Genomic DNA, 41,635 nt, shown 5'->3' on the forward strand with positions numbered 1-41,635 from the left:
AAATTTGATAAATTTTTTCATCAATTAGAAGTTTTGTTTACGAGAATCACGTGTTTTACGGGCATTTTTATTGCGTTCAGCACGCCGTTTTTTCTTATTATCTTCTTCAATTTGCCATTTAATTGCACGTTTGTAGCCTGGTTTTACGTGTTTCTTACCTTTTTTAAGGGCACCAATGGTTTTCGTTGAAATTTCATCTTGTTTTTTCGTCCGTTTTTCACGACGGTCACGATCATAAGAATCTACAATTTCGCCATCTTTGACAGCCTTAGGTTGGAAAGTTACACCCATTTTTTCGATTTCACGAATGCTTGAATCATCAGAAGGGCTGTAAAGTGTAATCGCTGTACCACGTAATCCATTACGTCCAGAACGTCCAACACGGTGAACAAAGAAAGTCAAATCTTTTGGAATTTCATCATTGATAATATGTGAAACTCCTTCGATATCAATTCCACGCGCTGCAATATCAGTCGCCACAACATATTGATAATCAAGATTTTTAATTGAATTCATGATCCGTTTACGCTCACGTGGTGGCACGTCACCATGAATTTTTGCCACTTTAAGACCATTATTTGTCAAGAAATGATGAATATCATCAACACGTCCTTTTGTATTGGCAAAAATCATTGCCATATAAGGATTGAGTGCTTTAGTCAATTGAAGTAAAAGTTGATTATGTGAACTTCCTTTTGTTGAAACTAACCAGTTTTCAATGGTATCTGAAATGACTGTTTTATTTGCAATTTTTTCCATGACGGGATTATGCAAATATTTTTTCAAGAAAGGTTGCAGTTTTTGAGGAATTGTTGCTGAAAAGACTAGCATTTGCACGCGTTTACCAAAACTTGAAGCAATTTGGTCAACATCTGCCAAAAAGCCCATGTCAAGTGTCATATCCGCCTCATCGACAACAAATGTCCTTGCTGTATGAACAACCAAGGCATTAGACTTAACTAAATCATGGATCCGACCTGGTGTCCCAATAACGATATGTGGCTGTGCTGTTTCTAATTTTTTAATTTGGCGGGCTTTATCTGTTCCACCGACAAAGTTTGAAACGCGAATTTTGTCATTTACTTTCACAAATTCTTGAGCAGCTTTGTAGATTTGTGTCGCTAATTCGCGAGAAGGTGCCGTGATGACTGCTTGCACTTCATCAAGTTCAGGATTAATATTCTGGAAAATTGGCAATAAAAAGGTATGCGTTTTACCAGAACCTGTTTTAGATTCCCCTACCAAATCACGTCCAGAAAGGACAATAGGAATCAATTTTTGTTGCACTTCAGTAGGTTTTTCAAATTTGATATTCTCTAAAGTTTGGTTGATATAATCTTTAAAATTAAAGTCTGTAAATTTCATTTTTTTCTTTCATTTGTTGAGGATCATTCGTTACATTTTAAAAATTAACGAATATCTGTTAAACATTAATTTATCCATGGAAGGGACTTTTTTCTATTATATCAGAAAAAAAACATTTAAGAAACCTGTCCTTCCCCTTGTGACGGACTTATTCTTGGTAAACCGCCTTCATTTCCGAAAGCTGTTTGAGATAGCTGTCAATCAGTGCTTGCGGTTCTTCAATAACTAAATGATTTCCATAAGAACAAAGGTAATGAGTCATATAGGTCAGTTCGTCCGCGTGATAAGCACCTACAAGATAAGCAATCCCAGCAATTTCTTCTAGGTGCATATTTGGATAATGGTGCTTGAGATATAACTCCTTTCCAAAATCTGTCAGTCGACAGCGAAAGGGGATGTCATGATAATTTTTCTCATAAGTCTCTTGTATCATTTTTAATTCAGATAGTTTTTTAGTTTGACGCCCATCATCAATGATTTCGACCTCTGACATGTAATCACAACGATAAGTTCCCCATTTTTCTTGGTTAACATCATAGGCACTACAAATCCACAGGCCATTTCGATAAAATATTTCGTAAATTTGAAGCTCAATTTCTTTTATTTCATACTGTGAATAAGTCATTTTGACAATTTTCTCTGACAAAATCGCTGTCATCAGTAATTTCAAATCAGTCACTTTACTGACAGGCGCAATTCCGTAAAAATTAACTACTGTCAGCATTTTACTGATATATTCTTGCTGACTTTCGGGTAAAGTTGCGGATAATTTTTGCCGAATATGACGGTAAGATTTTTCAAAAGGACTACTTGAAAGTAGTTTTAGGGCATCTAAGGCAAAGAAAATAGCTTCAATTTCATCATTATTAAAATAAACCGGTGTCCATAAGCCTTGATTAATCAACTTATATCCGCCATATCTCCCATTTTCGGTATAAAAGGGTAGACCCATCCCTTCTAATTCTTCAACATCTCTTAGGGCTGTTCTTTTGGAAATCTGAAATTCTTCCATCAAATCTTTGAGCTGAAATCCTTTCTTATTTCCTAAAAAAATAAGTTCCTGATTTAATCGTTCTGCCTTTTTCATTAATGTTTTCCTTTATTTTAAAGGTGTCTTATTTTGTCACCTTTATGTTTTATAATTATTTTATCAAAAGAAATGAGGAACTATCATTGAAAACTTTATTAATTAACGCTCATCCCGATTTTAACAATTTGAATCACTTTTCCAATCAACTTCAAGAACTATTTTTAGCTAATTACAAGAGTCAATTTTCCGAAGATGATCTGACTATTTTTAATCTTTATGACCTTGATGGCAATTTGCCACGAATTGAGCAAAATCAACTGCTCAAAATTTGGGACAAAAAAGCTGCTGGCGAAAAATTATCTGCTGACGAGCTTAATATTGCCCAGACTTCTGAACGACTATTAAAAGAGTTTAAGGAACATCATCGCCTAGTCATTGTCACACCTTTGCATAATTTTAATATTACTTCACGCCTTAAAGATTACATTGACAATATTCTAATTGCTCGTGAAACCTTTAAATATCTTGATTCCCCTGATGAGAAAGGGAAAGTATCTACCGGATTGATGACTGATGATTACAGAGCGCTTTTACTCTTTGCTAGTGGTTCAGTTTATAGCGAAAATAATTTTTATCAAGACTTAGACTTTGCTCCACAATATCTCAAAATGATTTTTTCAGAAATCATGGGCTTTGATACTTTTGAAATTGTCCGGGCTGAAGGCACCGCCACTTTAGCTAAAAATGAAATTCTTGATAAAGCAAAAGAAAATTTGGACAAAGCTTTAAAAAACTTCTACTAAAAATTACTGACAGCTGACCATGATTGCAGTGTGTGGTCAGATTGTGGCTAAGGAAATTGTCAACTCTGCTGATGATTCTATCCACACTTGTATCGATTGAAATAATCAAAGCATCAGAATAATCAATAAAAAAGTTACTGACAGAAATTTCTATCAGTAACTTTTCATTTTCTATTCATCATTAATTTTTAACTTTGCTTTTTAAAACCTTATGTTCAAGATGACTTGGCCAGAAACTTGAAGTTTCAAAAAGGTTGGACTCTTCAAAAGCTTCTTCTGAGCTGAACTTATCACCGACTTTATTGGTTTGCAAAATCTTGACAACTTTAACGGCACAAATTGCTAATAATATGGCCACGCAAAGCAAGAAAATTACTGACAGAATTCCTTGAATCATCGTATTTCGCATGGTTGCTTGCGCATTGGTTAATAATAAACCTGTCAATTTTCCTGAATCTACTTGACTTTTCGCTGCTGAATAAGAAGCAAAATAACCAATATTTACATCCGTAGAAAAGATTTTTTGCCAGCTGGCAGCAAAGGTCACACAAACATCCCAGACCAATGGAATGGCAGGAATCCAAACCCATTTGAGGTAACCTTTACGAATAACCATGACACAGACAATGGCGAGAGCCACAGCTGCAATCAGCTGATTAGAAATCCCAAAGAGTGGATACATGATTTTGATCCCACCGTTGGGGTCAGAAACGCCCATCAAAAGTAAAGCCCCCCAAACACCAACAATGACAGCCGTTGTCACGATTTTACTTGGTAGCCAATCATCATCGCCCAACCGTCCTAATTTTTTGAAACCACGAAGCGCATCATTAAGTAAATAACGAGTGGACTTAGTTGCGGCTGAAACGGCTGACAGGATAAAGAGTGCCTCAAACATAATGGCAAAATGATACCAGAAGCCCATCATATTTGTCCCACCAATAACTGGCACCTTATGTAGAATGTTTGACATTGAAACAGCCAGCGTTGGTGCCCCACCAGTCCGTGAAACAATCGATTTTTCGCCAACATCTTTTGCAACTTGTTGGAGCGCTTTTTCGCCAGTCGTGCCTTCCCAATCAATACTGAGTTTTGAGCCATCTGGCATCATCGCAACATTGGGAATGGCCTTAGAAGCATTATATTCGGCACTTTTATCTGCTTGATAACTTGAAGCTGCTAGTTTTTGAATGCTGGCTTGTGGTGTATTCATTGAATAATAAATCCCCGGATTAAGAGAAATCGCAGCGACTAAAGCCATAATGGCAACAAATGACTCAAATAACATCCCGCCATAACCAATCATGCGCGTTTGCGATTCTTTGGCAATCAAATGGGGCGTTGTCCCAGAAGACATCATGACGTGAAAGCCTGACAAGGCCCCACAGGCAATTGTGACGAATAAAAACGGAAAGAGTGAACCGGCAAAAGCTGGGCCATCTGTATTATGTGCGAAATTTGTCAGAGCTGGAATCGTCACATCAGGACGCACACCAACGACTGCTATTGCTAAAATAGCAATTGTACCAATTTTCATAAACATTGATAGATAGTCACGTGGTGTAAGTAAAATCCAAGCAGGAATAATCGCCGCAATAAAAGTATAGCCCATGACCCACCATACCAAAGCCGTTGGCGAAAGCATGAAAATATGAGCAAATGAAGATTCTGAAACCCAACGACCACCAAAAATAGCCACTAAAAGTAAAATAAAACCAATTGCTGAAATTTCATTAACATGACCTGGACGGATGTATTTTAGATAAATTCCCATTAGTAAAGCAATTGGAATCGTCATTCCAATCGAAAAGACCGCCCAAGCAGAATTAGCCATTGCCGTCACACAAATCAAAGCCAAAACAGCAAGAACAATCATGGTCATGATAAAAACAATAAATGAGGTCAAGCCACCAGCAAATCTACCTACTTCATCATGAGCCATTGCCCCAATTGATTTTGCACGACGACGATGAGAATACCAGAGAACAAGCATATCTTGTACCCCACCAGCAAAAATAACCCCAAAAATAATCCAAATTGTCCCTGGTAAGTAACCCATCTGTGCCGCTAAAACTGGTCCAACCAAAGGCCCAGCTCCAGCGATTGATGCAAAATGGTGTCCGAATAAAACAACTCGATTGGTTGGGTCGAATTCTTTTCCGTCATTATGAGCTTCTGACGGTGTTGCTCGCAAGTCATTAGGACGCATGATTTTGCGTTGAATATATAAAGCATAGAAACGATAACCAATTAAATAAGAACAAACAGCTGCAATAACAAACCAAATCGCATTAATCGTCTCCCCTTGCGCTAGCGCAATTAATGACCAAGCAAGACCACCCAGTAAAGCAACAGCCATCCAAATAATAATTGATAATAAGCTAGGTTTTGGCAGATGTTCTTTCCAGTCTTTCATGGTTTCTTGAAAATTTGCCTGCTTTAAATCCTTGATTCCGACAATTTTTCCTTCTTTATTGCGCAACAAAAACAGCTCTTCTTCATCAGTAAAGTTTGAAGAGTTTCCATCATCTTTCATAATCCTTTATTCCTATACATCTTTTGATGTATTTACCTTTCTTATTTTTTAAAAGCGAAATGTAACCGATTACAATAATATTTTAGCACTATTTAATCAAAAAGATAAGCATTTATGTTTAAAAAAATCTCTTTAAAACATCTTTTTGTAAAATACAAGATGAATTTTACACAGAAAATTCTTTTCATTTTCTAATTCTTCTGTAAAATAAAAAGACTCTCCTAAAAAGGAGAGTCTTTCATTGATTATTTTATTTTGCCTTAGCGTAAAGTTCATTGACTTTATCCCAGTTTACAAGGTTAAAGAATGCTTCAATGTAGTCAGGACGTACATTGTGATATTTAAGGTAGTAAGCATGTTCCCAAACATCAAGTCCCAAAACTGGTGTCAATCCTTCAGAAATTGGATTATCTTGATTTGCAGTTGATACAACTTTCAATTTGCCAGCTTCATCAACAACTAACCAAGCCCAGCCTGAACCAAAACGGCCTGTGGCAGCAGCTTTGAATTCTGTTTTGAAAGTTTCAAAACTACCAAATTCTTTCGCAATTGCATCGCCAATTTCACCGTCAGCATGGTTTTCAGAACCATCAGTATTTGGACGAAGCCAAAGCCAGAATTGACTATGATTCAAATGACCACCACCGTTGTTACGAACAGCTGTACGAATGTCTTCTGGGATTGCTGACAAATCAGTCAATAATTCTTCGAGGCTAAGGTCATCAAGTTCATTGTGTTTTTCAATTGCTGCATTAAGATTATTCACATAAGTTTGATGATGTTTTCCATGATGCAAACGCATTGTTGCTTCATCAAAGAAAGGTTCAAGCGCATTTGGCGCATATGGAAGTTCAGGTAATGTAAATGCCATAGTAATTCTCCTTTTAAGATGTGAATCCATTTTGAAGTCTTAATACTTGGGTATTTTGACCAGATTGAGAATGGAATTCAGTTAGATTATTTTTTAATTCTATTCTCATTATAGTCGTTTTTGAAACCATTGCCAAATGATTTGATTTATAATTTATTTTTTTCTTTGTTGGATAAAATCGAGCATTTTCGCTGAATAAAGTAGATCTACATTGTGGGATTCTGCTATGTTTTTTGAACCTGTCAGAACAAATAATTTATTCAAATCTTGCTTCCATTGCTCAAGAATTTCTTCTACCTTTTCAGGACCTGTTTGCATGAGATTTTTCAAAATAAAACCCGCTGAACTTGCCAAATCGGCACCTAAAATCAAAGACTTAAAAATATCTTGAGCCGAGGAAATCCCCCCAGTAGCAACTAAGCTTTTGGTATTCTCTGCCGTTTTAGCCTCCAGCAGGCTTTCAAGAGTTGAAAAACCAAAATCGTCCAAATCAAAACCATTTTTGCTCCGTTTACGCTCAATCCAAGCAAAATTAGTTCCGCCAGCTCCACCAACATTTATTCCCGAAACAGCTGTTTTAGAAAGTTCTTTAAAGGTCTTTTGGGAAATGCCAAAGCCAACTTCTTTGACAATGACAGGAACTTCTAGTTGACTTGCAATTTCATTAATGTTTTCTAACCAATAAAATTCACGGTCTCCTTCATCCATTGGCAATTCTTGCGCTGTATTGACATGGATTTCTAAAGCATTGGCCTCAATCATCTCTACCGCTCGCTTAGCATTCTCTAAAGAATGTCCAGCACCAAGATTGGCAAAGAGAAAACCAGAAGAATGAATTTTACGAACCTCTTTAAAGCCTGCGGCTAATTCTGGAAATTTCAGGGCAATGGATTGTGAACCAACTGCCATGGCAAGATGCTGATTTTTCGCAATTTCGGCCAAAGTCTGATTAATTTTATCTGCACGCTCGCCTCCACCAGTCATCGCTTCGATATAAAAAGGAAATTCAAAGTCCTGACCAAAAACTTTTGACGAAAGCTCTACTTTTTCAGTTGAAAGTTCTGGTAATGTATTAGGAATGATTCGGACATCAGAAAAAGTCAGGCCCAAAGTCTGATTTCTTTCTTCTTTCCAATATTTGTATGCTAATGATAGGTGTTCGTCTTTACGATGTTGATGGATTTCTTTTTCACTTTTCATCATTTATTTCTCAATTCATTAAGTGTAAAACCTAGTCTTTTAAAAACAGGAAAAGTAAGAAAAATCAGGCTCGTACAGGCTTAAATCTATCTTTGTTTTCTTTTTTAGTTTTTAGCAGGTTAAACTCAGTTATTTTTTTGAGCAATCTTAAACTCTTCAAGATTGATTCCATATTCGGATAATTTTTTTTGAACCTCAGCAATAGCCATTGAATTTTGAGCAAACAAAATAAGGTTCTCCCCAAATCCAGCACCAGAGATTTTAGCGGCAAGCTCTGGATAGCTATTGAGCAAGTTTAATGCAAGAGCTAGTTCTTTAGTCATATAGCCTTCTGGAATATTTTCCAAAAGTAAAAGTTGATTTTCTGATAATTTTTCTTTGAATAAGCTAAAATCTTGAATGTCAATCGCTGTTGCCATTTCGATAACTAACTCATTTGAAGTTTGATAAAATTCATCAGAGAGTTTGATTTTGATTTTTTCAGCAGTTTTGGCTGCTTTTCCTGTTTGAACAACATAGGTTTTCCAAGGAATTTCAAGAGGAAGGATACGGTTATGATTCTGATAGAAAACTGAGCCACCATACATAATAGCCGCAATATCCCCCATTGAACCAGAACCTTGCACTTCAAAATGGGTCTTTGCTGCAATTTCAAACCGTTTTTCAAGGGAAAGTTGTAAATCAAAAAATTGGTTAACCGCATTGACTACGCCACAAACAACTGATGCACTTGAGCCATAGCCTTTTTTATTTTCACCAAAGCCTAAATCACTCCGAATTTCAAGGCATATTTCTACTGACAGCTCAGAAATTTTACTGACAGACTCTTTTTTAGAACTGTCAACAGCTGACAAAGTATTTTTTAAGGCTGTCAGCGCAAAATTCCAAGGACTTTCTTTATCAAATTCAATTTTGGTCAATGAAAATTCAAAATCAGCAAGTCCAACATTTGTTTTGAGAATCGATTTGTCACTCGCTCTTGAAATACTCATTTCAAAATTTGTTTCAATTGTCGTAATGAGGGCAAGATTTCCTTCTTTTGTGACCGCATATTCACCTGCAAAAAAAAGTTTCCCCGGTATCTTTGTCTTAATTTTCTTCTCAGAGATACTCATAAGCGCCTCCAGCACGTGCAATATCAAAAGTTAATTCTGGAAACTCTGCTTTTAACTTGGTCAACAAGATTTTTTCTGTCGCATGGTCAGTAATAATTTTTACATTTGGCCCAGCATCAATGGTCACAAAGGCGAGTAAGCCCGCTTTATGACATTCTTTTGTAAAGTCTACAACACGTTGCGTTTCAGAGGTGAAATAGTCAAATGGTTCAAGACATAGACGATTTTGTTCATGCATGCCAAGAGCATTATCTTGAGCAATTAGACCCACTTTTTCAATATCAGCTTGGAGGATTGCTTGTTTCATTTCTGCAAGTTGAATTGCTGATTTTTCGACCCAAGCTCCATAAGTTGGCGCTGTTTGAGCCAATTGCATTCCTTTTGTTGATGACATTTTTTTCTTTTCGGAAGAAATTTCGGCAACAATCATTGAAAGCCCAATGTCTTTATTGTAAAAAGATTCGGCAAAGGAAGACTGATGATTCTCCCCTTTATTCCAAACAGCAAAATTTCCAAAAATTGAACGAGAAGCGGAACCCGAACCCCGTCTGGCAATCCGTGACATTTCGGAATCATCTTTTTCTAAGTCTAAAAGTCCAAACATAGCAGCTGTAAGTGCAGCAAAACTTGAAGCACTTGACGCTAATCCAGCCGCTGTTGGAACATGATTTTCTGATTGAATCATTACTTTAGGGAAATTTCCATATTGTCCACGCATCATTTCCAAAAATTTGCTGACACGACTGCTATCTTCCATCGCTGAATTTAAGATTAATGAATCAGACTCATTGTCAGTAAATTCAACCGAGGTTGTTGTATAAAATGGCTCCAAGGTCATTGACAAAGAAGATGTCGTCGGGATATTTAGAGCAATATCCGTTTTTCCCCAATATTTAATCAAGGCGATATTCGTATGCGCCCGTGCAGTAACAATATTTTTCATGAAACTATTATATCAAAAAAACAATTCTTTCTTATCTCTTATCATTCTCAAAGATAATTTTCTGTCTAAAAAATACTTATTTTTATCATTAATCATAATTTAAAAGTCAAAATAGAAACAAAAGCTTGATTTTCAAGAAGAAATTTTATAAAATTGTCAGGTACGTTTTTGTATTCAAAATGTATGATATCGGAAGAAAGTCTATCGAGTATTTTTGCCTCAATCTGACTTAATTTAACCAAAAATATGCTAATTTACAGTTTACATTTATCAAATGACAAACTAATCTAGCAGGAGAATTGTTAAAAATGACTATCAATAAAATGGGGACGGGAATTGCCCATTCCAAACTAATCTTAATTGGAGAACATTCCGTTGTATATGGTCAGCCAGCAATTGCCTTACCTGTAACAATTCTTAAAACTACAGTGACAATTACTTCATCAAAATATGGCCAATACATTGAAAATAATGAATTTCGTCGAAGACTTGATTTAATGGGAGATGAATTTGAAGGAATTCGTCAACTCATCATGCGTTTACTCGCTAAATTTCATTCTTCAAAAATGCCTTTTTCTTTAGAAATTGATTCAAACATTCCTCAAGGACGTGGTTTAGGTGCCTCTGCTTCTTTGGCAACAGCCATCATCAGAGCCTTTTATGATTTCTTTGATGCCGAACTTCCACAAAAAGACTTACTTTTTTATGCCAATTTTTCTGAAAATATTACCCATGGTAAATCTTCTGGAATTGATGTCGCGACAGTTAATTCTGAGCACCCTTTGTGGTTTATTAAAGACAGCACAATTGAACCCTTTGAACTAAATCTTCATGGTTTTATCGTCATTGGCGATACTGGTGTGCACGGCTTTACTAGCCAAGCTATCAATATTGTTCGGGAAAAACTTGTTGAGGAAAATGAAAAAACTCAAAACTCAATTAATGACCTCGGGCAATTAGCCAAAGACTCAAAAGCCTTTTTAATGACCGATAAACTCAAAGAGTTTGGTCACGTCATGAATAAAGCTCATGAAAGACTTTCAGAACTCGGTGTTTCTCACCCCCGGCTAGACAATTTAGTTGATACGGCTCGAAAAAATGGAGCCCTTGGCGCTAAATTGACTGGTTCTGGACTTGGTGGAGTCATGGTTGCACTGGCTGAAAATGAAAAAGATGCGATTCGCATCAGTCAACGTCTCCTAAAAAATGGGGCTAAAAACACGTGGATTTACTCCTTTTAAGATGGTTAATCGCCATCTTTTTTTAATAAAGTGACTCCTCCAATAATTAATCCTGTCACTTCTATAGTTGACTAATAAAAAAATCGAGATCATATAAACTCGATTTTTTATTTTCCAAATACCAAAAACAACTAATTTCCTGCTATACGATTATATTGTTCCTTAATTCGGTCATCTTCATGACTGATTTTTTCATCTAGTTCACTTTGGAGTTTGCCAATTAACCTTGCAAATTCAATTTTTTCTTCTTCTGTAAAGCTTGTCATAATGCCTGGAACAAGTTCTGTTTGTTCTGCACTTTCTTCCAAAACAGCCTTCCCTTTTTCAGTTAGTGATATGATAAATCCACGCTTATCTTGAGCATCTTTTTGACGTGAAATAAATTGTTTCTTTTCCAATTTTTTTATCATTTCACTAGCAGACTGGGGGCGCATATCCAGTTGAGCCACCAGATTTTTTTGCGTCATCTTACTGTTTTCCATTAGAATATTTAAAATTTGTCCCTGTCCTTGTAATCGAGAATATTCCACTGTTTGTTTTCTTGTGACACTTTTACTCTTTCTCAAATACCAAAAAAGAAGTGTAACATAACGAATAAATCCCTGACTTGTATTTTCTTTTTTCTTTGTCATAGTCTTATTTTATCACATTTTTTAGCATTTATAAAAAATATAATCAGGGTCCCATACTTTTTTCTTGACAATTTAATCAGGGGGGGCTTATAATGTTTTTTATAAGGTAACCTTATGAAAAAGGAGATAATAATGGCACTCGCAATTACAACTACAAATCTTGTCAAAAACTTTGATGGCAAAAACGCAGTAAATGGTATTTCACTTGATGTCCATCAAGGAGAAATCTTTGGAATTCTTGGACCTAACGGTGCAGGGAAGACCACATTCTTAAGAATGCTTGCAACATTAACAAAAGTAACATCTGGTTCTGCTTCTATCTTTGGAAACGACCTGACCAAAGACGGTGCAAAAGTTCGGAACTTTATCGGGCTGACAGGTCAATATGCTTCAGTTGATGAGGAACTGACAGGGATGGAAAACATGATTATTTTTGGTCAGTTAAATGGCCTATCCAAAAAAGAAGCCAAAAAACGCGGCCTCGAATTGCTCAAACAATTTTCACTGACAGAAGCCAAAGACAAATCCATCAGTGCATTTTCAGGTGGAATGAGAAGAAGATTAGATTTGGCTGTTAGCCTAATCACTAAACCCCCGCTTATCTTTCTTGACGAACCAACAACAGGTCTTGACCCCAGAACACGTGGGGAAATGTGGAAGACAATTCGTGAGTTGGTCAAAGGGGGTTCAACCATCGTTCTGACTACACAATACTTGGACGAAGCTGACCAATTGGCTGACCGTATCGCCATCATTGACCATGGCAGCGTCATCGCGCAAGGCACCCCGTCAGAGCTTAAAAACATTTTGGGAGAAACCACTTTTGAGCTCTCATTGATTGAAAGCAGTCAAATTAAACAAGCCAAAGAAATCATAGAACAAAAATTCAATATTGAAGTGATTGTTCTACCAGAATTTGCAACTTTGTCAATCAAAGTAACTGACACAAAAATCATGACACAAATTCTTTTACTTTTGGAAACTGAACACATTGCCATCAATGAATTTGAAACACGTAAACCAACACTTGATGAAGTTTTTCTTGAGCTGACAGGAAAATAGGAGAAAATAAAAATGGACACAACTGCAATTAACAAAAATACTACAACGATGAAAACAATCAGTTTAAAATCTTGGTTGACAGATATTATCGTCATGGCCAAGCGTGAACTTCTCAAAGTCAAACATAGCCCAGAAAAACTATTTGATGTGACCGTCATGCCAATTATCATGGTCATCGTTTTCTCCCAACTTTTTGGTGGAGCAATCATGGGAAATGTCAAAGCTTATCTCCCTCTTGTTGTTCCCGGAATTTTAATCCAAACACTTGTTATGGCATCTGGTGCTGCCGGAACCCAACTTCGTGAGGATTTGGACAAGGGAGCCACAGACCGCTTCAATTCTTTGCCAATTTCACGAATTGCACCCTTAGCGGGAACGTTAATCTCGGATATTATCCGTTATATTATTGCCGCTGTCTTTGCATTAGGCACAGGTGCAGCTCTCGGTTGGCGAGCAAGCGCCGGATTTGGTTGGCTGCTTGTTGCAATTGGCCTTGCAATCGTTACAACTTGGGCGCTCAGTTGGCTCTTTGCTTTAGTTGGTGTCCTTGCTAAAAGTGCAGCAACTGTGACAACCATTTCGAGCTTTTTGACCATGTTTTTGGCCTTTTTGTCAAATGCTTATATTCCCGTCACTTCTTTACCAAAATGGCTGAAAGTCATTGCCGAAAATAATCCTGTTTCTCATTTGATTACTGCCTTTAAAGAAGTGGCATATAATGGTAATTTTGGTCATGAAGCCTGGTTGGTTCTTCTAATTAGCCTTCTGATTGTTCTCATTTTAGCACCCGTTACTGTTCTTGCTTATTCAAAGAAAAACTAAGCAGTGCTGTTATTTTGTTTCCATAAACAGAGATAAAAGTAGTATAATACAATCAGTAAACGAAAGGACAAACAATGGAAAATCAATATGAAATACTTCAATCACTCATTGAAAAAATGGAAATTGTAACCGTTGGATCTGCTGTCAGTAAAACTCACTTAAATCGTAAAGAAATCATTGATTTTGTCCGTTCACAAAAGTCATTACGAATTTTTGATGAAGAAAAGCAAAAATGGATTAATGAAAATGTTGATGGGCATTGTTAAATTTTACTGACAGAAATTATAATTCATCAAAAATACAAAAAGTTACTGACAAGAATTCTGTCAGTAACTTTTTATTATTATAAATCATGAAATTCTGCATATAAATCTTGGCGATTTAAGCCTCGTTCTTTAGCAATTTCTTTAATGGCGACATTTGGTTTTACATTTTGCGCCACTAAATTTTTGACAGCTTCCAGTGCTGTCAGCTCTGGCTCCTGAATTTCTTGAACTAATTCATCCGCTCCCGAAACAATAATTAAACATTCTCCCTTAATGGGTTGCTCAACTAAAGAATTCAAAACCTCAGAAATTTTTCCTCGGCGATATTCTTCATAAATCTTGGTCAACTCACGAACAAGCACCACTTCTCTATCCCCATAGATTTCTTGCATATTGGATAAAGTATCGGCAACTCTAAATGGACTCTCATAGAAAATTTGTGTTTCAGGGTAAGCAAGTTTTGTTTTCAGAAATTTTTGTTGTTCTCCTTTTTTACGAGGAAGAAAACCATAAAAAATATGAGGCTGAGGCACTAAGCCTGAAGCTATCAAAGCAGTAATTCCCGCGGAAGCTCCTGGCAGCGCAACGACATCAATTTCTTCTTTAATTGCAGCTAAAACCAAGTCATGTCCAGGGTCAGAAATTGATGGCATTCCTGCATCAGAAACCTGTGCAATGGATTGACCTGATTTTAAAAAGTCAATCAATTTTGGGATTTTTTCTTGCGAATTATGCTCATGAAATGATTCTTGGGGCACTTTTATTTCAAAATGATTCAAAAGTCGCAAAGTGTTTCTAGTATCTTCTGAACAAATCAAATCCACTGTTTTTAAAGTTTCCAATGAGCGCAAAGTCATATCCTGCATATTCCCAATGGGGGTCGGCACCAAGTAGAGACTTCCAGCAGTTTTCACTCCTTTGAATGACCGTTGAATATTAAATTTATTTTCCATTAGCGATATAAAAGCTCCAAACAATCTAAGCAAGATTCCCCTTCAGAAAGCCGTTCAGCATAATGCAGATGACAAACATGAAATCCTTCATTAAAAATTTGAATGAGATTAGGGTTGGGTTGATCTTTGGGCGTTTCTTTTTTAACTTCTTTCTTTTCAAATTCAGCAAGTCGATCACGCAATTTTTCCAACTCCATGCGTAAAGTTGCATTTTCAGTCATTGATGCTTCAAGCACTTGGCGAATTCCCGAAATTTGCGTTAATGTGGTATTTAATGTATTTTCAAGCTCGCCCAATTGGTCAAAAACATCATATTTATCAGCCATGATTCACCTCAATCTCTGCAAGTTCAAAATCCTTGCTATATTCTCCAAAGCGTATTTTCACTCTATTTTTTAAAACATTTAAGCCAACAACTTTTCCTTTTCCTTCTGAGGTGGTTACAAATTCACCAAAATCTGGAAAAAGTTGTTGGGCTTCTTTATAAAAACTATCTTCATAAGTTAAACAACACATTAAACGCCCACAAAGTCCATTCAATTTATTTTGTTTCAAAGATAAATTTTGATTTTTGGCCATTTTGATAGAAACATTCGGAAACTCGTAAACAAATTCCGAACAGCATAAAGGACGTCCGCACGGTCCGAGTCCACCATGAATTTTCGCCGCGTCTCTTGGCCCAATTTGTCGAAGTTCAATTCGAATCCGAAAAGTCGTTGCTAATTCACGGAGCAGTAGCCGAAAATCAACTCGATTTTCAGCGGTAAAAGAGATAAAGAGTTGCATTTGATCGAAAGTGTAAGCCACATCAATAATTTTCATCTCAAGTTCTTGTTCCACAACGAGTTGTCGAACTTTATCTTTTGCCTTTTTTGAAAGTTCTTCAAGTTTTAAGATTACTTCTAAATCTTCATCAGTGACTTCCCGTTCAATTGTATGATGAGTTTCAAGATTAGCATCATCAGAAAAACTACGAATAATTTTCCCGTAAAAAGTTCCTTTTTCTGAACGAATGATGACTTCTGATTGTGGGACTAATTCTGCCTCACTTGTTGCAAATATATTAGATTCACCATGCGCAAATTTTATTTCATAAATCATTTTATTCTCCTGATATAAGATTTCTGATTAAAGGGTTGCTGACCAAGTTTTACAGAACAATAAAAGTTAAACTTGACTCAAATCGAACATTACTTTTCCACATTTTAATTGCCTGAAAGGTTTTTAGAAGTTCCTGACTCATTCTTTCTTGATTAAATAGTTGCAATAAAAGTTCAAAAGCTTGATTTTGCTTTTCTTTATCATCAAAAATTTCAACCAAATCTTTCAAGTATAAAAAGGCCTCGTCAGCTGATTTTTTTAGAAGTTTAACAAAATGTTGAATTCTCTGAAGTCCTTCATTGAACCAACTTTGTTGGGCCAATTCTAAAGCTCTGTCAGTAGAATTACAAATTTCAGCTAGGAGTTCTGCTTGCGTTTTTAAAATTCCATTTTTTTCAAGAAAATCTTGTAAAAATTGAATGTTTTTCCGAAAATTAATAATCTGTGTCCGTGATTTTATCGTTTGCAAAATCATGTTCTCATTATCTGTCAGTAAAAAAACAACAATTTCTGTCTCAGGTTCTTCAATAGATTTCAATAGAGCATTTGCCGCATTAGGATGCATTTTTTCTGCTTCCCTAATTAACAAAACTTGCTGTTTGCCTTCATAACCAGATTCACTAAAAACCTGTGTCAAATCACGAATTTGTGCTGTTTTTATCGTCTGTCCATCCGGTTCAACGATGTGCAAATCGGCAAATTCCTGTTGAGCAACCAGACGACAAGAACGACAATGCCCACAAGGAAGAGAATTCTCAGGATTCTCACAAAATAAGGCTTGACTCAGCCAAATTGCTAATTCAAAAGAACCAAATCCACCTGAAAATAAATAAGCATGGCTTAATTTTCCATGTTGCAAAATTGTTGAAAATTGCTTATAAAGTTGAGGCTGAATATCTACTATTTCCACAAGAAACCTTTCTAAATATTTACCAAATCTATTTTAAATAACAAAATAAAAAATTTTTTTTGACATCTACGTATATTTTTATTTTTGTCAGTATTTATCACTTTATTAAATTTGCTGACAGATTAAGTTGTCTTTAAAATTCACTGACAAATCTTTTTTTCAGAACTTCAAGTGTATCAGCTACAACCTTTTCCAAAGATTGACTCGCATCTATTTTTACAAAACGCTCAGGTTCTTTTGCAACAATTTCCAAATAACCCTCTCGAACTTTTCGGTGCATCTCAGCTCTTTCCAAGTCTAGGCGATTGACCTCATCCGCTCGATTTTTCATAATCCGTTCAAGTGCAACATCTGTATCAATATCAAAATATAAAGTCAAATCAGGTTTTAAACCATCTGTTGCAAAATAATTAAGCCAATCCACCACCTCAACACCCAAATCACGGCCATAACCCTGATAAGCGACAGAGGAGTCAATAAATCGGTCAACAATGACAACCTTACCTGCTCGTAAAGCTGGCAACATTTTTTCTTGCATATGTAAACGGCGAGCCGCCGCAAAAAGCATCAATTCTGTTTTTGAATCAATCTCTGTATTCTTTGGATCGAGAATAATTTGACGAATTTCTTCAGCCACTCGAACCCCACCTGGTTCTCGAGTTGGGACAACTTCACGCTTCATTTTTTGGATTTCAGGCAAAATTTCTTGCAAAACTGTTGTTTTTCCTGCTCCATCAGGTCCCTCTAGGGAAATTAAAATTCCATTCATAGCCTCTATTATATCAAAAAATCAAACTTTTTATCTTTTTTCTAAAAATATAGGGGTCACTTTTTGCGTAATTTTACTAAAAATTGTATAATATAACTGAAACAGCTTACTTGGTTTGTTAAATCAAATAAATCCAAGTAATATTCAATAAAAAAATTTCTACTTGAAAGGACAACTATGAAAAAAATTCTTGTTGTTGATGATGAAAAACCAATCTCAGATATCGTAAAATTTAATTTAACCAAAGAAGGTTTTGAAGTATTTACAGCTTTCGATGGCGAAGAAGCCCTTGAAGCTTTTAAAGAAGTACAACCTGACCTTATTTTACTTGATTTGATGTTACCAAAACTTGACGGTCTTGATGTTGCACGTGAAATCCGTAAAACCTCTGACACTCCTATTATCATGGTGTCAGCTAAAGATAGCGAGTTTGATAAAGTTATTGGACTTGAACTTGGTGCAGATGACTATGTCACTAAACCATTTTCAAATCGCGAACTTTTAGCTCGTATTAAAGCAAACTTGCGTCGTATCAATGTCGCACCTGCTGAATCTACTGATAATGTTAAGAAAGAATTGATTATCGGAAATCTCCGTATCAATCCAGCACATTATGCTGCTTACAAAAATGATAAACAACTTGACCTCACACACCGTGAGTTTGAATTACTTTATTATCTTGCTCAACACCTCGGCGAAGTTATCACTCGTGAAAATCTTTTGGAAACAGTTTGGGGCTATGATTACTTTGGTGATGTGCGTACAGTTGACGTTACAGTCCGCCGCTTGCGTGAAAAAGTTGAAGATACACCAAGCCGTCCACAATACGTTTCAACACGCCGCGGGGTTGGCTATTACATGAGCAACCCACATGATTAAATTTTTTAATTCAATGATTTTTAAAGGAGTAGTTGCCCACCTACTTCTTTTTGTCATTCTTTTCATGAGCAATTTCGATTATAATCTCATTCATCTTAGTACTTTTATTGGTTATTATTTATTTTCACTCGTTTTTGTTCTGGTTTTTCTCAATCAGCAACATCGAATGATTGTGAATGTTTCTAAACAAATGAACGATATAAAAAATGGTTATTTGAATAGAGATAAAATTCCAAAAGGGACAAGTGAAATCAATGAATTATATGAAGAAATTTTGAAGCTTGGTGAGGACATTGTTCGGACTCAAAATAATCTTGAAAATCAACGCAATCAATTAGATAGCATTCTTGCCTACATGGTTGACGGAGTGATTGCCACAGATCGCCGTGGTAATATTATCATGGCTAATAAGTCAGCCCTCCATTACCTAAACACAAGTAATGAGCTTCTAATGGAAAAGAATATTGTTGATGTTTTGAAAATCGCAGACCAGTATAACTTTTATGATTTACTTGAAAAAGAACCTGAAATAACCATCGAAACACACGATTCTGGGAATGAATCAATTTCACTCCACATCAAATTTGCACTCTTTCGTCGTGAGTCAGGGTTCATTTCAGGAATTATTGCTGTCTTGCACGACATGACCGAACAAGATAAAGCAGAACGTGAACGTCGTCTTTTTGTTTCTAACGTCTCGCATGAATTAAGAACTCCTCTTACTTCCGTCAAGGCCTATCTTGAAGCATTAGAAGATGGCGCAATTGATGATAAAGAAACAGCCTCTTCATTCATCGGTGTTTCACTAACCGAAACCAATCGGATGATTCGGATGATTTCTGATCTTTTAACATTGTCAAGAATGGACCAAGATCGAATTGTTCTTAATAAAGAAATCATTAATTTAATTGCCTTTTTAGACTATCAAATTAATCGATTAGACCAGATTTTAGAAACTGAATCAAATGATTTAATTTCATCCAATTTTACACTCGTTAGAAAGTATTCTGACAAGCCAATCTGGGTAGAAATTGATACCGATAAAATCGCCCAAGTCATTGATAATATCATTGGTAATGCCATTAAATATTCACCAAAAGGTGGTACAATTACAATTTCCGTTGAAACTCGTGAACGAGATGTCTTAATTTCGATTAAAGACGAAGGAATGGGAATTCCAAAATCTGATTTACTTAAGATTTTTGACCGTTTCTATCGAGTAGATAATGCTTCAAGAAATTCAAAAGTAGGTGGAACAGGTTTAGGCTTATCTATTGTCCATGACATTGTCAAAATACATGGCGGAACAATTTTTGCAAGCTCCGAAGGCGAAGGCAAAGGAACAACTTTCAGTTTCACACTGCCATATTCTTCTGAAACTTCCGAATATTGGGATGACGCTGCTGATGATTTTGAATAAAATTGTCCTTCCTAATTCAAACTACAAAAAGAGTTCACTGTCAAATCCGTGAACTCTTTTTTGGGGAAAAAATCTATTATTTCTTACATAGACTTCTTCATCAAAGAAAAATTTTTTCAAGCTCAATTTATTTCCAATAAAATAATAAGTCTCATAGCAATCCCTGACTTTTTCTGCTACAATAGTCATTATGACTGAACAAAATGGCTTTAAATATTCCATTCTAGCCTCTGGATCAACTGGAAATTCCTTCTACTTAGAAACTCCTAAGAAAAAAATTCTTGTTGATGCCGGACTATCTGGAAAAAAAATAGAAAGTTTACTCTCAGAGATTGACCGTGATATCCATGATATTGATGCGCTTTTAATTACGCACGAACATAGTGACCATATCAAAGGAATTGGTGTGCTCGCCCGTAAATATGGGATTGACCTTTATGCGAATGAAGATACATGGTCTGAACTTGATGGTAAAAACGCTTTAGGAAAAATTCCTCTTGAGCAAAAACATCTTTTTGAGATGGGAAAAACGATGACATTTGGTGATATTGATATTGAATCTTTTGGTGTCAGCCATGATGCTATTGCCCCACAATTTTATCGTTTCATGAAAGATGATAAAAGTTTCGTTATGTTGACTGATACAGGATATGTTTCAGATCGTATGCGTGGAACCATTGAAAATGCTGATGCTTATCTAATGGAGTCTAATCATGACATTGAAATTCTAAGAATGGGTGCCTATCCTTGGCGAACAAAACAGCGTATTCTAAGTGATCAAGGCCATTTATCTAACGAAGATGGTGCCGAAGCAGCCTTTAACATTCATGGGAATAAAACAAAAAAAATATTTTTGGGACACTTAAGTCTAAATAATAATATTAAAGAACTTGCTCATCTTACCATGGACGGTTATCTCCAACAACACGATGTGGATACAAAAAATGAATTAAAAATTCTTGATACCAGCCATGAACATGCAAGTCCCCTTTATGATATCTAACATTAATCATTAAAAAATAAAAAAAGAACCCACTTGGGTTCTTTTTTTATTACATCATACCACCCATTCCCATGCTAGGGTCCATTGGAGGCATAGCTGGAGCAGCTGGTTCTGGTTTATTAGCCACAACTGCTTCAGTAGTCAAGATTAATCCAGCAACAGAAGCTGCATTTTGCAAAGCTGAACGAGTCACTTTTGCTGGGTCAACGATTCCTTCTTCAATCATATTTACCCATTGACCTGTCGCTGCATTAAATCCTGTACCAACTTTTTCTGAACGAAGTTTATCAATGATAACTGAACCTTCATATCCTGCATTGGCCGCGATTTGACGAACTGGTTCTTCAAGGGCACGGCGAACGATGTTAATTCCCGTTTGAATATCGCCTTCTTCTGAAAGTTTATCCAAAGCTGCGATGGCATTAACAAGAGCTGTACCACCACCAGAAACGATACCTTCTTCAACAGCAGCACGTGTTGCATTAAGTGCGTCTTCAATCAAAAGTTTCATTGCTTTAAGTTCTGTTTCTGTTGCGGCTCCTACTTTAACTACCGCAACTCCGCCAGCTAATTTCGCTAAGCGCTCTTGCAATTTTTCACGGTCAAAATCAGAAGTTGTTTTTTCGATTTGTGCTTTGATGATAGCCACACGATCAGAAATGGCCTCAACAGAACCAGCACCTTCAACAATTGTTGTATGATCTTTATCAACAGTGGCTTTAGCAGCTTGTCCTAAAGCTTCTAGTGTAGCATCTTTAAGATCAAGGCCAAGTTCTTCAGTAATTACTGTACCACCTGTCAAGATAGCTAAATCTTCCAATTGAGCTTTACGGCGGTCACCAAATCCCGGTGCTTTTACAGCGACTACGTTGAAGACCCCTTTAATCTTATTAAGAACAAGAGTTGGCAATGCTTCTCCATCAACATCATCAGCAACAATTAAAAGTGGACGATTTGTTTTCAAAATTTGTTCAAGAAGCGGTAAAATTTCTTGAATATTTGAGATTTTTTTATCCGTAATCAGAATATAAGGATTATCTAACTCAGCAACCATTTTCTCTGTATTAGAAACCATATATTGACTCAAGTATCCACGGTCAAATTGCATTCCTTCAACAACATCAAGCTCTGTTTGCATTCCTTTTGATTCTTCGATTGTGATAACTCCGTCAGAACCTACACGCTCCATTGCGTCAGAAATATATTCCCCAACTTTTTCACTACGTGATGAAACAGTAGCAACTTGAGCGATTGCTGATTTATCGTGAACAGGAATTGCCATTTCTTTAATTGAAGCAACTGCTGTTTCAGCTGCGAGTTCAATTCCTCGGCGAATACCAACTGGATTTGCACCTGCAGTAACATTTTTCAATCCTTCACGAACAATAGCTTGTGTCAAAACTGTCGCTGTTGTTGTTCCATCACCTGCAATATCATTTGTTTTTGAAGCAACTTCCGAAACAAGTTTAGCTCCCATATTTTCAAAATGGTCTTCAAGTTCAATCTCTTTGGCAATTGTAACACCATCATTTGTAATTAAAGGTGAACCATATGATTTTTCAAGAACAACATTACGCCCTTTTGGCCCAAGAGTTGTTTTTACTGTATCGGCAAGAATATCAATTCCGCGCATCATCGCTGTTCTAGCATCACTTGAAAATTTAATTTCTTTTGACATTTTAGCTCCTTTTTTAAGAATATATTTTTAATTAATAGATTTTAAGATAGACAAAAGACAATCAAAAATTGATTGCTTTTATATTTTTACTCTACAATTGCAAGAAGGTCTGAGTCTTTGAGAATCAAGAATTCTTCACCGTCCATTTTGACAGTCGTTCCGGCAAATTTCTCAAAAATTACTGTATCTCCAACTTTTACGAGTGGAGAAATCAGTGTCCCATGATTAGTTGTTTTCCCTTCACCGACAGCAATAACTTCCGCTGTTTGAGGTTTTTCTTGGGAAGCGCTCGTTAATACGATTCCGCCCATAGATTTTTCCTCTTCTTCTTTTACACGTAAAACTACGCGATTCTCTAAAGGTTTCAACATTATACTTTCCTCCATTTTTTATTTTTAGCACTCTTAATACTTGAGTGCTAACATATTCTTATTTTATCTCAATGGTCAGATTTAGTCAAGAGAAAACATTTAGATTTAATCAAATAAATTAGAAAGGGAGCTCATCAGCTTCAAGTAAGAGTTCCTCAGTCTTTACAGCGCTTTCTCTTAAGGCAAGAGTCGCACGACTTTCCAATAAATCATAGCTCAAACCTAAGATTTCTGTAATATAGTGTTTCTGTTCATTTTTATCAGTATAATTTCTAGTTCTAATCTCTCCCTCTACAGAAATAAGACTTCCTTTTTTAGCATAGGAAACCAATGTTTCTGCTGATTTCCCCCATAAAATTATCGAGATAAAGTCTGCTTCTCGCTCTCCTTTTTCATTTTTGAAGCGGCGATTGACTGCCAGAGTCACACGGACATAAGATTTATTGTTCGTTGTTTTCGAAATTTCAGGTGCGTTTGTTAAACGACCAATCAACATGGTTTTATTCATTATAAAATCCTCCTAACTTTCTATACGTAAAGTTTGAGCATTTGTCACTAAAAAATAAAAAAATCTATCAAGCAGATAGATTTCTATTGTTTATTTGGCATTCAAAGCTGCAACTGTCATATAATTATATGGACTGTTGAAGTGGGGGAGAAAGAATAAATCAAGCAAAGCTAGTTCATCAATTGTTTTTTTCTCTTGAATCGCTAAACTGAACATATTTATATTTCCTGCAATTATCTCACTTTTACTAGCAAGTTGTGCTCCAATAATTCTGCGACTTTTTGTCTCATATACGATACGAATTTTCACACTATCGTTGTTTTCATGAAGAAACCAAGCTTTTTGTTTATCTTCAAAATCACTAAATGAAACTTCTAAACCTAATTTTTTAGCAGCTTTAACAGAAAGTCCTGTAGACGTCATATTGTAACCAAAAATCGAAATACCATTAGACCCTTGAACACCAACAGATTCTAATTCTTTTCCACCAATATTGTGCCCTGCGACAATTCCTGACCGAACAGCATTTGAGGCAAGAGCGATATAAGTAAAATCTTGCAAGGCATTAGAATAAATTGTCGCAACATCACCTACCGCGTAAACATCTGGATCACTACTTTGTTGATGTTTATCCACCTTGATTGCTCCATTTTTGAAGGTAGCCAACTTATCACTTGCCAAGGCACTGTTGGCAGTAAAACCAATACAATTGATGACAAGATCAACATCATAAGTCGCTTTATTGGTTACGATTTGTGATACATAACCTTCCTCATTCGCTTTAAATTCTTTGGCCAGTTCTCCAAAATGAAGTTCAATTCCATGTTGAGCAAGGTTTTCATCCATTCCTTTGGCAAATTCTTCATCATAATATGAAGCAAGCGAAGTATTTTCAGCGTCAAAGAGAAGAACTTCTTTACCCCGACGTTTAGCTGCTTCTGCAATCTCTGTACCGATATATCCTGCACCAATGACTGCGATACGCTTGACTTTTTCTTTGGCAAATTCTGCGTCAATTGCTTGACCTTCTTGAAAAAGTTTCAGAAAATGAATTCCCTTAAGGTCTTTGCCTGGTAGATTAGGAATAATTGGACGTGAACCTGTTGCTAAAACAAGCTTGTCGTAAGCTTCAATTATTTCATCATCAGATTTAGTTTTTGCATAAACTTTCTTATTAGCAAAATCAATTTCTGAAACTTCTGTTTCAGTCAAAATTTTTACCCCTTTTGCCTCAAAATCCTCTGCTTTGGCATAAAATAATTCATCTGGTTTTTCAATTTGTCTTCCAACCCAAATTGCTGTGCCACAACCTAGATAACTCATGTTACTATTACGGTCAATCATGACAATTTCATGCCCGGGATATTGTTCAAGTAATGTATTTGCTGTAGCAATGCCTGCGTGGTTTGTACCGATAACTACGATTTTCATGCTAATAGGCCTCCTTTAAATGTAAAATTCTTTTTACATTATTCAGTTTAGCATAAGTCAATCTATTTTCTTTTGTAAGCGCTTGTGAACATTGTGAAATAATTATTTTAATTATTAGATAAAAAAATCTGTCAAAATAAATTATTTTGACAGATTTATTATTAAGCTTACCACATAGTTTCTGAATCAAAAGCTGTACCCGCAGCCAAAGCTGATGAAAGTTCAATGATTCCACGAACATCGGGAGCATCGGGTAATTCAAGTTCACGCGCTGAACAAAGCATTCCATAAGATTGAACACCTCGAAGAGCTCCTGGAAAAATCAATGCTCCATTAGGCATCATTGCGCCTGGAAGTGCTGCGACTGTTTTTAATCCGAGCGACGCGTTTGGTGCACCACAAACAATTTGTACTGGATCAGCAAAACCAACATTAACTTTACAGATATGAAGATGATCTGAGTCTGGATGGTCTTGCATTTCTACAATCTCAGCGACAACAAATTTTGGTTGCGAATCATGCACAAGAACATCGCTAAATCCTGATTTTCCAAGCTCTTTGTTCAAGATTTCAACATCATCAGATGATAATTTGACTTGTCCATTTACTGACAAGTCTGTCAGTAATGACTTGGCTTCAAAAATATTCCAAGCGACTGTTGATCCAGTTTCTTCGATAAAGATACGTGCTACTTTTCCCTTACGTTCAAAGTTTACCTTTTCACCTCTATCATTTGCCGTGATAAGCATTAAAACATCGCCGACGTTTGTGTTATATGTTGCAATCATTTTTAAATTTTCCCTTTTAATTTCTTAACAGTGATTATTATAGAATATATTTCTGGATTTATCAATGGTCAGTATTTGACTCCATTTTACCTCAAGAAATCAGTCTTATTTTGCACTTGCTAAGAAAGTATTCACTTCTTCTTTGGTTTTGCGTAATTTATTGACTAGACGAGCTTTTTCTTGTCCATCTTCAATAACAACAAAACTTGGAATTCCCATAATTCCCCACTCGATAGCAAGATCCATGTACTCATCACGGTCTACTTCAACAAATCTAAATTCTGGATTCTCTGTTTCAATTTCTGGCATTTTAGGTTTGATAAAATTACAATCTCCACACCAACCAGCTGTGAAAAAGAAGACTGTTTTTTCTGGGCCTTTGACAAGCTCAGCTAAATTTTCAATATTTTCTGGAATAATCATTCTGTATTTCCTTTCGTATTTTTCAAATGGATTCTAACCATTTTCTAAAGAAGTTCTTCTTTTTTTTCAAAAACTTCTAAAGTTTTGGCATTGATTTCAAAAGCAATAGATTTATCATTACTGACAATTCCCCCTTCAAAAAGGGCACCAGAAGTTGGCTCATCAAAAATCCAAAAAGCATCAATTTTTTTTGTAGAAAAATGTTGTCGGACTCTATCAGTAAGCTCATGAATCATTTCTTCTTCCATGTTTTTATAACCATGATAAGCTGCGTGAGCAACGGCTGCTCCCGCGACAATTCCCAAACCAAACTTTAGTATTTTTTTCATATGGAAATTTTAACATATTTCTTGGTATAATTATAGTGTAAATCATCAAAAGAATTACTGACAGATTTGTCAGTAAATTTTTCAGTATCCCGGAGGAGAAAAATGGAACTATTTGACAAAGTAAAAGCACTGACAGAAATTCAAGCCACTTCTGGTTTTGAAGGTCCTGTTCGCGACTATTTAAAAGCTCGTATGGTTGAGCTAGGCTATCAACCAGAATTTGACGGACTTGGTGGTATTTTTGTGACAAAAGCTTCAAAAGTCGAAAATGCCCCACGAATCATGGTTGCGGCTCACATGGATGAGGTCGGATTTATGGTCAGCTCAATCAAAGCTGACGGAACATTCCGCGTTGTTCCTCTTGGTGGTTGGAACCCCTTAGTTGTTTCTGGTCAACGTTTTACCCTATTTACACGTACAGGTAAAAAGATTCCGGTTGTAACTGGTGGTCTTCCTCCACACCTTCTTCGCGGAACTGGTGTAACTCCTCAAATCCCAGCGATTTCTGATATCATCTTTGATGGTGCATTTGAAAATGCTACTGAAGCTGCCGAATTTGGAATCGCCCAAGGTGATTTAATTATTCCAGAAACAGAAACAATTCTGTCAGCAAATGGGAAAAATATCATTTCTAAAGCTTGGGATAATCGCTATGGTTGCTTAATGATTCTTGAACTTCTTGAATTTTTAGCCGACAAAGAATTACCTGTCACATTAATTATTGGCGCGAATGTTCAAGAGGAAGTCGGACTTCGTGGTGCAAAAGTTTCCACAACCAAATTCAATCCTGATCTATTTTTTGCCGTTGACTGTTCACCAGCAAGCGATACCTTCGGTGACGATAATGGTCGCCTCGGAGAAGGAACAACGCTCCGTTTCTTCGACCCAGGTCATATCATGCTTCCTGGAATGAAGAATTTCTTACTTGACACTGCAGATCATGCCAAAGTTAAAACACAAGTTTACATGGCCAAAGGGGGAACCGATGCAGGTGCCGCTCATTTAGCAAATGGAGGAGTTCCTTCAACAACAATCGGTGTAGTAGCCCGCTATATCCATAGTCATCAAACTATTTTCAACCTTGATGATTTTCTCCAAGCTCAAACTTTCTTGAGAGCGATTATTACTTCACTTAATATTGAAAAAGTAGCAGAAATCAAAAACTACTAATTCTAATAAAAAAACACTAGGAATTTATCCTAGTGTTTTTTTAGTTACTTTTTGATGAGGAAGTCTGACTAAAATTGAAAGAAGGTAAAATTTTCTTCCAACCAGCAGCTATATCACTAGCTGACCCACCTATAGAGAAATCATAGGTAGTAGTAGGTGCTCCTGCTTTAGTAGCCCAGAAGCTAGTCGTTGTTTCTCCGCCAAGGTTGACTTCTTGAGTCTTACCATTTGCTAGTTTAACTGTGACTTTCCCTGGTTTTTCTCCTGTAGAAACCAATACTTTACTTTTAGTAACATTTGGATCAGTATTTGGATCAGTAAATTTTTGTCCAGGGCCAAAAATGTTTGGATCAGCTGCATTAATCGCATTAACCAATTGTGCAATATAAGCTGCATTATTGATATATCCTGAATTACTTGTCATCGGTGAATTATCATCATGTCCAGCCCAACCACCAAGTGTAACTGAAGGCGTTGATAACATCATCCAAACATCTGTATAATCATCCGTTGTCCCCGTTTTACCAGCCCATTGAACATTTGTTGCGAGTGAAGGGTTAATCGTTTGTAAATTTCCATAAAACTTACTTGTTTTTTGAGATTTCACTGCGTCTTGAAGCATTGATTCCATAATTGTTGAAGTTGCTTCTGAATAAACTTGGGTACCACCAGTACTTTTATGCTGATAGATTACATTTCCTGTATCATCTTTGATACTATCAATGATATACCAAGGTTCATATTTTCCACCATTAGCCATCGTTTGATAACCGTTCGTATGTTGAACAACCGTTGGATCAACCCCTCCACCAAGTGGAAGTGATTCTACAGAATAATCCGGTATGTCATAGCCCATCTTCGTCATGTAAGGTTCAACTGATTTTCCTTTATTTAAAATCGTTTTGTAAGTCCAATAAGCAGGAATATTGTAGGAAACATTAAGCGCTTCTGAGAATGGCATCATTGCTGTTCCGGTTGAACCAACGTGTTCAATGTCTTGACCACTTGAATATTTAGCGGGATAATTAGAAAGAACACTTGCAGAGCCCATCAACCCCATGTCGATAGCTGGTCCGTAAGCTAAGATCGGCTTAATTGAGGAACCCGGTGAACGTTTAGTATCAAAGGCATGGTTAACCTGACTTTGTGAAAAATCTAATCCGCCAATAAAGCCATAAATTGCTCCTGTTTTATTATCCATTAACACATTACCTGTTTGAATAATTCCTGTACCATCTTGCATCAAACCATTATAGTTTGTTACTGCACTTTGCATCGCATCATAGACTTTTTGATTAATAGTTGTGGTAACAGTGTATCCACCGTTTTGTAATGATTGTTCGGCTAATTCTTGATAACGTTTTTTTGTACTATCATTTCCTAACTCAGTAGCAGATACCTTATCTCGTTTTATCAAATAATTATAGATGTCAGTAATGGCTTCATTGTAGACAACATTGTATAAGTAACCATGTTCTTGTGATTCAGCAACACCCGGTTGCAAAAACTCTTTTGAAATATCATAAGCTTTATACTTCTTATAGTCTGCTTCTGAAATGTATCCGCCACGATAAAGATAAAATAATACTTCCTTTTGGCGTTCAAGACCATAGCTCATATTTTCTTTTGACTTAAGTGAACCATCAGCTGCATAGGGAGAGTAGACGATTGGACTTTGAGGCAAACCAGCAATGAAGGCTGCCTCAGGTATGGTCAAATCCTTAGCTGACTTACCAAAAATCCCTAATGCTGCCTCCTGTACACCAGCAATATTTTGACCTTTATTGTTCCGGCCAAAAGGTGAAACATTTAGATAATCTGTCAAAATTTGATCTTTAGTCAGATAATTATTAAGTTTGAGTGCATAGACGATTTCACTTGCCTTACGTTGGAATGTAACACTATCTCCCAAAACTTGTTGCTTAATGAGCTGTTGAGTCAGTGTTGAGCCTCCAGAGCTTGTCCCGCCCCCGACTGACCCAATAATTCCACGAATGACGGCCTTAGGAACAACCCCTTTATTTGTTTTAAAACTATCATCTTCGGTTGCAACCAAGGCATTCTTTACATTAGGTGAAATCTCGTCACTTTTGACAGTCACACGAACCAAATCACTAGAAATATCAGAAATTGGTTGACCATTGCTATAATTAATGACAGAAACTCCATGTATATCATTAATTTTTGAAAGCATTTCGGCTTTGGGGGGTATCTTCGTTTGTTCAACCAATCGAGCAAAATAACCCACACCTGTTGCTGCTCCAAAGACGCCTACCAGGACAAAAATCATTCCAAATATTACACTCAAGCCACGTAGTACTTTAAAAGTAATGGACAAACTTGACCTGTCATCACTATCATTATTATTTTTTTTAGGACTTTTCCTTGAAGAGTTACTTTGTTTGTGTCGTTTATTATCCATTTTTTCTTTTAAACGAGCGCGAATCTCCTCTTGCGAGTCAATTGAGTCTTTTTTCATGCCCTTATTATATCAAATTTAAAACAATTTTTCGCCACTTTCAGAATTTTTTTTAATAATTTGTTATAATGTAAAACAGTGCTGTTATTTTTTTACTTTTTAATCCAAAGGGAACAGCTCAATTATTATAGAAAGGATTTTTTTATGAACATTTTTGACGAACTTAAAGCACGTGGTTTGGTTTTCCAAACAACGGACGAAGCTGCGCTTTCCAAAGCGCTGACGGAGGATATGGTTTCCTATTATGTGGGCTATGATCCTACTGCTGATTCCCTTCATTTAGGTAATCTTGTACTCATTTTGACAATGAAACGTCTGCAAATGGCTGGTCACAAACCCTATGCACTTGTTGGTGGTGCAACTGGTTTGATTGGTGACCCTTCTTTTAAAGATTCAGAACGTTCGCTCCAAACAAAAGACACCGTAACAAAATGGTCTGGAAAAATCCGTAGTCAACTTGAGCGTTTCCTAGATTTTGAAAATGGTGAAAACAAGGCAGAAATGACTAATAACTACAACTGGTTTGAAAATCTGACATTTATTGATTTTCTCAGAGATGTAGGTAAACATTTTACTGTAAATTACATGATTTCTAAAGACTCTGTAAAATCACGCATGGAAAGCGGAATTTCTTATACAGAATTTGCTTATCAAATTATGCAAGGTTATGATTTCTACGAATTGAACCAATTGCATAATGTCACTTTACAACTTGGTGGTTCTGACCAATGGGGTAATATGACTGCTGGTACAGAGCTTTTACGTCGTAAGGCTAACAAACAAGGACATGTTATCACTATTCCTTTAATTACAGATTCAACTGGTAAAAAATTCGGGAAATCAGAGGGAAATGCAATTTGGCTTGATGCTGATAAAACCTCTCCTTATGAAATGTACCAGTTTTGGCTTAATGTTGATGATGCAGACGCTGTGAAAATGCTGAAAATTTTCACCTTCCTTTCATTAGAAGAGATTGCTGAAATTGAAGAACAATTTGAGGCTGCTCGTCATGAACGTTTGGCTCAAAAAGTTTTGGCTCGTGAAGTTGTAAGTCTCGTTCATGGAAAAGAAGCTTATGAACAAGCTGTTAAAACTTCTGAAATCTTGTTTGGTGGTGGAGATTTACGTCAATTGGATGCTAAATCAATCCTAACAGGTTTGAAAGCAGCGCCACAACATCAAATCGCTCCTGATGAAGACCTGACTCTAATTGAGCTTTTAATTTCTGCAGGAATTGCTCCTTCAAAGAGACAAGCTCGTGAAGATATTACAAATGGAGCAATTTATATCAACGGAGAAAGAGTACAAGAACTTGATTATGTTCTTACAGATTCCGATAAAATTGAGAATCGTCTGACAGTCATTCGTCGTGGAAAAAAGAAAAACTTTGTTTTGACTTATTAATTATCAAAAATTCCTGCTATAAAATGAGCAGGAATTTTATTTTAGAAAAATTTAAGCGTAGCTCTTTCATTTAATCTACAATATGTTATAATAACTGTACTGAATATGTTTTTAGGTGATCAAAATGATAGATAAAAAATTTGAAGATAAGTTAAAAAACTTGCGTGAGTTGTACATCGATAAAAGACCTGAAGTGTCTCAAAAGCTCGAAGATAGTAAAAAATTTGAAGCTTTTATGGCCCTCTCAGATGAAGAAAAAGAAGAAAAACTTCACGCTAAACTTGAAATGCTTACTGATAAACTCATTAAGCTTGATGAAAAATTAGGAAATGCACTTGCTAACGAAGCAAGTGCTAACGATATTTCTGAGCTTAAATATTATATTGATGCCGTTAAGAATAAAAAATTAATTCTTGAACAAAAACTTGAATTAATCAAAAACGGTGAGTTTGATATTGCTCGTAAAGAACGAGTTAAACGTCAGCTTACAGATCTTGAACTCAAACGTTGTAAAGCGCTGTTAGGTAAAAAAGACTGCTCAAAAATCAATGAAAAAATTGCTTTAAAGAAAAAAGCAATTAACCGTTTGAAATAAATAAGTAGAATATGCACTAGTAGAGCTACCTTTGATAGCTCTACTTTGCACTTTTTAAGCGCTCGTCAATTTTTTTAAAGAAAGGACTCTATGCTCCATACTATTTTTTATGTCATTATTTTCCTTTTGGTATTAGTTTTTTCAAATGTCCTTAATAAAGTTTTCCCAAAACTTGCCCTTCCGCTGATTCAAGTGGTTTTAGGACTTATTTTGGGCTTTTTTGGTGCTGACGAAGTTTTACATGTCGCTCCAGAATTTTTTCTAGGCTTTATTATTGCCCCACTTCTATTTAGAGAAAGTGAAGAAGCTGATGTCAAACATATTTTAAAACATAGTAAAATTATTTTAGTACTTATTTTCCCCCTTGTTTTTATCACAACTCTTGGATTAGGTTTAATTTCTAATTGGATATATGTCGGACTTCCTTTGGCTGCTTGTTTTGCTTTAGGAGCCAGTCTTGCTCCTACCGATGCCGTAGCCGTGGGGGCTTTATCCAAAAACTTCTCCTTTCCACGTAGGGTCATGAGTGTTTTACAGGGTGAAGGGCTTCTCAATGATGCTTCTGGAATTATTTCCTTTCAAATTGCATTAGTCGCACTGGTTACAGGTTATTTTTCTTTTCCAGATGCTACAATGAAATTGGTAATCTCTGCCATTGGTGGGGCTGCTATTGGATTTAGTTTAATTTATATTAAAGGGCTTGTTTTGAGACTTTTAGAAGATGTCGATGCCCGAGATGTCTCAGGATATCTTCTCTTAGAACTTGTGGTCCCTCTTGCCGCCTTTCTCATTTCTGAAGAACTTCATGTTTCTGGAATTATCGCTGCTGTCGTCGCTGGAGTGATGTCAGCCAATGGCCTCAAAAGAACAACTTTATTTGATGCTCAAGTAGAAAAACTTAAAAGTACAATTTGGGACACCTTGACTTTCATTTTAAATTCCTTTGTCTTCTTATTTTTAGGAATTGAACTTTATCAACTTGTTGTTCCACTTTTAGTTGACCCTGTTTATTCTTCAGCTCATCTAATTCTCCTTACCCTCGCTTTGACTGCTGGCTTATTTGCCCTTCGATTCGTCGTCATTGCCTTTTATTACTGGCTTCGTTCGCTTAAACAAAAACAGCCTTTCTCTGCTTATTGGAATGATATTCTTCTTCTTACTTTTGCTGGCTCTAAAGGAACTGTAAGTATCGCAACGATTCTTTTGGTTCCTCGAAGTGTTGATATCCAACCGGTACTAGTCTTTCTAGCAGCTGCCGTAACTGGCTTAAGCTTTTTGGTCGGAATGTTCATTCTCCCTTTCTTTGCAGTCAAAAAAGTCTCTAAAGTTAACAATATCTCTAAAATCGCTATTTTATCCGAGGTTGTTGATGAATTACGTCAGGATATGACAACAGCTAAAAATCCTCAGGGATACGATATTGCAATTGATGCTTATCAAGAAAGGATTCAACAGTTAATTATTGAGCAAGAATCCACCGATATGGCGATTGACTATAATGATTTGCAACTTTTGATTATCCGAATCGAATCTGAAGGTCTTGAAGCTTACTTACGTGAAAATAAAATTTCTATGTATACTTATCGAACTTATCAAAGGTATATTCGCTCATTGGAAACAAGTATTGTCCATTCCCTTGTTTCAAGTATTCAATTTGTTTATGTTATTACTTTGCGTGCCTTTCATTTGCTGGTTTCTCGCTTCTTGCATGTGGATTTTTATTTCAAAAAAACAAAAGCAGCAATGGAAACAACGCGTGATGAAATTACTGAACTATATTTCAATAACACCGAACTTATCTTACAAGCCTTGGACAATTTAAATGGGGTTTTTGATGAACAACTTTTGAATTTCTTACAATCAGAACGTTTGCGAACCTCTGAAATTGTGGCTTCTGGTGGTCATATTTCTCGGATGGTAAATAAAGCTCAGCCTAATAACATTACTGAAATGATGCGTGCCTACTATTTAGAACGTAAAGTTATCTTTGAGCATGAGCTTTCTGGAGCAATTACCGCAAGAGAAGCCAAAGATATGCGACTTAATGTCAATATTCTTGAAGATTATTCATTAGCAAGTAATCATCATACACTACTTTTCGACTTTTTGGAACGTCGAAAAAATAAAAACTAATGATTGAATTAGCATAAAATCAAAAAAAGTTACTGACAGTTTTGTCAGTAACTTTTTATTTTTCAATCTTAATAATCGTTTCTAATTTTATATTTCCTTGAATTGCCCTTGAAATCATACAAGAACTTTCTGCACGTTCTGCCAATTTGATTGCTTTACTTTCATCAGCCCCGGCGGCTAGTTTCATGAAGACATGATAGGTAATTTTTTCATAAGTAAAAATCCCTTTTGTCACATCAACCACGCCTTGTCCCTCTACTTTTAAATGTTCCAAAGGAATTTCATTTCGCTCAAGCATTGCCGCTAAAGTAATTGAGTAACAGGTGCTAGCAGCTCCAAGTAGCATTTCATCCGGATTGGTCCCCACTCCCGGTCCAGCCATTGTCTCAGGAATTGAAATTTTTTCATTAAGTGCCCCAGCTTGCAAGTCACCAATAGAATTTCTCCCACCCACCCAATCAATATGTGAATTAAAAAGATGTTTTACCATTTTTTAGCCTTTCCTTTTACTGACAGCACCTACAGCTACTTACTGAGATTTCTGTCAGTAAATTCAAGAAAAAGTCTGTTCACTGACAGACTTTTATTTAGAATGTTTGAGCTTCTAATTCTACTTTTTTGATAAATTCAGCAAGAAGTTCTTCTGTTTTTTCTGGGTCATAAGCATGTCCTTCAACGGCAATTTGTCTAAAATCGCTACCGATAAAGTTAAAGATTGCTGACATGTAAACTGTCGCAGGGTCTTGTGCTCCATAAACCCCACCATTGGCTTGTAAATGTAAGACTTTTTTGCCATTTGCTAAACCAACTGGTCCTTCAGCGGTATATTTAAATGTTTTACCAGCAACGTTTACAGTATCAACCCATGATTTAAGTTCAGCAGGAATCATCAAATTATACATTGGATTAGCAATGACAACTTTGTCAGCTGACAAAAATTGGTCTGTAAAACCAGCAAAACGAGCCAATTTATCTTTTTGTGATGCTGTAAGTTCTGCATTTTTACCTGCAAACATGGCACTGACTAATTCTGTGTTCAAAGTTGGAATATCAGCACTAAAGACATCTAACTCTTCAATTTCATCTTCTGGATGAGCAGACTTGTAAGATTTGACGAAAGCATCAAGACCTTTGAGTGAAAGTGAATATTCAGCAGTGAGTGGATGACCTTTTACAACAAGAAGTTTAGACATATTTTGTTCCTTTATAGAAATTATTTTTTTATTATAAAATTTATTATAGCAAACTTTTCTAAATTCTCAATATATTTAGTACGTGAAAATTTACACATGTAAACATTTTACTGACAGAATTTCTGTCAGTAAAAAAACAATCATTTTGATTGTTTTTACTTTACTTTTTACGTCCCAACAAGCGGAACAAGCCAAGAATCCAAGTCACTAAAACAAGAAATGTTGAAAAATAGAAAGCTACATGAAAACCGTGCAAGAAGACATCTGGTTGATTTGTCAAATAAGTTGTGACCTTATAGCCCAATTGATTAGACATTGCTGTAAACAGAATTAAAGTGGCTAATGATGTTCCTAAAACAAAAGCCATATTACGGGCAAGAGAATTAACTGACCCAGCAATTCCTAAATATTTCCGTTCAACAGTTTCCATAATTAGCGCATTGTTAGGACTTTGGAAAATTCCCATTGACATTCCTTGAATCAATAAAATCACGACTATAACCCAAGGTTCAGAATGTGGATTAATCAAAAGATAGCCAAGTTGGGACAAAACAATTCCTGAAATACCGACAAAAGTGACAATTTCTTTATCCATCTTATCAGCTGCTGAACCCGCCAAAGGGCTGGCAATCAGCATAGCGACTGGGTAAGCCATCATAATCATTCCAGCCACTCCAGGAGCATAATTTCTAAAATCTTGCAGATAAAATGGTAATAAAATACTTGAAAACATAGCTACGGTAAAATTAAAGAGTGCCATAATAATGCTCATTGAAAACAACTTTGATTTAAAAATTCCTAAATCAAGTAAAGGCTGTGCCACCTTTTTCTCAGTGACAATAAATATTCCAAAGAGAATAAAACCAACAAGTGCGCCAATAATAATCAATGGATTAGTCCAACCCAGTGATTGACCGAAGTTAAGCGACAGAAAAAGTAAAATAACAACAGCTGTCATCAAGGTTCCACCCTTAAAATCAATATCTGACCATTTTCCACTCGTGGTTTCTTTTGGTAAGGCATGATTCCCAAAAATCCAAGCCAAAATTCCGATTGGAACATTAATCCAAAAAATATAATTCCAAGAAGCGACCTGCAAAATCAAACCACCAAGTGCTGGTCCAGCGATTGAACCTACTGAAACAAACATCGCCGAGATTGAAAGTGCTCTGGCTCGACTTTCAATTGGAAAAATTTCTGAAATAATTCCAAAACCAGTTGCCATAAACATTGAAGCCCCAATAGCTTGAACAATTCGCGCAAAAAGTAAAAAACCTAAGCCCCAACCAAAGTTTAAACCAGCCAGTGCTGAGCCTAAAATAAAAATCCCCCAACCAATTCGGGCAATTCGTGATTTCCCAATCAAGTCACCAAGACGACCAAAAATCAAAACAATCGCTGAAATGACAATGAGATAAATTGTCACCACCCATGTGATTTGTGAAGTTGAAACATGAAGTTCCCTTGACATCGTTGGTAGAGCAATGTTGACAATTGAACCATCCAATGTCGACATAAAAGTAAAAATCCCTAAGGCAATCAAAGCCTTTATTCGATCTGACATAAAATCCTTCCCTATAAAATGAGCGCCACAACTTCTTTTAAAATTCCCTAACAATCTTTATATTAAAAGGCTAACTCAAATATTTTTTTCTAAGTTTATAAATAACGTTGGTTATTATATCCTTGTTTCAGTCCTTTGTCAAGTTTAGACTATTAATCGTAGTTTTCGTATCAAATAAAAAACTCTACTTATCAATAACAAGCAGAGTCTTCATATTATAAGAAATCAGCAAATTCTTCTTCTTCGGTTTGGTCCCAATTTTCGCCGACAATCGTTGTAAGCATAATTCCTTTGACTGCACGGTCAACCATTCCTTCAACATCCATTCTCTTTTCATATTGAATACAATTTTCAAGTTTTGGATTTGTTTTTGGAGAAGGTGGGGCAAAGACAGTACAACAATCTTCAAATGGTAGAATTGATAAATTAAAAGTATCGATTTTTTCAGCTATTTCAATAATTTCATTTTTATCCATGGTTACCACTGGTCGAATGACCGGAGTATTAGTCACTTCATTAATGGCAGACATTGAGCCGAGCGTTTGGCTAGCAACTTGTCCCAAAGATTCTCCATTAATAATTACTTTCCCGCCTCGTTCTTCACGAACACGGTCAACCACACGCATCATGAAACGACGCGTAATTGTCATCAAATATGCTTGTGGAGCCTTGGCTTTTATTTCTTCTTGAATCTCGGTAAATGGTACTTCAATAAAGGTAATTGAACCGCCAAAAACGGTTAATTTAGCCGCTAAGTCTTTGGCTTTCTTCAAAGCTCCTGGTGAAGTGTAAGGAGGGCTAGCAAAGTGAACAGCTTCAATCTCAACGCCACGTTTCAACGCTAAGTAACCTGCAACTGGTGAATCAATTCCACCTGAGAGCATCAAATGTCCACGTCCTGCTGTTCCAACTGGCATTCCACCCGCACCTTTGATATCTTCAAAACTAAGGTAAGTCGCATCTTGTCTGATTTCAACGCGCAGTGTGATATCAGGCTTTTTCATTTGTACTTTTGCGTAAGAGAAATTATCAAAAACAACATCTCCTAAAGCAATATTTAATTCTGTTGAATCTAATTCAAAGTTATGGTCAGCTCGTCTGGTAGCAATTTTAAAAGTCTGCCCTTCGCGATAAATCTCTTTAAAAAGTGCTACAACTTCTTCTTTGATAATGGACATTGATTTTTCAACTTTGATTGAAGGTGAAAAATTTTGGATCCCAAAAACTTTTGTTAAACGATTTGAAACTTCGGCATAATCTGCTCCATTAAGTTCAATATGTGCTCTATCTCTTACTGCTGTAATTTTTAATTCAGGCATATCTGCAAGGACTTCGCGGATATTTTTTGCCAAACGATTGATAAAGTAACCACGATTTTTTCCTTTGGTTGAAAGTTCACCATAACGAACCATGATTTCATCATATAATACAGTCATTCTTATTCTCCTACATTCTTTTGCATACTTTTAATCATTAAATACTTCAAAAAATGAATAATTTAACCTAAAAATCCAGTCAAATTTTCTTTATTTAATGAAAAAAAGCACGCAGCGTTCTAATTATAACACAATGTTTCCCTTTTTTTATAGACATTTTTAAAATTATTATCTCATTTCCTAAAGCTCTATTGAGCTTGATATACTCCATTTTAAAAGCAAAATAAAATGCCACTAGATCATTGACCTAGTGGTAATTGTTATCGATGATTCGTTTTTAAATACTTTCAGCAGAATATTTTTCAGAGATAATCTGAAGTAATTTACTTCCCAAAAAAATACAATATCTTATAAAAACGTAAGTAACGATTACAATCGCTATAAAAATTTCTAAATTAGCTAATAATTCTAAATTCAAAAATTGGAAAATACTGAGCTTACTTGTTAAATTTACCGCAGTGGCAGAAATGACAAGAGGGAATGTAAAGGCAGCATAACTAGGGTAAAAGGCACTTCTTAAAAGTTTTGTCAGTAAGCCCAAAGTTATAAAATAGATGGCTTGCGACAAGATAAATAAAAAGATAATGAACATTTTGGATTTTGATTCTACAACAGTGAGATAACCTACTAAGCCCAGTGAACCTGGTGCTGTGATGATTGTAATCAATGGAAGTAAAGATTTGTGCATTTTTCGTAAAATAAAAACTCTGTGCATAACAATAGGAAGAAGGATAAAGTAAAAGAGTAGTGTTATCCAAACCACAACTTTACCCACTTCCAGACCGAAATTTGGTGATGTTGCTGATATTACCCCAATGCCAACAAAAGTGATAAACCAACTCGGATAAACATCATGTATTTTTAGTTCTTTAGGGAGTATATGGAGATAAATAAAATACATCATTAAAATAAGATGCAAGACTAAAGCAGTCCACCAAATTACATTCGCAAGAAGGCTAAAGCCGGATAAACGTTGTAAAAATACGCTTAGTACCATTAAAGACATGGTGAAAGTTGGTGAAACAGAAGCTACGATTGGGTCATTCAAAGCCGAAATTGCGTGCTTCATTGTAAGTCCTACTTTGAGCAAAATCAAAATCATAAGGAACAAGCCTAACATATCGTAAAGGTTTCCTAAAATAGCATAACCTTTACTGTAAAGGAGATTTCCTAAAGATATTAAGCCCAATATTAAGCCGCATATCGGGAGAGGAATTTGTTTTAAAAATGATATAAATTTTGAATAGATCATAAAACTTCTCTTTCTATATTTTTTATTAATTCTCGTTAACCAATTGATTCTATTAATAATATATAATAGTTGAATTAATTTGTAAAATAAATTATTATAATCATATGAATTAAAAAAAATAATTTGTTAATGATATGTTTTAAGGAGAAAATCAGATGTTTTCATTATTTGAGACTTTTATCGTTGTTTATGAAACTAAAAGTTTTACCCTAGCCGGAAAATATTTATTTATTTCACAACCTACTGTAACCGTGAGAATCAAGAAACTTGAAGAAGAATTAAAATCAACATTATTTCTAAGGGGAAAACATCAAGAAATTATCCCGACTGAAGCCGCAATATTATTTTATCCCAAAGCGATTGCCTATCTAAAAAAATGGGAGGAAGACCAAGCGGAGGTACAAAAGAAATCTCTTGCAAAACATCCTTTCAAAATCGGAGTTTCACATAGTGCTGCTTTAAGTATTATGCCAAGAATTTTTAAAGTATTTGAAGATGAGTTGGAACAATTGGATGTAGAAATTAATATGTATGACTCAGAAAAAGTATTTGAATTAGTTGCAAATCATGATTTGCATTTTGGAATCATTGAACGATTACTCATTAGTGATCAAACCGAAACCTTTCCTTTGTTTTTAGATGAGTTGGTCCTTGCTGGAAATACAGATTCAGAAACTTTCTTTACCAGAGAATCTGGTTCAGGAATTGGATATTATATCAAAAGATATCTCAAATCTGCTCCTTCTTCTAGAAGAAACATTGTTCGTATGAATAGTAATGAGATGATTATTTCCCATATCAAAGCTGGTTTAGGTTCTTCTTTGATTTCTAAATCCTTTTTATCTGATGATATCCCTTATCAAGAACTTGGAAGTAATTATCATAGAGAGTTTTTAGGAGTTTCTTTTGATGAAGAAAAAGACCCCGTGATTCAAAAATTAATTAATAAAATAAAAAAAGAAACCGAAATTCGTTAGAAATAATAAAAATAAGAAACAGAAGCAAGCTGCTTCTGCTTTTTTTATTATTTTTTTTAATCATAACGATAAAATAAATTCATTTTACACATTGTAAAAATATAGATAAAATAATAATAGATTTTATAAAGGACATCAGAAAATTACTTTAAAGGGGGACAAGAATTGGCTTTTATAATCATTAGTTTTGTGATTTCTATCATTTTAATTTTATGTACTATGATTAGTTATCTATGGCTTTTTAACAGATAGGCTTTATAAAAATATAGAAAAAATAAATATTGAATAAACCCGAATTGCTAGTTGATTATTTAGCCATGACTTGATACCCGATAGAATATCTTAAAGTCTCTGGTTCCAGTGATTTAGCTGATTTTAACAGTAAAGAATACGCTAAAAGTATCATCTCTAATTTCAATTGAAAACCTTGAGGCGAACGACTTTTACAACGCTCAGCTCCTAGATTTGTCAAAAAAGAGAAAACTCGCTCAATCACTTTTCTACGTTTTGAAAAATTAGGGAAAAGGATTTTCTTTTGCTTCATGTTCTTCCTGACAGGTGTAATCAGATCAATTCCTTTTAATTCCAGCCTATCATGCAGTGACTGACCTAAATATCCCATATCTCCAAGGACTTTTGGTGTCCCAAATTGACTCAACACTTCCTCGGTCATTGAACTATCAGCCATTGAAGCAGGAGTAATTGTGTAGTCTATGACATAGCCTGATTCACTGACTAAAGCATGACATTTACATCCATAGAAGTACTGTCCCTTTGTAGCATTGTAGCCAACATTTGCATAATCTCCAAGCACTTTGCTTCTGAAGTTACGAATAGGCTGACACAAAGGAATGGGGAAGCTGTCAATAATGGATACACTCATTCCTTCAACCTCTTTAAAGACGAGTGCTTGGCGAATGACTTGGATACTCGGTAAGAGGGCATTACAACGGCGGACAAAGCGAGAATATTCTAGGAAATTA

41 protein-coding genes (1 of these 41 running past the window's edge) are annotated in these 41,635 nt (G+C 35.8%); 13 read left to right on the forward strand and 28 right to left on the reverse strand.

The genetic code is table 11. From position 1 onward, the window contains the following. From RSC39_RS09450 to RSC39_RS09460, 3 genes are all read right to left on the reverse strand, one after another. Positions 1-21 carry the start of a YdcF family protein gene (locus RSC39_RS09450; RefSeq protein WP_332536768.1) on the reverse strand. Its footprint begins 564 nt before the window's first position, so only the first 21 of its 585 coding nucleotides appear in the window; the start codon lies at positions 19-21; the stop codon falls past the left edge of the window. Between the two features lie 3 nt (positions 22-24). After that, positions 25-1,365: a DEAD/DEAH box helicase gene (locus RSC39_RS09455; RefSeq protein ID WP_332536770.1), complete on the reverse strand. Its 1,341-nt coding sequence runs from the start codon at positions 1,363-1,365 to the stop codon at positions 25-27. Between the two features lie 148 nt (positions 1,366-1,513). Then, the gene (locus RSC39_RS09460; protein ID WP_332536772.1) at positions 1,514-2,452 is read right to left on the reverse strand and encodes a WYL domain-containing protein; all 939 of its coding nucleotides are present in this window, start codon (positions 2,450-2,452) and stop codon (positions 1,514-1,516) included. A gap of 86 nt (positions 2,453-2,538) precedes the next feature. On the opposite strand from RSC39_RS09460, the gene RSC39_RS09465 reads away from it, so the two are divergent. Beyond that, positions 2,539-3,198: an NAD(P)H-dependent oxidoreductase gene (locus RSC39_RS09465; RefSeq protein ID WP_021036737.1), complete on the forward strand. Its 660-nt coding sequence runs from the start codon at positions 2,539-2,541 to the stop codon at positions 3,196-3,198. 181 nt (positions 3,199-3,379) lie between these two features. Here RSC39_RS09465 and RSC39_RS09470 read toward each other — a convergent pair whose 3' ends face one another. The 5 genes from RSC39_RS09470 to mvaD all read right to left on the reverse strand — a co-directional run bounded on the left by RSC39_RS09470 (position 3,380) and on the right by mvaD (position 9,863). After that, on the reverse strand, positions 3,380-5,734 hold the full coding sequence (locus RSC39_RS09470) for a carbon starvation CstA family protein (protein ID WP_332536775.1): 2,355 nt from the start codon (positions 5,732-5,734) through the stop codon (positions 3,380-3,382). Positions 5,735-5,984: 250 nt separating this feature from the next. Beyond that, positions 5,985-6,605 (reverse strand): superoxide dismutase, encoded by a 621-nt coding sequence (locus RSC39_RS09475; RefSeq protein ID WP_003131560.1) that lies wholly within the window; start codon positions 6,603-6,605, stop codon positions 5,985-5,987. Positions 6,606-6,758: 153 nt separating this feature from the next. Next, the gene (gene fni / locus RSC39_RS09480) at positions 6,759-7,805 is read right to left on the reverse strand and encodes a type 2 isopentenyl-diphosphate Delta-isomerase (RefSeq protein ID WP_041931252.1); all 1,047 of its coding nucleotides are present in this window, start codon (positions 7,803-7,805) and stop codon (positions 6,759-6,761) included. A 125-nt stretch (positions 7,806-7,930) separates the two neighbouring features. After that, positions 7,931-8,920: a phosphomevalonate kinase gene (locus RSC39_RS09485; protein WP_332536777.1), complete on the reverse strand. Its 990-nt coding sequence runs from the start codon at positions 8,918-8,920 to the stop codon at positions 7,931-7,933. Then, entirely contained in the window at positions 8,907-9,863 is a 957-nt protein-coding gene (mvaD, locus tag RSC39_RS09490; protein ID WP_332536779.1) for a diphosphomevalonate decarboxylase, read from the reverse strand. Before mvaD ends, RSC39_RS09485 begins: the two co-directional genes overlap by 14 nt. 308 nt (positions 9,864-10,171) lie before the next feature. Here mvaD and mvk point away from each other — a divergent pair, with 308 nt between their 5' ends. After that, complete coding sequence (gene mvk / locus RSC39_RS09495) at positions 10,172-11,104, forward strand: mevalonate kinase (protein WP_021036734.1); 933 nt, start codon at positions 10,172-10,174, stop codon at positions 11,102-11,104. A gap of 131 nt (positions 11,105-11,235) precedes the next feature. On the opposite strand, the gene RSC39_RS09500 is transcribed toward mvk, so the two are convergent. Continuing rightward, positions 11,236-11,736, reverse strand: coding sequence for a MarR family transcriptional regulator (locus RSC39_RS09500; protein ID WP_015082048.1), 501 nt, complete (start codon positions 11,734-11,736; stop codon positions 11,236-11,238). A gap of 132 nt (positions 11,737-11,868) precedes the next feature. On the opposite strand from RSC39_RS09500, the gene RSC39_RS09505 reads away from it, so the two are divergent. The 3 genes from RSC39_RS09505 to RSC39_RS09515 all read left to right on the forward strand — a co-directional run bounded on the left by RSC39_RS09505 (position 11,869) and on the right by RSC39_RS09515 (position 13,886). Then, positions 11,869-12,798: an ATP-binding cassette domain-containing protein gene (locus RSC39_RS09505; protein ID WP_063281842.1), complete on the forward strand. Its 930-nt coding sequence runs from the start codon at positions 11,869-11,871 to the stop codon at positions 12,796-12,798. A 12-nt stretch (positions 12,799-12,810) separates the two neighbouring features. Next, positions 12,811-13,620, forward strand: coding sequence for an ABC transporter permease (locus RSC39_RS09510; protein WP_063281843.1), 810 nt, complete (start codon positions 12,811-12,813; stop codon positions 13,618-13,620). A gap of 74 nt (positions 13,621-13,694) precedes the next feature. Then, positions 13,695-13,886, forward strand: coding sequence for a hypothetical protein (locus RSC39_RS09515; RefSeq protein WP_011675474.1), 192 nt, complete (start codon positions 13,695-13,697; stop codon positions 13,884-13,886). 77 nt (positions 13,887-13,963) lie between these two features. Here the strand turns inward: RSC39_RS09515 and rsmI are convergent, their stop codons facing one another. The 5 genes from rsmI to tmk form a co-directional block, all read right to left on the reverse strand. Next, positions 13,964-14,839, reverse strand: a complete 876-nt coding sequence (gene rsmI / locus RSC39_RS09520; RefSeq protein ID WP_011834466.1) for a 16S rRNA (cytidine(1402)-2'-O)-methyltransferase — start codon at positions 14,837-14,839, stop codon at positions 13,964-13,966. Continuing rightward, positions 14,839-15,165: a DNA replication initiation control protein YabA gene (gene yabA, locus RSC39_RS09525; RefSeq protein WP_332536784.1), complete on the reverse strand. Its 327-nt coding sequence runs from the start codon at positions 15,163-15,165 to the stop codon at positions 14,839-14,841. Before yabA ends, rsmI begins: the two co-directional genes overlap by 1 nt. Further along, complete coding sequence (locus RSC39_RS09530; protein ID WP_011834464.1) at positions 15,158-15,940, reverse strand: stage 0 sporulation family protein; 783 nt, start codon at positions 15,938-15,940, stop codon at positions 15,158-15,160. The genes yabA and RSC39_RS09530 overlap by 8 nt, the downstream gene beginning before the upstream one ends. 49 nt (positions 15,941-15,989) lie before the next feature. Further along, positions 15,990-16,850: a DNA polymerase III subunit delta' gene (locus RSC39_RS09535; protein ID WP_063281845.1), complete on the reverse strand. Its 861-nt coding sequence runs from the start codon at positions 16,848-16,850 to the stop codon at positions 15,990-15,992. Positions 16,851-16,983: 133 nt separating this feature from the next. Beyond that, complete coding sequence (tmk, locus tag RSC39_RS09540) at positions 16,984-17,619, reverse strand: dTMP kinase (protein WP_015082045.1); 636 nt, start codon at positions 17,617-17,619, stop codon at positions 16,984-16,986. A gap of 177 nt (positions 17,620-17,796) precedes the next feature. On the opposite strand from tmk, the gene yycF reads away from it, so the two are divergent. From yycF to RSC39_RS09555, 3 genes are all read left to right on the forward strand, one after another. Next, entirely contained in the window at positions 17,797-18,498 is a 702-nt protein-coding gene (yycF, locus tag RSC39_RS09545; RefSeq protein WP_003131580.1) for a response regulator YycF, read from the forward strand. Between the two features lie 64 nt (positions 18,499-18,562). Next, a complete protein-coding gene (locus RSC39_RS09550) occupies positions 18,563-19,918 on the forward strand; it encodes an ATP-binding protein (RefSeq protein ID WP_332536810.1) in 1,356 nt (451 codons plus the stop codon). A gap of 190 nt (positions 19,919-20,108) precedes the next feature. Continuing rightward, positions 20,109-20,921 (forward strand): MBL fold metallo-hydrolase, encoded by an 813-nt coding sequence (locus RSC39_RS09555; RefSeq protein ID WP_332536787.1) that lies wholly within the window; start codon positions 20,109-20,111, stop codon positions 20,919-20,921. Between the two features lie 49 nt (positions 20,922-20,970). On the opposite strand, the gene groL is transcribed toward RSC39_RS09555, so the two are convergent. From groL to RSC39_RS09590, 7 genes are all read right to left on the reverse strand, one after another. Continuing rightward, positions 20,971-22,599 carry a chaperonin GroEL gene (groL, locus tag RSC39_RS09560; RefSeq protein ID WP_332536789.1) on the reverse strand — a complete coding sequence of 543 codons (1,629 nt, stop codon included), beginning with the start codon at positions 22,597-22,599 and terminating at the stop codon, positions 20,971-20,973. Positions 22,600-22,685: 86 nt separating this feature from the next. Next, a complete protein-coding gene (groES, locus tag RSC39_RS09565) occupies positions 22,686-22,970 on the reverse strand; it encodes a co-chaperone GroES (protein WP_011834459.1) in 285 nt (94 codons plus the stop codon). Positions 22,971-23,088: 118 nt separating this feature from the next. Next, complete coding sequence (locus RSC39_RS09570) at positions 23,089-23,478, reverse strand: single-stranded DNA-binding protein (RefSeq protein WP_021036727.1); 390 nt, start codon at positions 23,476-23,478, stop codon at positions 23,089-23,091. Between the two features lie 90 nt (positions 23,479-23,568). Next, on the reverse strand, positions 23,569-24,909 hold the full coding sequence (locus RSC39_RS09575; protein ID WP_011834457.1) for an FAD-dependent oxidoreductase: 1,341 nt from the start codon (positions 24,907-24,909) through the stop codon (positions 23,569-23,571). A 167-nt stretch (positions 24,910-25,076) separates the two neighbouring features. Further along, positions 25,077-25,697 (reverse strand): YtpR family tRNA-binding protein, encoded by a 621-nt coding sequence (locus RSC39_RS09580; RefSeq protein WP_332536791.1) that lies wholly within the window; start codon positions 25,695-25,697, stop codon positions 25,077-25,079. Positions 25,698-25,802: 105 nt separating this feature from the next. After that, a complete protein-coding gene (locus RSC39_RS09585) occupies positions 25,803-26,120 on the reverse strand; it encodes a thioredoxin family protein (RefSeq protein WP_011675460.1) in 318 nt (105 codons plus the stop codon). Between the two features lie 44 nt (positions 26,121-26,164). Next, positions 26,165-26,449, reverse strand: coding sequence for a hypothetical protein (locus RSC39_RS09590; RefSeq protein ID WP_011675459.1), 285 nt, complete (start codon positions 26,447-26,449; stop codon positions 26,165-26,167). Positions 26,450-26,551: 102 nt separating this feature from the next. Between RSC39_RS09590 and pepA the strand changes: the two genes are divergently transcribed. Next, positions 26,552-27,619, forward strand: a complete 1,068-nt coding sequence (gene pepA, locus RSC39_RS09595; protein ID WP_063281850.1) for a glutamyl aminopeptidase — start codon at positions 26,552-26,554, stop codon at positions 27,617-27,619. A gap of 40 nt (positions 27,620-27,659) precedes the next feature. On the opposite strand, the gene RSC39_RS09600 is transcribed toward pepA, so the two are convergent. Beyond that, positions 27,660-30,098, reverse strand: coding sequence for a transglycosylase domain-containing protein (locus RSC39_RS09600; RefSeq protein ID WP_332536794.1), 2,439 nt, complete (start codon positions 30,096-30,098; stop codon positions 27,660-27,662). A 144-nt stretch (positions 30,099-30,242) separates the two neighbouring features. Between RSC39_RS09600 and tyrS the strand changes: the two genes are divergently transcribed. The 3 genes from tyrS (at position 30,243) to RSC39_RS09615 (ending at position 34,230) form a co-directional block, all read left to right on the forward strand. Further along, entirely contained in the window at positions 30,243-31,502 is a 1,260-nt protein-coding gene (gene tyrS / locus RSC39_RS09605) for a tyrosine--tRNA ligase (RefSeq protein ID WP_011675456.1), read from the forward strand. Positions 31,503-31,626: 124 nt separating this feature from the next. Next, entirely contained in the window at positions 31,627-32,097 is a 471-nt protein-coding gene (locus RSC39_RS09610; protein ID WP_011834452.1) for a hypothetical protein, read from the forward strand. Between the two features lie 90 nt (positions 32,098-32,187). Beyond that, entirely contained in the window at positions 32,188-34,230 is a 2,043-nt protein-coding gene (locus tag RSC39_RS09615) for a sodium:proton antiporter (protein WP_021036724.1), read from the forward strand. 55 nt (positions 34,231-34,285) lie between these two features. Here the strand turns inward: RSC39_RS09615 and RSC39_RS09620 are convergent, their stop codons facing one another. The 5 genes from RSC39_RS09620 to RSC39_RS09640 all read right to left on the reverse strand — a co-directional run bounded on the left by RSC39_RS09620 (position 34,286) and on the right by RSC39_RS09640 (position 39,675). Continuing rightward, the gene (locus tag RSC39_RS09620) at positions 34,286-34,720 is read right to left on the reverse strand and encodes an OsmC family protein (protein WP_021036723.1); all 435 of its coding nucleotides are present in this window, start codon (positions 34,718-34,720) and stop codon (positions 34,286-34,288) included. Positions 34,721-34,817: 97 nt separating this feature from the next. Further along, positions 34,818-35,423: an FMN-dependent NADH-azoreductase gene (locus tag RSC39_RS09625; protein WP_332536797.1), complete on the reverse strand. Its 606-nt coding sequence runs from the start codon at positions 35,421-35,423 to the stop codon at positions 34,818-34,820. Between the two features lie 160 nt (positions 35,424-35,583). Beyond that, a complete protein-coding gene (locus RSC39_RS09630; protein ID WP_332536799.1) occupies positions 35,584-36,987 on the reverse strand; it encodes an MFS transporter in 1,404 nt (467 codons plus the stop codon). Positions 36,988-37,202: 215 nt separating this feature from the next. Then, positions 37,203-38,423, reverse strand: coding sequence for a tRNA uracil 4-sulfurtransferase ThiI (gene thiI, locus RSC39_RS09635; protein ID WP_332536801.1), 1,221 nt, complete (start codon positions 38,421-38,423; stop codon positions 37,203-37,205). 277 nt (positions 38,424-38,700) lie between these two features. Beyond that, positions 38,701-39,675, reverse strand: a complete 975-nt coding sequence (locus RSC39_RS09640; RefSeq protein ID WP_063281857.1) for a TDT family transporter — start codon at positions 39,673-39,675, stop codon at positions 38,701-38,703. 155 nt (positions 39,676-39,830) lie between these two features. Between RSC39_RS09640 and RSC39_RS09645 the strand changes: the two genes are divergently transcribed. After that, complete coding sequence (locus RSC39_RS09645; protein WP_011834446.1) at positions 39,831-40,652, forward strand: LysR family transcriptional regulator; 822 nt, start codon at positions 39,831-39,833, stop codon at positions 40,650-40,652. A 307-nt stretch (positions 40,653-40,959) separates the two neighbouring features. Here RSC39_RS09645 and RSC39_RS09650 read toward each other — a convergent pair. Then, positions 40,960-41,635: IS982-like element ISLll1 family transposase (locus RSC39_RS09650; protein WP_332536804.1), on the reverse strand; the 676-nt coding region annotated here is incomplete at its 5' end.

Source organism: Lactococcus sp. (assembly GCF_036648155.1).
GTDB lineage: Bacteria > Bacillota > Bacilli > Lactobacillales > Streptococcaceae > Lactococcus > Lactococcus cremoris.

Bases quoted from the DNA above. Each gene is read 5' to 3' on its own strand.
- RSC39_RS09575 (WP_011834457.1), bottom strand. From the start codon at position 24,909: ATGAAAATCGTAGTTATCGGTACAAACCACGCAGGCATTGCTACAGCA.
- RSC39_RS09640 (WP_063281857.1), bottom strand. From the start codon at position 39,675: ATGATCTATTCAAAATTTATATCATTTTTAAAACAAATTCCTCTCCCG.
- rsmI (WP_011834466.1), bottom strand. From the start codon at position 14,839: ATGGAAAATAAATTTAATATTCAACGGTCATTCAAAGGAGTGAAAACT.
- thiI (WP_332536801.1), bottom strand. From the start codon at position 38,423: ATGACTGTATTATATGATGAAATCATGGTTCGTTATGGTGAACTTTCA.
- RSC39_RS09590 (WP_011675459.1), bottom strand. From the start codon at position 26,449: ATGAAAAAAATACTAAAGTTTGGTTTGGGAATTGTCGCGGGAGCAGCC.
- RSC39_RS09600 (WP_332536794.1), bottom strand. From the start codon at position 30,098: ATGAAAAAAGACTCAATTGACTCGCAAGAGGAGATTCGCGCTCGTTTA.
- RSC39_RS09455 (WP_332536770.1), bottom strand. From the start codon at position 1,365: ATGAAATTTACAGACTTTAATTTTAAAGATTATATCAACCAAACTTTA.
- RSC39_RS09570 (WP_021036727.1), bottom strand. From the start codon at position 23,478: ATGAATAAAACCATGTTGATTGGTCGTTTAACAAACGCACCTGAAATT.
- RSC39_RS09505 (WP_063281842.1), top strand. From the start codon at position 11,869: ATGGCACTCGCAATTACAACTACAAATCTTGTCAAAAACTTTGATGGC.
- RSC39_RS09515 (WP_011675474.1), top strand. From the start codon at position 13,695: ATGGAAAATCAATATGAAATACTTCAATCACTCATTGAAAAAATGGAA.
- RSC39_RS09555 (WP_332536787.1), top strand. From the start codon at position 20,109: ATGACTGAACAAAATGGCTTTAAATATTCCATTCTAGCCTCTGGATCA.
- mvk (WP_021036734.1), top strand. From the start codon at position 10,172: ATGACTATCAATAAAATGGGGACGGGAATTGCCCATTCCAAACTAATC.
- RSC39_RS09585 (WP_011675460.1), bottom strand. From the start codon at position 26,120: ATGATTATTCCAGAAAATATTGAAAATTTAGCTGAGCTTGTCAAAGGC.
- RSC39_RS09510 (WP_063281843.1), top strand. From the start codon at position 12,811: ATGGACACAACTGCAATTAACAAAAATACTACAACGATGAAAACAATC.
- RSC39_RS09475 (WP_003131560.1), bottom strand. From the start codon at position 6,605: ATGGCATTTACATTACCTGAACTTCCATATGCGCCAAATGCGCTTGAA.
- tmk (WP_015082045.1), bottom strand. From the start codon at position 17,619: ATGAATGGAATTTTAATTTCCCTAGAGGGACCTGATGGAGCAGGAAAA.
- RSC39_RS09530 (WP_011834464.1), bottom strand. From the start codon at position 15,940: ATGATTTATGAAATAAAATTTGCGCATGGTGAATCTAATATATTTGCA.
- groES (WP_011834459.1), bottom strand. From the start codon at position 22,970: ATGTTGAAACCTTTAGAGAATCGCGTAGTTTTACGTGTAAAAGAAGAA.
- groL (WP_332536789.1), bottom strand. From the start codon at position 22,599: ATGTCAAAAGAAATTAAATTTTCAAGTGATGCTAGAACAGCGATGATG.
- fni (WP_041931252.1), bottom strand. From the start codon at position 7,805: ATGAAAAGTGAAAAAGAAATCCATCAACATCGTAAAGACGAACACCTA.
- RSC39_RS09610 (WP_011834452.1), top strand. From the start codon at position 31,627: ATGATAGATAAAAAATTTGAAGATAAGTTAAAAAACTTGCGTGAGTTG.
- mvaD (WP_332536779.1), bottom strand. From the start codon at position 9,863: ATGAAAAATATTGTTACTGCACGGGCGCATACGAATATCGCCTTGATT.
- RSC39_RS09615 (WP_021036724.1), top strand. From the start codon at position 32,188: ATGCTCCATACTATTTTTTATGTCATTATTTTCCTTTTGGTATTAGTT.
- RSC39_RS09630 (WP_332536799.1), bottom strand. From the start codon at position 36,987: ATGTCAGATCGAATAAAGGCTTTGATTGCCTTAGGGATTTTTACTTTT.
- RSC39_RS09470 (WP_332536775.1), bottom strand. From the start codon at position 5,734: ATGAAAGATGATGGAAACTCTTCAAACTTTACTGATGAAGAAGAGCTG.
- RSC39_RS09580 (WP_332536791.1), bottom strand. From the start codon at position 25,697: ATGATTGCAACATATAACACAAACGTCGGCGATGTTTTAATGCTTATC.
- tyrS (WP_011675456.1), top strand. From the start codon at position 30,243: ATGAACATTTTTGACGAACTTAAAGCACGTGGTTTGGTTTTCCAAACA.
- yabA (WP_332536784.1), bottom strand. From the start codon at position 15,165: ATGGCTGATAAATATGATGTTTTTGACCAATTGGGCGAGCTTGAAAAT.
- RSC39_RS09550 (WP_332536810.1), top strand. From the start codon at position 18,563: ATGAGCAATTTCGATTATAATCTCATTCATCTTAGTACTTTTATTGGT.
- RSC39_RS09460 (WP_332536772.1), bottom strand. From the start codon at position 2,452: ATGAAAAAGGCAGAACGATTAAATCAGGAACTTATTTTTTTAGGAAAT.
- pepA (WP_063281850.1), top strand. From the start codon at position 26,552: ATGGAACTATTTGACAAAGTAAAAGCACTGACAGAAATTCAAGCCACT.
- RSC39_RS09620 (WP_021036723.1), bottom strand. From the start codon at position 34,720: ATGGTAAAACATCTTTTTAATTCACATATTGATTGGGTGGGTGGGAGA.
- RSC39_RS09500 (WP_015082048.1), bottom strand. From the start codon at position 11,736: ATGACAAAGAAAAAAGAAAATACAAGTCAGGGATTTATTCGTTATGTT.
- RSC39_RS09485 (WP_332536777.1), bottom strand. From the start codon at position 8,920: ATGAGTATCTCTGAGAAGAAAATTAAGACAAAGATACCGGGGAAACTT.
- RSC39_RS09625 (WP_332536797.1), bottom strand. From the start codon at position 35,423: ATGTCTAAACTTCTTGTTGTAAAAGGTCATCCACTCACTGCTGAATAT.
- yycF (WP_003131580.1), top strand. From the start codon at position 17,797: ATGAAAAAAATTCTTGTTGTTGATGATGAAAAACCAATCTCAGATATC.
- RSC39_RS09645 (WP_011834446.1), top strand. From the start codon at position 39,831: ATGTTTTCATTATTTGAGACTTTTATCGTTGTTTATGAAACTAAAAGT.